This is a genomic window from Roseateles aquae (assembly GCF_032337115.1).
Classification (GTDB): domain Bacteria; phylum Pseudomonadota; class Gammaproteobacteria; order Burkholderiales; family Burkholderiaceae_C; genus Roseateles_C; species Roseateles_C aquae.
Window position 1 is genome coordinate 56,341 of the sequence record NZ_JAVXZY010000014.1, and the last position, 56,054, is coordinate 112,394.

The 56,054-nt window shown below is 67.8% G+C and carries 52 protein-coding genes (2 of these 52 only partly in view); 18 read left to right on the forward strand and 34 right to left on the reverse strand.

The window, feature by feature from the left end; translation table 11 throughout:
• Window positions 1-219, forward strand: partial view of a class I SAM-dependent methyltransferase gene (locus RQP53_RS23535; protein ID WP_315653173.1) — the end only. It extends 573 nt beyond the left edge of the window; only the last 219 of its 792 coding nucleotides appear in the window; the start codon falls outside the window, past its left edge; it ends in the stop codon at window positions 217-219.
• Between the two features lie 22 nt (window positions 220-241).
• Here the strand turns inward: RQP53_RS23535 and RQP53_RS23540 are convergent, their stop codons facing one another.
• The 10 genes from RQP53_RS23540 to RQP53_RS23585 form a co-directional block, all read right to left on the reverse strand.
• Window positions 242-745, reverse strand: a complete 504-nt coding sequence (locus tag RQP53_RS23540; RefSeq protein ID WP_315653174.1) for a DUF6265 family protein — start codon at window positions 743-745, stop codon at window positions 242-244.
• Between the two features lie 25 nt (window positions 746-770).
• Complete coding sequence (locus tag RQP53_RS23545; RefSeq protein ID WP_315653175.1) at window positions 771-1,421, reverse strand: hypothetical protein; 651 nt, start codon at window positions 1,419-1,421, stop codon at window positions 771-773.
• A gap of 273 nt (window positions 1,422-1,694) precedes the next feature.
• Window positions 1,695-2,510, reverse strand: coding sequence for a substrate-binding periplasmic protein (locus RQP53_RS23550; protein WP_315653176.1), 816 nt, complete (start codon window positions 2,508-2,510; stop codon window positions 1,695-1,697).
• Window positions 2,511-2,560: 50 nt separating this feature from the next.
• Complete coding sequence (locus RQP53_RS23555; RefSeq protein WP_315653177.1) at window positions 2,561-3,142, reverse strand: nucleotidyltransferase family protein; 582 nt, start codon at window positions 3,140-3,142, stop codon at window positions 2,561-2,563.
• A 280-nt stretch (window positions 3,143-3,422) separates the two neighbouring features.
• Entirely contained in the window at window positions 3,423-3,776 is a 354-nt protein-coding gene (locus tag RQP53_RS23560) for a DUF6265 family protein (RefSeq protein ID WP_315653178.1), read from the reverse strand.
• 31 nt (window positions 3,777-3,807) lie between these two features.
• Window positions 3,808-4,263 (reverse strand): aminoglycoside 6'-N-acetyltransferase, encoded by a 456-nt coding sequence (gene aac(6'), locus RQP53_RS23565; RefSeq protein ID WP_315653179.1) that lies wholly within the window; start codon window positions 4,261-4,263, stop codon window positions 3,808-3,810.
• On the reverse strand, window positions 4,229-4,750 hold the full coding sequence (locus RQP53_RS23570) for a GNAT family N-acetyltransferase (protein ID WP_315653180.1): 522 nt from the start codon (window positions 4,748-4,750) through the stop codon (window positions 4,229-4,231). Before RQP53_RS23570 ends, aac(6') begins: the two co-directional genes overlap by 35 nt.
• Window positions 4,751-4,951: 201 nt before the next feature.
• Window positions 4,952-5,461, reverse strand: a complete 510-nt coding sequence (locus tag RQP53_RS23575) for a GNAT family N-acetyltransferase (RefSeq protein ID WP_315653181.1) — start codon at window positions 5,459-5,461, stop codon at window positions 4,952-4,954.
• A gap of 428 nt (window positions 5,462-5,889) precedes the next feature.
• Entirely contained in the window at window positions 5,890-6,339 is a 450-nt protein-coding gene (locus RQP53_RS23580) for a hypothetical protein (protein WP_315653182.1), read from the reverse strand.
• Window positions 6,340-6,418: 79 nt separating this feature from the next.
• On the reverse strand, window positions 6,419-6,946 hold the full coding sequence (locus RQP53_RS23585) for a GNAT family N-acetyltransferase (protein WP_315653183.1): 528 nt from the start codon (window positions 6,944-6,946) through the stop codon (window positions 6,419-6,421).
• 220 nt (window positions 6,947-7,166) lie between these two features.
• Between RQP53_RS23585 and RQP53_RS23590 the strand changes: the two genes are divergently transcribed.
• Window positions 7,167-8,132, forward strand: coding sequence for a cation diffusion facilitator family transporter (locus RQP53_RS23590; protein ID WP_315653184.1), 966 nt, complete (start codon window positions 7,167-7,169; stop codon window positions 8,130-8,132).
• 48 nt (window positions 8,133-8,180) lie between these two features.
• Here RQP53_RS23590 and RQP53_RS23595 read toward each other — a convergent pair whose 3' ends face one another.
• The 3 genes from RQP53_RS23595 to RQP53_RS23605 all read right to left on the reverse strand — a co-directional run bounded on the left by RQP53_RS23595 (window position 8,181) and on the right by RQP53_RS23605 (window position 10,657).
• Window positions 8,181-8,669 (reverse strand): GNAT family N-acetyltransferase, encoded by a 489-nt coding sequence (locus RQP53_RS23595; protein ID WP_315653185.1) that lies wholly within the window; start codon window positions 8,667-8,669, stop codon window positions 8,181-8,183.
• Window positions 8,656-9,183, reverse strand: a complete 528-nt coding sequence (locus tag RQP53_RS23600) for a tetratricopeptide repeat protein (RefSeq protein ID WP_315653186.1) — start codon at window positions 9,181-9,183, stop codon at window positions 8,656-8,658. Before RQP53_RS23600 ends, RQP53_RS23595 begins: the two co-directional genes overlap by 14 nt.
• A gap of 139 nt (window positions 9,184-9,322) precedes the next feature.
• Window positions 9,323-10,657 (reverse strand): aminotransferase-like domain-containing protein, encoded by a 1,335-nt coding sequence (locus RQP53_RS23605; RefSeq protein WP_315653241.1) that lies wholly within the window; start codon window positions 10,655-10,657, stop codon window positions 9,323-9,325.
• Between the two features lie 195 nt (window positions 10,658-10,852).
• On the opposite strand from RQP53_RS23605, the gene RQP53_RS23610 reads away from it, so the two are divergent.
• Window positions 10,853-11,689 carry a DMT family transporter gene (locus RQP53_RS23610; RefSeq protein ID WP_315653242.1) on the forward strand — a complete coding sequence of 279 codons (837 nt, stop codon included), beginning with the start codon at window positions 10,853-10,855 and terminating at the stop codon, window positions 11,687-11,689.
• A 21-nt stretch (window positions 11,690-11,710) separates the two neighbouring features.
• Here the strand turns inward: RQP53_RS23610 and RQP53_RS23615 are convergent, their stop codons facing one another.
• Entirely contained in the window at window positions 11,711-12,178 is a 468-nt protein-coding gene (locus RQP53_RS23615; protein WP_315653187.1) for a M15 family metallopeptidase, read from the reverse strand.
• A gap of 197 nt (window positions 12,179-12,375) precedes the next feature.
• On the opposite strand from RQP53_RS23615, the gene RQP53_RS23620 reads away from it, so the two are divergent.
• The gene (locus tag RQP53_RS23620; RefSeq protein WP_315653188.1) at window positions 12,376-14,274 is read left to right on the forward strand and encodes a TonB C-terminal domain-containing protein; all 1,899 of its coding nucleotides are present in this window, start codon (window positions 12,376-12,378) and stop codon (window positions 14,272-14,274) included.
• A gap of 12 nt (window positions 14,275-14,286) precedes the next feature.
• Window positions 14,287-14,553: a helix-turn-helix domain-containing protein gene (locus tag RQP53_RS23625; protein WP_315653189.1), complete on the forward strand. Its 267-nt coding sequence runs from the start codon at window positions 14,287-14,289 to the stop codon at window positions 14,551-14,553.
• Between the two features lie 4 nt (window positions 14,554-14,557).
• On the opposite strand, the gene otnI is transcribed toward RQP53_RS23625, so the two are convergent.
• Window positions 14,558-15,340, reverse strand: coding sequence for a 2-oxo-tetronate isomerase (otnI, locus tag RQP53_RS23630; RefSeq protein ID WP_315653190.1), 783 nt, complete (start codon window positions 15,338-15,340; stop codon window positions 14,558-14,560).
• Window positions 15,341-15,351: 11 nt separating this feature from the next.
• Entirely contained in the window at window positions 15,352-15,963 is a 612-nt protein-coding gene (locus RQP53_RS23635; RefSeq protein WP_315653191.1) for a zinc metalloprotease, read from the reverse strand.
• 184 nt (window positions 15,964-16,147) lie between these two features.
• Here RQP53_RS23635 and RQP53_RS23640 point away from each other — a divergent pair, with 184 nt between their 5' ends.
• Window positions 16,148-19,969 carry a PAS domain S-box protein gene (locus RQP53_RS23640; RefSeq protein ID WP_315653192.1) on the forward strand — a complete coding sequence of 1,274 codons (3,822 nt, stop codon included), beginning with the start codon at window positions 16,148-16,150 and terminating at the stop codon, window positions 19,967-19,969.
• Window positions 19,970-19,978: 9 nt separating this feature from the next.
• A complete protein-coding gene (locus RQP53_RS23645; protein ID WP_315653193.1) occupies window positions 19,979-22,681 on the forward strand; it encodes a bifunctional acetate--CoA ligase family protein/GNAT family N-acetyltransferase in 2,703 nt (900 codons plus the stop codon).
• A gap of 39 nt (window positions 22,682-22,720) precedes the next feature.
• Here RQP53_RS23645 and RQP53_RS23650 read toward each other — a convergent pair whose 3' ends face one another.
• The 11 genes from RQP53_RS23650 to RQP53_RS23700 form a co-directional block, all read right to left on the reverse strand.
• A complete protein-coding gene (locus tag RQP53_RS23650; RefSeq protein ID WP_315653194.1) occupies window positions 22,721-23,311 on the reverse strand; it encodes a DUF4377 domain-containing protein in 591 nt (196 codons plus the stop codon).
• Between the two features lie 96 nt (window positions 23,312-23,407).
• Window positions 23,408-23,821, reverse strand: a complete 414-nt coding sequence (locus RQP53_RS23655) for an MAPEG family protein (RefSeq protein WP_315653195.1) — start codon at window positions 23,819-23,821, stop codon at window positions 23,408-23,410.
• Window positions 23,821-24,189, reverse strand: a complete 369-nt coding sequence (locus RQP53_RS23660) for a YggL family protein (protein ID WP_315653196.1) — start codon at window positions 24,187-24,189, stop codon at window positions 23,821-23,823. Before RQP53_RS23660 ends, RQP53_RS23655 begins: the two co-directional genes overlap by 1 nt.
• 77 nt (window positions 24,190-24,266) lie before the next feature.
• The gene (locus tag RQP53_RS23665) at window positions 24,267-24,818 is read right to left on the reverse strand and encodes an HD domain-containing protein (RefSeq protein WP_315653197.1); all 552 of its coding nucleotides are present in this window, start codon (window positions 24,816-24,818) and stop codon (window positions 24,267-24,269) included.
• A 19-nt stretch (window positions 24,819-24,837) separates the two neighbouring features.
• Entirely contained in the window at window positions 24,838-25,677 is an 840-nt protein-coding gene (gene phnE / locus RQP53_RS23670; protein WP_434064144.1) for a phosphonate ABC transporter, permease protein PhnE, read from the reverse strand.
• Window positions 25,677-26,654, reverse strand: a complete 978-nt coding sequence (gene phnD, locus RQP53_RS23675) for a phosphonate ABC transporter substrate-binding protein (RefSeq protein ID WP_315653198.1) — start codon at window positions 26,652-26,654, stop codon at window positions 25,677-25,679. Before phnD ends, phnE begins: the two co-directional genes overlap by 1 nt.
• A gap of 52 nt (window positions 26,655-26,706) precedes the next feature.
• Window positions 26,707-27,540, reverse strand: a complete 834-nt coding sequence (phnC, locus tag RQP53_RS23680) for a phosphonate ABC transporter ATP-binding protein (protein WP_315653199.1) — start codon at window positions 27,538-27,540, stop codon at window positions 26,707-26,709.
• A 101-nt stretch (window positions 27,541-27,641) separates the two neighbouring features.
• Window positions 27,642-27,848 (reverse strand): hypothetical protein, encoded by a 207-nt coding sequence (locus RQP53_RS23685; protein ID WP_315653200.1) that lies wholly within the window; start codon window positions 27,846-27,848, stop codon window positions 27,642-27,644.
• 20 nt (window positions 27,849-27,868) lie between these two features.
• Window positions 27,869-28,396, reverse strand: a complete 528-nt coding sequence (locus RQP53_RS23690) for a DUF2242 domain-containing protein (RefSeq protein ID WP_315653201.1) — start codon at window positions 28,394-28,396, stop codon at window positions 27,869-27,871.
• Window positions 28,397-28,492: 96 nt separating this feature from the next.
• Window positions 28,493-32,659: a GAF domain-containing protein gene (locus RQP53_RS23695; RefSeq protein WP_315653202.1), complete on the reverse strand. Its 4,167-nt coding sequence runs from the start codon at window positions 32,657-32,659 to the stop codon at window positions 28,493-28,495.
• Window positions 32,659-33,780, reverse strand: coding sequence for an HD-GYP domain-containing protein (locus RQP53_RS23700; protein ID WP_315653203.1), 1,122 nt, complete (start codon window positions 33,778-33,780; stop codon window positions 32,659-32,661). Before RQP53_RS23700 ends, RQP53_RS23695 begins: the two co-directional genes overlap by 1 nt.
• A gap of 229 nt (window positions 33,781-34,009) precedes the next feature.
• On the opposite strand from RQP53_RS23700, the gene RQP53_RS23705 reads away from it, so the two are divergent.
• The 8 genes from RQP53_RS23705 (at window position 34,010) to RQP53_RS23740 (ending at window position 45,963) form a co-directional block, all read left to right on the forward strand.
• Window positions 34,010-35,062, forward strand: a complete 1,053-nt coding sequence (locus RQP53_RS23705) for an extracellular solute-binding protein (RefSeq protein ID WP_315653204.1) — start codon at window positions 34,010-34,012, stop codon at window positions 35,060-35,062.
• A gap of 140 nt (window positions 35,063-35,202) precedes the next feature.
• On the forward strand, window positions 35,203-36,990 hold the full coding sequence (locus tag RQP53_RS23710) for an FAD-dependent oxidoreductase (RefSeq protein WP_315653205.1): 1,788 nt from the start codon (window positions 35,203-35,205) through the stop codon (window positions 36,988-36,990).
• A 1-nt stretch (window position 36,991) separates the two neighbouring features.
• Window positions 36,992-38,845, forward strand: coding sequence for a 2-oxoacid:acceptor oxidoreductase subunit alpha (locus tag RQP53_RS23715; RefSeq protein WP_315653206.1), 1,854 nt, complete (start codon window positions 36,992-36,994; stop codon window positions 38,843-38,845).
• On the forward strand, window positions 38,842-39,894 hold the full coding sequence (locus tag RQP53_RS23720) for a 2-oxoacid:ferredoxin oxidoreductase subunit beta (RefSeq protein WP_315653207.1): 1,053 nt from the start codon (window positions 38,842-38,844) through the stop codon (window positions 39,892-39,894). Before RQP53_RS23715 ends, RQP53_RS23720 begins: the two co-directional genes overlap by 4 nt.
• Window positions 39,895-39,986: 92 nt before the next feature.
• Window positions 39,987-42,098, forward strand: a complete 2,112-nt coding sequence (locus tag RQP53_RS23725) for a M13 family metallopeptidase (protein WP_315653208.1) — start codon at window positions 39,987-39,989, stop codon at window positions 42,096-42,098.
• 50 nt (window positions 42,099-42,148) lie between these two features.
• Entirely contained in the window at window positions 42,149-43,258 is a 1,110-nt protein-coding gene (locus RQP53_RS23730; protein ID WP_315653209.1) for an ABC transporter substrate-binding protein, read from the forward strand.
• A gap of 473 nt (window positions 43,259-43,731) precedes the next feature.
• Entirely contained in the window at window positions 43,732-45,393 is a 1,662-nt protein-coding gene (locus RQP53_RS23735) for a serine hydrolase domain-containing protein (RefSeq protein WP_315653210.1), read from the forward strand.
• A 93-nt stretch (window positions 45,394-45,486) separates the two neighbouring features.
• The gene (locus RQP53_RS23740) at window positions 45,487-45,963 is read left to right on the forward strand and encodes an Lrp/AsnC family transcriptional regulator (protein WP_315653211.1); all 477 of its coding nucleotides are present in this window, start codon (window positions 45,487-45,489) and stop codon (window positions 45,961-45,963) included.
• Here the strand turns inward: RQP53_RS23740 and RQP53_RS23745 are convergent.
• Together RQP53_RS23745 and RQP53_RS23750 are read right to left on the reverse strand one after the other, a co-directional pair.
• Window positions 45,884-47,059: a radical SAM protein gene (locus RQP53_RS23745; protein ID WP_315653212.1), complete on the reverse strand. Its 1,176-nt coding sequence runs from the start codon at window positions 47,057-47,059 to the stop codon at window positions 45,884-45,886. The two genes, RQP53_RS23740 and RQP53_RS23745, sit on opposite strands and share 80 nt — an antisense overlap.
• A 19-nt stretch (window positions 47,060-47,078) precedes the next feature.
• Complete coding sequence (locus RQP53_RS23750) at window positions 47,079-47,489, reverse strand: hypothetical protein (RefSeq protein WP_315653213.1); 411 nt, start codon at window positions 47,487-47,489, stop codon at window positions 47,079-47,081.
• A 377-nt stretch (window positions 47,490-47,866) separates the two neighbouring features.
• Here RQP53_RS23750 and RQP53_RS23755 point away from each other — a divergent pair, with 377 nt between their 5' ends.
• Entirely contained in the window at window positions 47,867-48,061 is a 195-nt protein-coding gene (locus RQP53_RS23755; protein WP_315653214.1) for a hypothetical protein, read from the forward strand.
• A 130-nt stretch (window positions 48,062-48,191) separates the two neighbouring features.
• Here the strand turns inward: RQP53_RS23755 and RQP53_RS23760 are convergent, their stop codons facing one another.
• The gene (locus tag RQP53_RS23760; RefSeq protein WP_315653215.1) at window positions 48,192-50,162 is read right to left on the reverse strand and encodes an immunoglobulin domain-containing protein; all 1,971 of its coding nucleotides are present in this window, start codon (window positions 50,160-50,162) and stop codon (window positions 48,192-48,194) included.
• Window positions 50,163-50,463: 301 nt separating this feature from the next.
• On the opposite strand from RQP53_RS23760, the gene RQP53_RS23765 reads away from it, so the two are divergent.
• Entirely contained in the window at window positions 50,464-51,321 is an 858-nt protein-coding gene (locus RQP53_RS23765; protein WP_315653216.1) for a hypothetical protein, read from the forward strand.
• A gap of 25 nt (window positions 51,322-51,346) precedes the next feature.
• Window positions 51,347-52,534, forward strand: coding sequence for a helix-turn-helix domain-containing protein (locus RQP53_RS23770; RefSeq protein WP_315653217.1), 1,188 nt, complete (start codon window positions 51,347-51,349; stop codon window positions 52,532-52,534).
• Window positions 52,535-52,570: 36 nt separating this feature from the next.
• On the opposite strand, the gene eutC is transcribed toward RQP53_RS23770, so the two are convergent.
• The 4 genes from eutC to RQP53_RS23790 form a co-directional block, all read right to left on the reverse strand.
• Complete coding sequence (gene eutC / locus RQP53_RS23775; protein WP_315653218.1) at window positions 52,571-53,398, reverse strand: ethanolamine ammonia-lyase subunit EutC; 828 nt, start codon at window positions 53,396-53,398, stop codon at window positions 52,571-52,573.
• Complete coding sequence (locus tag RQP53_RS23780) at window positions 53,395-54,765, reverse strand: ethanolamine ammonia-lyase subunit EutB (protein ID WP_315653219.1); 1,371 nt, start codon at window positions 54,763-54,765, stop codon at window positions 53,395-53,397. Before RQP53_RS23780 ends, eutC begins: the two co-directional genes overlap by 4 nt.
• Before the next feature lie 90 nt (window positions 54,766-54,855).
• Window positions 54,856-55,119, reverse strand: a complete 264-nt coding sequence (locus tag RQP53_RS23785; protein WP_315653220.1) for a hypothetical protein — start codon at window positions 55,117-55,119, stop codon at window positions 54,856-54,858.
• A 186-nt stretch (window positions 55,120-55,305) separates the two neighbouring features.
• A protein-coding gene (locus RQP53_RS23790; RefSeq protein ID WP_315653221.1) for a DUF5655 domain-containing protein crosses the window boundary here: on the reverse strand, window positions 55,306-56,054 show its 3' portion. Its footprint extends 223 nt past the window's final position; 749 of the gene's 972 nt are visible here — the last part of the coding sequence; its start codon lies beyond the right edge, outside the window; its stop codon occupies window positions 55,306-55,308.

Below are 56,054 nucleotides of genomic sequence, written 5' to 3' on the forward strand. Positions count from 1 at the left end.
CAGACCCGCCAGATCACCGTGCAGCGCACCTTCGACAACTTCGACGACTACTGGGACAGCGCCGCCAGCAGCAATACGCTGCGCGCGATGTTCGCCAAGCTGTCGGCCGAGGAGCAAGCGACGCTCAAAGCGATGGTGCGCGGCCGGCTCGATGGCAGCGATGCGCCGCTGACCGTCAGCGCGCGGGCCAATGCGGTGAAGGGCCTCAAGCCGGCCTGAGCCTTGAGCCAGCCCGGCTTGCCTAAGGCCTTGGTGCCAGAGCCTGATCGCAGGAGACGCGGCGCATCGGGAAGTCGCGCTGGCGCTCGACGCCCTTGAGCCGACCTTCGATGCGCGCCAGCAGTGCGTCCGCGCCCTCGGCGCGGTAGCTGATGCGTTGCGGAAAATCGTGGGCCGGGTTCTCGAAGCTCACCGCGCCCTCATCGAGCGTCGTTGCGGTGAATGAGGCCGCGGGCTGGCCCGAGGGGCGGGCTGTGTAGACGGCGCGGCCCTCAGCGTCGAGATGAATGCTGAGGAATTCGTATTCGATCGTGCGGCCCTGGCGCACGATGCGGCTGAGCCCCAGCATCAGGCCGCCGGCGGGCGGCAGCCAATGCTCGACCGAACCCGGCTCGCCCGCCCCCTGAGCCCAGCAGCCGGCCAACCAGCTCAGGCGCTGCAGATCGGCCGGTTCTGCCATGGCCGTCGGGCAAAGGCAGGCCAGCGTCAGGCCTAGGCTTGCCGCGCTGCGCTTGATTCGTTTCATCGAGGGCTCCTTGGGATGAGTGGGCTCAGGCGGCGGCCGCACGACGCCACAGCACGTAGGCCAGCAGCATGAACCAGGGGATCTGACCCAGCCCGAAGACATAGACCGCATCGGCGAGCGCCGGCACGGCCGTCAACACGCCGGCCAGACCGACCAGGACGCTCAGCACCAGCAGGCTCTTGGGCATCAGACCCTGGCCCAGGCTGGCTTGCGCCAGCAGCAGCACCCAACAGCCGCCCAAGAGTTCAACGCCGCCGCCCAGTCCTTCCAGCATGAGGTTGAGCGCCCGCCAGAGCTGCAAGGCCTGGGCGGGGTCCTTCGCATGCAACCTGGCCACCGACTCCAGACCGACCTGGGCGATCATGCCCGCCGCCAGCAGCACGGCGGCCCAGATGTAGCCCAGCGGCGTGGCCAGCTTCATCCAGTCGCGCGCGCCAGGCTTGAGAAAGTCATCGGTGGCTGCCGTCAGTACCAGCAGCGCCAGGCCGGACACAATGTAGAGCGCGCCATTCAGCAGCCAGACCAGTGTCTTGCGCTGCAGCGCCGCCGCCAGTTGCTGTTCCGGACCCAGGCCGGCGCTTTGACCCGCCAGATTGGCCATCAGTGCGAAACCCGCCAGATAGACCAGCGCCAGTACCAGCGCAGCCAGGCTGCCCGCTCTCATCGTGTTGAACATCTGGACTCCCCGCTTGAAGGGCCACAACCAAACCAAGGACCACGTCCGGCATCGTCCATTGCCCTGCAGCGCTGACTCAGTGTTGGAAGTCACGGGCCTGCCTCGGGACTGACCTGCCTGCGTCAGCGCCTCTGGCGCGGCCGGTGTGGTGCTGGAGGCCATCAGCAGGTCCGGCAGGGTCGCCACACCTGCGTCGACCCAGGCGGCCGGCGTTCGACAAGCGCGACGCATCTTCGCCGCAAAGCCGCCTGGTGCGAACCGGCTCGCCACCGGTCAGGGCTCGATCGCGTCCAGCCGATGGCGCCGCAGCAGCGCCGCGTACTCCGGCGTCTTGCGGTACTCGCCGAGCGCCGCCGCAAAGCGCTGCGCCCTCTCCTGTGCGTCGGGCCGAGCACGCGAGAAGGCCAGGTAGGCGCTGATGCTATGCAGCGCCGGCTTCAGCGGCACGACCTGTTGGAACTCCGGCTTGTCCCCATAGGCGCCGACGAAATCGTTCCAGTTCAGCGCCGCCACGTCGGAGAAGCCTTCGCGCAGCAGGCGCAGTGCATCGGCCATGTTGAGCGCCTCGATCTTTGGGGCGGCATCGACGAGGGGCAGGCCGAATTTGAAGCCACGCAACGCGATCAGCTTGCGCGTGGCCAGAAAGCGCGACAGATCACCATCGAAGTCCGGCACCGCGCCCCTCAGCACCACCAGACGTAGCTCCGAGGTCGACAGCCGGTTGCCCTCCAGGAACAGCGCGAAGCGTTCGCGCTCGGGTGTTGGCGAGACATAGCTGGCCGCGGCCACGCGCCCCTGCTCCAGCTCCAGCAGCACACGCTTCCAGGGCAGGCTACGCCAGCGCACGCTCCAACCCAGACGCGCGGCCGCGGCCTCGATCATCTCGCCATGCAGGCCGGCGACCCGGCCCTGTACCTTCATCTCGAAGGGTGGATAGTCCGCATCGCCACAGGCGACGTCCAGCACCGTTTGCGCCTGCGCGACCGAACTCAGCACCAGGCCGGCCAGTGCCAGCAAGCCAGCGATGCCCATCCGGCGCAGGCATGCAGGCGGGAATCGGTTGCGGCGCTCGGTCTGGGTGTTGCGCATCGTGGCCATCGCCTGCCTCTGAGAGGGGGAAGTCTGCCCCAGTTTACGACTCAGGCTCGCAGCACCGTCACCCGCGGCCAGCGTTGCAGATAGCGCTTGCCCGCGACGCGCAGCCGGTAGGTCTCGACGCTGACCCGCGCCGGGTTGCGCCGCACGACCATGGCGAACAAATCATCGAGGCCGTGCGGTGCGATCACCTCGATGGCGCCTTCGCGCGTCAGCGTCAGGCCGACAGCGGTGGCGCACTCGGGCCAGGACGCCACCGCGTCTTCCAGCGAGGTCAAAGGCGCGACCGCATGACCGAAGCAGGCCTCGAACCACAAATGCACGCCGGCCTGGTTGGTAACCTCCCAGGGCAGCGCGGGCAGGCGTTGCTGCAACTGGGCTTGCAAGCGTGCATCGCGCTCGGGCGAGACATCGTCAGCATCGAAAAAGGCCACGTCCACATCGCTGAGCGGCGTTGGCGTTTCATGTCCATGCAGCGCATCCCAGACCAGATTGCGCACTGCCCCGGCACCTATGCACCATTGCGGCAGGCCGAGCTGCTGGACGGCGCACAAGGCCGTCCTCAACCAGGGGCTGGCCTGCGCGAGTGCGGCGAGTTGGGCTTTGTGATCAAGGTGTCGGGTCATTGATTTGGGTTCTTTTGGCGTTAAGTGTGGATGCTCTGGAAACGGCAAAAGGCAAGCACAGAGGCACGGAGTCACAGAGAAAAACTCGTCGAACTCTGGCCCTTTCTGTGAATTCCACCGTGTCGCCGTGCCTCTGTGCTTGCGTTTCGAGCGCCAGTGGCCAGGCATCAAACAACGCGCACAGAGCCTTGATTTGAGTGGAGCGTGGTGTCCAGGCCTTGCCCCGAAGCCACCGAACGGGTAGAGATCGGACGGTAGCGCGTCGAGTGCCTCGGCGGAGTCAGGCGGTCCAGCCTTGCCGGCCGCCGCGCGGGCCTTCGATGCGCGCCAGCAGCGTTGACGCGTCGCTGGCACGGAAGCTGATGCATTGCCGATAGTCGTGGCCCAGATTCTCGACGGTCACCACCCTGGCCTCGACCGAGATCGCGGTAGCGGCCGCCGGCTGCTGCCCCGAGGGCCTGGCGGTATAGACCGCGCGCCCGCGCTCATCGGGGTGGATGCCGAGGACTTCATGCTCGATGGTGCGTCCCTGCCGCCCGCCCCGGCGCAAGGCAGACCGGCACAATGAAACGAGGCCTTGCCTATCGGGCTCCAGTTGATCCGACGGCAGCACCTGCAAGGCCTGACCGAGCACCGTGACGACAGCTGGTGCACAGCCGCGTGCCCTAGCTCCCTTTGAGAGCCTTGCGGAAGAACACCACCCGCTCGGTCTCCTCGAAGCCCAGGCCGGCATGCACCGCATGGCTGAGGCGATTGCCCAGTGCCGCGTCGGAAGCCAATTCGCTGCAGCCATGTTCGAGGGCCCAGGCCTCGACCGCCCGCATCAGCGCGGTCGCTACGCCTTGCTGGCGATGGTCGGGGCGCACATACATCCCTTCGGCAAAGGCTACCGGCGAGCCGTCGGTGCCATTGACGTAGTCGTGGCGGATGGACGCTTCGATCAGACCCAAGGCCCGCTCTTGATCGTCCAGCGCGAGGAACTGGCCGAAGCGAGCGGGTTCGTTCAGCAGCCCAGCGATCTCGTCGCCGTGCTCATCGGCATGAGCCTCGGGCCACAGCGCCTGACGCAGCTCCAGCCAGGCTGCTCTATCGTTGGCGGTGCAAGGGCGTATGGTCGGCATGCGGCGGCAGGGCAAGGTGGTAGAACTTTGAATCAACGGCCATGACGGGAAACGACGTAGGCAGCGCGGTGCGGCCCAGCGCTTCGAAGCCGTGCTTCTCGTAGAAGCGATGGGCGGCCAGGAACTTGTCGGTGGTGCCCAGGAAGATGTCCGACAGGCGCTGGCGCCGGGCCCAGCTGAGCAACTCATCCAGCAGTGATGCAGCGACACCAAAGTCGCGGCCCCGGAACGGCCCGGCCACAAACATCTTGCGCAGCGCCGCCTGCTGATTGCCGATATCAAGCAGCGCAATGCTGCCAACAACCTGGCCGTCCAGTTCGGCGAGCCAGAAATTGCCGGCGCCATGCTGATAGAACTGTTGGATGTTGCCGAGGTCGGGCTGTGCCTCCAGGGTGATAGGAATACCGAACTCCTGCTGTTGAATGGGCAAGATCAGTGCCGTGATGGCATCGGTGTCAGCGGGTGTCGCGGTGCGAATCTTCAGCATGAGTTTTCGTGATCCTGATTAAGCCAGCGCTCGCGGTCTCTGAATGCTGGCGAAGGTCCGCGCAAGTCGGCGTGGGTCATCGTCGAAAGACTGGCGCAGGCCACCAGCCTGAGAAGCGTCTCGCGCCTTGCCAGGGCCCACGCCGACTGACGCAAACCTTCCCTAGGTTTTCAATGTAGCAGCCATGAGAGTGCGTTTTCTCTATGCACAGGACGACAGTGCGCACAGCGCCGCAGGGTCGAGCCGCCAACTCAGTCTGTCCTCCACCTGTCTGGCGCCCAAGCTGGCATAGAAGGCCAGCCCCTGCCTATTGCCCGCCTGCACCGGCCAGTCGATCCGCTGGCAGCCCTGGGCCAGTGCGCGGCGGGCCGGCTCGGCCATCAGCGCCCGGGCAAGACCCTGTCCGCGGCTTTCGGCGCTGACGAACAACTCCTTCAACTGGCACTGCTGGCGCCGCTCGGGCTCCGGTGATACCAGCGAGTACGTCCAGGCATAGGCGGCCAGACCCTTGAGACGGCCCGCGGCGTCGCTGGCGACCAGCAGTTGCAAGGGCGCGCTCGGTGCCAGCAGGTGCAACATCGCATGCTCGCGCACCAGCGCCCGCGCCGCCGGCGCCTCTGGGTGGTAGTGGGCGTTCAGCTCGCAGAGCAGGTCAATCAGGGGCTCGCGCTGTGCTTCGGAAACCAGGGTGATATGCAGGCTTGGCGACATGATGGCCGGTCGGGCGGGACTTGGAATGTTCTGTGATTTGGGACGGTCTGAGTCAGCCGGCGTACTGCGGCCGATCCAGTTCGGCCATCGACGTCCGGCTGGACGCTGACATCGTCAAGCAAGGACGCGCCTGTATCAGCGCCCAAGTCCACCGATGACTCTGGGACGCTCAGCGCTGATTGACTGGCCTCTCCTTGCCTCGCCGTGTTGACCTGCGCCTTCGCGCGGGCGCACCTCAGTTCGTCCTTGATGAGCGTCAGGCTGGGCAACAGCGACTCACCCCAGCGTTCACACCTTGGATAGCGGTGCTTGAAGTCGGTAAAACCACAGCCGTGGCTTTTGGGAGGAGAGCAAGACGCGGTCATGTGGTTTTCAGCGCCCTACTGCCGGCCGCTGAGCCTTGCTGATCTTGCCTGGCCTCTCGGACATCAGCAAATGTCCTTGCCCATCGGGCCATGCATGCTGCGCCACGCCTGCTGTCGCTCCTCCTTGCCGGTGTTGATGCACATATCGCTGACGCTGGCTCCCCAATTCACGGCGAGGGCTTCCAGAATCAGCGCCTCACCGACCAGGGTGTCCGGCAAGACCAGCAGGCGCCGTTGGATGTCCACACAGAAATAGAGGTCCACCACACCGGGTGTTTCGCCTGGCGCCGTTCGCTCGCGCAAGGACGTGATCGTGTAGCCCATCTCGGCAAGCAGCCAGGCCACTCTCTCGGCGCGCTCCCTGTCCAAGGTGCTCAGACTCCATGACACCGGGTAGAGCACACCCCAGGGAACCCCGCCTCCGTAGCCGCTGGTGGCCCAGTCGCTCAGCTGGCTCTCCACCTGCGTCCTTACGTTGGCGGCCTCTTCGGCTGTCAGTGATCTCAGTTCCAAGCGGCTCGCTCCCCTCTCAGTTGATGGCGCCGTTGCTGGCCTGTCGGCGCCTTCTGCCGACCATCATCAAGTTGCAGGCTCAGCTTGCCTCTGCTGCCAGCTGCTGGGTCTCGTTCCAGGCATAGCGGAACATGGGCACCCGGCTGCCCTCCGGCGCTTCCCAGACATCGCCGCCCGCTTCTCGGCCAGCCAAGCGTGCATAGAAGCCCTGGGCCTGGACATTGGCTTGCACCACCCAGAGATACAAACCATTGGATTGCGCAGCCTCGCAGGCCTTGGCCGCGGCTTGCATCAGCAGCCGGCCCAGGCCTCTGCCCTGGGCAGATCGGGCCACGTGGAGGTTGTTCAGCTCTGAGCCCCAGACAGCATCCTCGTCCAGCAGCACGCAGGCGAAGCCAAGCGCCTCGCCCTGCTCCTCCAGCAACAAGACTCGCTGGTTTGGCGCCGGCGTGCCCAGTCGCGCTGACCAGTGCTGGCGGCGGCTGGCGTCCACTTGCTGGTCCAGGTAGAGGTCGCCGAGCACGCCGCGGTAGCTGTGCTTCCAGCTAGCCGCATGCAGGGCGGCGACGGTGGGGATGTCGGTCACGGAGGCTTGGCGTATCAGCATGCTGGAATCATGTCGTGCAGGCGTTCAGGCAGCTTCCTTGGCCGCCAGTGCCGCAGCCATTATGGTGGAGCGCGCTCTGCTGGACGGGGCGAGGATATGAAAGGCTTGCGCCAGGCGCACCAGCGCGTCGTGGTGCCGAGGGCCTTGGGGCAGGCGCAATGAAACGGTGCCGCTGGATCGCTGTAGCATCGGGCGCCTTCAGACCCTGCGCAGCCTCGCCATGCCTTTCTCCGTGCCTCCCGACGACGACGAAGACCACGAGCACAGCCCTGCCGAGCGCTCGGCGGCGGCGTCGCGCAGCACCTGGGTCAGCGTGGCCGTCAATCTCGTTCTGACGACGGTGCAGATCACGGTCGGCCTGCTGGCCAAGTCGCAGGGCCTGGTGGCCGATGGCATTCATTCGCTGTCTGATCTGGTGGCCGATTTTGTGGTGCTGGTTGCCAACCACCACAGCCAGAAGGACGCCGATACCGACCATCCCTATGGCCACCAGCGCTTCGAGACGGCCGCCAGCCTGGTGCTGGGCGCCCTGCTGCTGGCGGTGGGCCTGGGCATGCTGTGGTCGGCGTTTTTGAAGCTGGAACAGCCGGAGACGGTGGCGCAGGTGCATGCGGTGGCGCTGTGGGTGGCGGCGGGTGCGCTGCTGGCCAAGGAGCTGCTGTTTCGCTACATGCTGGCGGTGGCCAAGCGCATCAAGTCGAGCATGCTGGTCGCCAATGCCTGGCATGCGCGCTCGGATGCGGCGTCCTCCTTGGTCGTGGGCATCGGCATTGCCGGCAATCTGGCCGGCTATCCCATCCTGGACCCGATCGCAGCGGCCATCGTCGGCTTCATGGTCGCCAAGATGGGCTGGGAGTTCGGCTGGGACGCGCTGCACGATCTGATGGACCGCGCGATTGACGACGCCGAAGTCGACGCCATCCGCCAGACGCTGCAAGGCACGCCCGGCATCCAGGGCGTGCACGACATCCGCACCCGCAAGATGGGCGACATGATTGTGGTGGACGCTCATATCGAGGTCGACGCCACGCTGAGCGTCGAGGCCGGGCACGATATCGCCGTCGAGGCCCGCAAGCGGGTGATGCAGCGCCACCGTGTGCTCAATCTGATGACCCATGTGGACCCCTGGCGCCGGCCGGATCTGGATCATGAGGCAGATCAGGCGGCGGCCAGCCCGCGGAGCTGATCGATCACGGCCACGACGATTGCCGCCTTTCCAAGCGCCCATGCGCCTTCAAGGCCTTGAGCTGGTGTTGTGCGGGCAAGGCGGGCGCCGCATCTCTGCGGCCATCACTGGCACGCCGTTGTATTCGGTTTCGAATTCACGGACGACCGCGAAGCCATGCCGCTGGTACAACTCCCGGGCGGGCGCGTTGCTGAGAGCCACATACAGGCGAGCCTCGCCAGGCACGAGCCCGAGCAGGTGCATGAGCAAGGCCCGGCCGATGCCGCGGCCGCGGTGCTCTGGATGCACAAACAGGCCGCGGATCTCGGCACCATGCAGCGAGGAAAAACCCAGGCTGTGCTTTCCCTGCTCGGCGATGAAGAGTTCACCTTCGCACAGGGCCTGATGGCGCCTGGCGTCGTCTGGCAGTGGCAGCAAGACAAAGCTGCGTGCCTCGAAACGCAATTCGTCGAGCTTGGAGCAGCCATAGATGTCGTAGACGGCACGCAGGTCGGCTGCGGTAGCTAGGCGGATCTGCAAGGTTTTACTTCGTGCCAAGTTCAAGGCGGCGGCTGAAGCGGGTGATTAGCGTGTGGGCCAACGTTTCGGCTTCCTGACGCTCTGCGCTGGACATGCTGGGGCTGAGTGCAGCCAGCGCGCCGCGTGCGTCTTTCTCAATGCTGGCCTCGGTGTCATCGCTCTTGCTGAGCAGGCTGGCAGTCGCTACCGCGCAGCGATACCAGGCGTAGGCAGTGAGTGGTTGGCGGCTGACACCCTTGCCTGCTTCATAGGCTTGGCCCAGGTGCAGCTGGGCTTCGGACACCGCCAGCATCGCACCCTTGCGCCACAACTCGACAGCCCGGGCTGGCTCTGCCGGTCCCCCCAGCCCTTGGTAGAGAAGGAAGGCCAGGTTGTTCAGCGCCTCGTCCGGGCCGCCCTCGGCGAGCGACTGCTGCCATTGCTTGCGCGCTTCCGCGTAGTCTTTGGCGCGCCAGGCATCAACGCCCTTGTTGTAGGGCGATCGGTCGGAGGCCCACGCAGATCCCGACAGGACAGAGGTGGCGATGAGCAAAAGGAGAATGTGGAATCGCATGGGCTGGGCTCAGGGCGACAGACGCGGCTTTGGCGTGGCAGGCTAACACGGACTCGGCCGCTCTCGTGAACCCGACAGAGGCTCAATAGACGCCAGTGGATCTGCTGCGCCAGTGCAGTCAAACACTGCGCTCGGCAACCGCTTCCGCCACCCGCAACAAAGCCTGCCGCAACACCGGCAGCTCGACCGATCCCAGCGCCAGGCGAATCGCATGGGGCACGGTCTTGCCGGTCGCATAGGGCTCGGCGGTGCTGACGGCGATGCCCTGCTGCATCAGGGCCAGCGCGAGCTGGTCGGCGCGCACGCCCTCGGGCAGCGGCAGCCAGAGGAAGTAGGAGGCCGGATGGCCGATGCGCGGCAGGGGCTTGAGCAGGACGGCGGCCAGGGTCTGGCGCAGCCGGGCATCGGCGCGCTTTTCAGCTTCGAGCCGGGCAACGCTGCCATCGTCCAGCCAGCCGCAGGCCAGTGCCGTCATCACGCCGGCGGTGTTCCAGGTGGTGGCGCGGATGGCGCGTTCGATCGCCGGCACCCAGGCCGATGGCGCGACCAGATAGCCGACGCGCAGGCCGGCCGCCACGTTCTTGGAGAAGCCACTGACATAGACCGTCAGCTCCGGCGCCAGCGCGGCCAGCGGCGGCGGCGCCGGTTCGGCCAGATAGGCATAGGCCGCGTCCTCGATCAGCATCAGGCCGTGCTGGCGGGCAAGGGCGACGAGCGCGCGGCGGCGCTTCAGCCCGGTGACCCAGCCCAGCGGGTTCTGCAGCGTGGGCATGGTGTAGACCGCGCGGACGCGGCGGCGCCGGCACAGTCGCTCCAGCACGTCCAGATCGGGCCCCGGGCCATCGGCCGGCAGTGCCAGCAGCTCCAGCCGGAAGGCCTCAGCGACCAGCTTGAAGCCGGGATAGCTCAGCGCATCGATGGCGACCACATCACCCGGCTGCAGCAGGGCCATCGCCGTCAGCGCGAGGCCGTGCTGGGCGCCGTCCACCAGCATCAGCTGCTCGGGCGGCACGCTGAGCCCGCGGGCGCGCAGATAGTGCGCCACGCTGGCACGGTCGCGCAGCCGGCCGCCATGGGGCTGATAGCGCAGCAGCGCCTCGAGATCGCCGGCCTGGGCCAGTCGGCGCAGCGCCTGGCGCAGCAGCTCGGCCTGGCCGGGCAGGGCCGGGTAGTTGAAGCTGAGGTCGACGGCATCGGGCGCCGCCGCCGTCAGATCGACGCCCTGGCCCGGCGGCAGCGCCGTCTCCTTGACGAAGGTGCCGCGGCCAGTCTCGCCGCTGACCAGGCCCATGGCCGCCAGCTCGGCGTAGACGCGGCTGGCCGTGACCAGGGCCAGGCCTTCGCGCGCCGCCAGTGCGCGGTGCGTGGGCAGCCGGCTACCGGGCGACAGGCGGCCGCTGCGGATCTCATCGGCCAGGCGATCCAGCAGCTGTTTGTAGCGGGCCTTGGGCATCTGTATCCATGACAATGATTTGATCGTCATGATTGTGCGGCCTAGCATGGGCGCTCGCAATGTGCAGCTTGATGCGCAGACAGGGCAGAGATGATTCGAATTTCAGCAGCGCCAGCCGTGGCGGGTATTCAAACGGTCAGCAAAACACCGGGCGCCGATGGCGAGGGCGGCAGACACCAGGCACGCGCCGGCTGGATCAATGGCGCGCTTGGTGTGTTGATCTTCAGCGGCTCGCTGCCGGCCACCCGGCTGGCGGTGCGCGACTTCGAGCCGCTGTTCCTGACAGCAGCGCGTGCCTGTATCGCCGCTGCCGTGGCGCTGGCCCTACTCCTGCTGCTGCGCCAGCCGCGGCCCACACTGACGCAGCTGCGCGCCCTGGCCGGCGTGGCGCTGGGCGTTGTGCTGGGTTTTCCGCTGCTGACGGCGCTGGCGCTGCGCCAGGTCGACGCGGCCCATTCCATCGTCTTTCTCGGCCTGCTGCCGCTGGTCACGGCGGCCTGCGGCGTCTGGCGCGGCGGCGAGCGCCCTCGCCCGGCCTTTTGGGCCTTCTCGGCGCTGGGCAGTGCGCTGCTGCTGGCCTTTGCGCTGAGCCGTGGTGCCGGCGGGCTGTTGGCGGGGGACGGCTTGATGCTGCTGGCGATCCTGGTCTGCGGCTATGGCTATGCCGAGGGCGCGCAGCTGACGCGACAGCTGGGCGGCTGGCAGGTCATCAGCTGGGCCCTGGTGCTGGCGCTGCCGGCGATGGCGGGGCTTGCGTTCTGGCAGTGGCCGGCCAGCGTGGCTGGCGTTCATCTGAGCGCCTGGCTGAGCCTGGGCTATGTGTCGCTGTTCAGCATGCTGATCGGCTTTGTGTTCTGGTACCGCGGCCTGCAGCAGGGCGGTGTGGCGGCGGTCAGCCAGCTGCAGCTGCTGCAGCCCTTGCTTGGCCTGGCACTGGCCGCGCTGCTGCTGAACGAGACGGTCAGCGCCGGGCTGCTCGCGCTGGCGCTGGCCCTGCTGGCCTGCGTGCTGGGCGCGCGGCGATTTGCTTGAGCGGCGCCGACTGACGCTGCCTTAAGGATATTTGTCCTTGGGCAGCTCGTAGTGCGGGCCGTCGATGAAGGCCTTCAGTCCCAGCTTCTTGCGCCTTGCGACATAGGCCGTCACCAGATCTTCGGGCGGCTCGGTCGAGGCGGTGAAGTCAATGTCCCAGGCGCCACCCCAGCGTATCGGGGTGCCGAGCTGGCGGGCGGCCATGCGCACGGCGTCGGCAATCACATAGATGGGCGGCCACTCCCAGCGCAGCTTGCCATTGATATAGGGCACCAGATCAACCGCGTGGCCGCTGATGTGGCGCGAGTCCATGGTCTGCGAGGCCCCGGCGGCGACCAGCTGCTGCTGTTCGGCCTGCGTGCGTATGCCGTCGTGCACGGAAAAATCCTGGATGCTGATCGTGATGGCCCGCTGAACCACCGCCACCAGGTCGGGATGCACCCCTTGCAGTTCCTTCAAGGACGAGGGGCCAAGTACGAATTGGGCCATGGCTGTGCTCCTGTCTGCCGTGCGCCGACTGTGCCTGTGCCGGCGCCCTGTGTGCATCCCTAGCGTTGAGGAGGGCCACCAGCAGCGCCGCGCGGCCACGCTGGTTTGCTCTGGGCAGCCGCTTGCGCGCTTGCGATGACAATGCGCGCCATGCGAATCAGCCCTCGTCCTCAGAGCCAGACCGTGGAGGTCTGCGTTTGAGCCTTGCCACCGAGCCAAGCCCGAGGCCAGACGATGGCCTGCCACGCTGGGTTTCGCGCCGCCTGAGCCCGCGCGCCGCCCGCTGGCGCGAGGCGCGGGCCTGGGGTGTTTCCTTGCTGGTGCACGGGCTGCTGCTGAGCCTGTTCATCGGCGCGGACGGTGATGGCTTGCCGGGCCTTGGCCTGCCCTGGCAGAGCCGCCGGGTCCAGGTGCCGGATCTGCAGCTGCGCCTGTTGCCGACGCCGCCTGCCCCTGCCGCCGTAGCGCCGGAGCCCCCTGCCGTACTGCCGGCAGAGCCGGCGCCGAGTGCACCGCTGGCCACCGCGGCCAGCCTGGAGGCGCTCGCGCCGCCTGACGCCAGCCGGCCTGCGGCGGAGGCGGCGCCCCCGCCGCGGCCAGCAGCCGGCATCGTCGCTGCTCCCGCCCCTGCTCCCGCCGCCGTTCCCGCCGCCGTTCCCGCAGTCGACCCCGAGCCCGCCGATCCGCTGGCGCTGATCGCGCTGGCTCAGTTCGAGCCCGCGCTGTGGCGAACAGCCGCCGAGCCGGACGAGGGCGTGCTGCCGCTGGAGCCACGGCTGGCCCGTGCTGCCGCCCAGCAACCGTCGCAGGCCGCGGCGACTCCGGCAGCGCCGGCGGCCAGCGCAGTCAGCCTGGCCAGCGAGCCCGCCCTGTCAAATGTCCTGCCAGAAGTCCTGCAGGCGCGCGCCGCGCTGCGGACCTGGGAACGCCAGCTGGAGCAGCAGCTGCTGCGCTCACAAGCAGAGCAGGCGGCTGAGCGTGTGGCCCAGCAGCAGCAACAACAGCAGCAACAACAGGACGCCGCACACCAGGAAGTCGAGCGCCTGGCCGCCCGCTGGCAGCTGCGCCAACAGCAGTTGCAGCAGCTCCATCAGGAAATTGCCCGCCAGCAGGCCGTGCAGGCCGAAGCGGCACGGCTGGAGGCCGAGCGCCAGGAGGCGGCGCGGCAGGCGGCCGCACGCTTGGAAGCACTGCGCCAGCAGGCCGCCGCCAGGCTGGCCGAGCAGGCGGCGGCACAAGCGGCGGCACAGGCCGCCAGCCAGGCCGAGGTGCTGCGTCTGGAGGCCGCCCGCGCTGAAGCCGCCAGACAGGAAGCGGCGCGGGCCGAAGCGCAGCGCCAGGAGGCACAGCGGCTGGCGGCGGCCCACCAAGAAGCCGAACGTGCCGAAGCCGCGCGGCTGGCCGCGGCCCGTGCGGAAGCGGCCCGCCTGGAAGCAGCGCGGGTCGAGGCTGCACGGCTTGAGGCCCTGCGGCAGGTGGCGGAGCGCCAAGAGGCTGACCGCCAGCTGGCAGCTCGACTGGAGGCGCAACGCCTGGAAGCGGCACGCGCCGAGGCCGTCAGGCAGGAAGCCGCTCGGCAGGCCGCCGTGCGGGCGGCGGCGCTGGCCGAGGCCGAGGCCCGCGAGGCCAAGCTGCGCGCCATCGGCCGGCAGCTGAATGAGGAGGCGGCGCAGCGCGAGGCCGCTGCTGCTCAGGCCAATGCCGCCACCCGCGCCAACTCGCCACTGCTGCCCGCCGCCAGCGCGCTGCGCCGTGGCCGCCTGCTCGGGCGCAGCGACCCGAATGGCGAGCTGGTCGCCTATGCCGAGGCGATGGCCCGCAAGATCCAGCTGAACATGACGATGGAGCTGGTGCGCGAGGCGGCCAAGCAGCCCTATACCGACGCGATGGTGATGATGGCCATACGCAGCGACGGCTCGGTGGAATCGATCAGCTTCATCCGCTCCAGCGGTGTGCCGGCCTTGGACGAATCGATCCGCCGGGTGATCCAGAGCCAGGCCGCCTATCCGGCCTTCCCGCCAGCGCTGGCGCGCGATTACGACGTGATTGAGATCCGCCGCAGCTGGCATATCGACAGCGCGATCCGGCTGTACTGACAAAATACGCCGATGGCACAAGGCAAACGCATTTCCTCCGAGCTCGGCGAGCACACCCTGCAGGCGATACGCGCGCTCGGCGCGGCGGCCAAGGCGGCCCGGCTGCGGGCGGGCGAAGGCCAGGCGGCCGCGGCCGAACGGCTGGGCGTGCATGTGCAGACCATAGGGCGCATCGAGGCCGGCGAGCCCGGCGTGGCCATCGGCCATGTGCTGGGCCTGCTGGCGCTGTATGGGCTGACGGCCGCCGCGCAGCCCGCCGCCACCGAGGGCTTGCCCTGAGGAGTCAGCGCCAGCGCTGCAGCCAGCCCAGGCCCGCCGAGGTGGCGGCGCGCGGGCGGTACTCGCAGCCTATCCAGCCCGTGTAGCCCAGTTCGTCGATCAGCGCGAACAGATAGTCGTAGTTCAGCTCGCCGCGGTCGGGCTCCTGCCGCTCGGGCACGCCGGCAATCTGGATATGGCCGACCCGCCCGCCGGGCAGGTACTGCCGCAGCCGCGTGCTGACATCGCCCTCGACGATCTGCAGATGATAGAGATCCATCTGCACGCTCAGATTCGCCGCGCCAACGGCGGCCAGCACCTCATGCGCCTGCTGCTGGCGCTGCAGAAAATAGCCGGGCATATCGCGGCCATTGATCGGCTCGATCAGCAGCGTGACGCCCTGGCGCGCCGCCTGCGCGGCGGCCCAGGCTAGATTGGCCTGATAGGCGGCCTGCAGTGGCTCCCATGGCATGCCGGCCGGCGCAATGCCGGCCATCACATGCAGGCGCGGGCAGGCCAGCGCGGCGGCATAGGCGAGCGCCTCGGTGATGCCGGCGCGGAACTCGGCCTCACGCCCCGGCAGGCAGGCCAGGCCGCGCTCGCCGGCCGCCCAGTCGCCCGGCGGCGCGTTGAACAGGACCTGCTGCAGGCCGTGCTCGGCCAATCGTCTCGTCAGCACTTCGGCCGGATAGGCATAGGGGAACAGGTATTCGACGGCGCTGAAGCCATCGGCCGCGGCGGCGGCAAAACGGTCGAGGAAGTCATGCTCCGGATAGAGCATCGACAGATTGGCGGCAAAGCGAGGCATGGCGCGGGCTTTCAGCGGCCGTTGGCGGCCCGGCAGCGCGCGATGTCGCAGGCGGTGGGCAGCACGGCGCGGTACTCGGGGCTGGCCTTGACCAGGGCGGGGTCACGGGCCAGGCAGTGATGGCCCTGGCCATCGTGGTAGTAGCTGGTGACGTCGACACAGCGGCGTGAATGCGCCATCAGGCCGAAGAAATGGCCCATCTCGTGCGAGATCACCATCTGCAGCGTCTGCCGGGCATCGTGACGCGGATTGCGCTGGCGCAGCAGCGCAAAGCTGTCGGGGTTCAGGCTCAGCGTGCGCTGGCCGAGGTTGGCCAGTCCGAAGGTGTCGCGCGCCGCGGCGGCATTCCACTGCACGCGCACGGCGCCCGCCGTGGCGGAAGCGCCGGGCGGCAGCAGCTCGGCGGCCACGCCACAGGCTGCCCAGGCATGGGCCGCGCGAGCCAGCATGCTGCGCAGCTCGGCGCTGGCGAACCAGGCCGGCGCACCGGCATGCTCGTAGGCCAGACGCAGCGGCGTGGCCAGCGCCGGGCGGTCGACGCCATCACCCCAGGTGGCGATCTCGCCGGGGCGGCATTCGGCGATCTCTTCGCTGCGCACATCGGCCTGGGCAGTGCCGGTCATGCCGGCCAGCACCACCAGCACAGCAGCGATTCGACCGGGGGTCAGGCCTTGCCTCGGCCGGGAAAACTGTGCATTCCTTGTCCACATCGGCCGTATTGTCTGCGCAGGCTTTGCTATGCTGGCCCGCAGATTGCATGGATTCACCGAAGCGGCAGCTCCTGCCGTGCAGCGGAGGCGGGTGAAGATGGGTTCTGGCGCGCGCGGCCGCTATATCGTGTCGGTCACGGTTGGCTATCTCTTGCTGGCTCTGGCGTGGATATTCCTGTCCGACCAGCTGCTGGGGCAATTCGTTCCTGGCGAGCAGGCGCGCTGGATAGGAACGGCCAAGGGCGTCTTTTTCGTGCTCAGCACCGCGCTGTTGTTTGCGCTGGCCTTGCGCGCCGTGCCCGCTCATGATCCCACCGAAATTGACAAGCTGGTTTCCCAGCGTGGTCGCCGCCGCCGCTGGTGGGCGTATGGCTTGGCTGTCGTGTTGAGTGTGCTCATGCTGGCGCTTCATCGGGCATTGATCCACAGCCTGGGCGACCGCCCGATGCTGATTCTGTTCATGCTGCCCATCACCGTCAGCGCACTGCTGGGGGGCTGGCTGCCGGGGCTGTCGGCCACTCTGTTCACGACGCTGGGCGTGATCGCCCTGTCGGTGGCTGAACCGAACCGCAGCCTGGGCCTGGCTGCGCAACATGACTTGGTTCAGTGGGTCTTTCTGCTGCTCAATGGCGTGGCCGTCAGCCTGCTCAGCGAGCAGCTGGGCCGGGCGCTGGTGCGCGCCGAATTCAGCCGCGGCCTGCTGCAGGCGGTGGTGTCGGGGACCTCGGATGCCGTCTTCGTCAAGGATGTGCAGGGCCGCTATCTGTACGCCAACGAGGCGGCGGCGCGGTTTGTCGGGCGACCGGTCAAGGACATCATTGGTGCCGACGACGGCGCGATCTTTCCAAACGCCACGGCTGAATTCGTCCGCGCGCGCGATCGGGCGGTGCTTGCTTCGGGACTGACCCAAACACATGAGGAGCTGGTGCGTACCGCGGATGGCCGCCAGTTGAATTTCCTGGTCACCAAGGGTGTGATCCGCGATGGCGACGAGGCCATCACCGGCCTGTTCGGCATCTCGCGCGACATCACCGCGCGCAGCGAGGCCGAGGCCCGGGTGCAGCGCAGCGAGGCGGCGATGCTGGCGGCGCAGCGGCTGGCCCATGTCGGTAACTGGTCGTGGCAGCTTGAGACCGGGGCGCATTTCTGGTCAGCCGAGCTGTTCGCAATCTTCGGGCTCGACCCCGCGCAAGCGCCGCCCGAGTTGTCTGAGCTGGACCGCCACTTCCTCCCGGCCAGCTGGCAGCTGATCTCTCAGTCCCTGCAACAGCTGCGTGACCATGGCGGCAGCTTTCAGCATGACGCCCAGCTGCGCCGCGCCGATAGCGGCGAGCTGCGCTGGGTGACGGCGCGTGGTCAGGCGCTGCTGGATGAGCAGGGGCGATGCGTCCAGCTGATCGGCACGCTGCAGGACATCACGGAGCGCAAGCGCCTGGATGACGATCTGCACTTTGTGCTGCAGGAGGCGGTCGACGGCATCTGGATTGCCGACGAACAGGGGCGTTATCTCTACGCCAACCCGGCCGCCTGCCGCTTGACCGGCCACAGCCTGGAGCAGCTGCAGGCAATGCATATCAGCGAGATGCTCAGCGCCGATGAGCTGCAGCATCTACAGCCGCATTTGCAGCAGCTTGAGCTGGAGCGCTTCATCCGTCGCGAATGGCGCTTGCGCCGCGATGATGGCAGCGAGGTCTGCGTTGAGCTGACGACGACGCGGATGGAAGACGGCCGCTATATGGCCTTCGGCCGTGACCTGAGCGAACGCAAGCGCGCCGAGGCCGCGCTGCGCGAGAACGAGCACCGGCTGGCGCGGGTGCTGGAGGGCTCAGACCAGGGCTACTGGGACTGGGACCTGATCGGTCAGGTCTTCCACGTCAGCCCGCGCTTCGAAACCATGCTGGGCTACGATCCCGGCGAGATGCGGGTGCAGCAGGACAACTGGCCCGAGCTGGTGCATCCCGAGGATCTGGCCGCGGCGATGCGCTCGATCGACGCTCATCTTGCCGGCGTGAACGAGCAGCACGATGTCGAGATCCGCTGTCGCAACAAGAACGGCCACTGGCGCTGGATACATTCGCGCGGCCGCGTCGTCGAATGGACCGAGGACGGCCGACCGCGGACGATGTCGGGCACGCACACCGACATCACCGAGCGCAAGAACTACGAGCTGGCGCAGCGCGAGGCGGCCACCGTGTTCAGCAGCAGCTACGAAGGCATCATGGTGGTCAGCACCGAGCGGCTGATCACCAAGGTCAACCCGGCGTTTGAACGGATCACCGGCTACAGTGCCGCCGAGGTGGTGGGCCAGTCGCCGCGCATCCTGGCATCAGGCCAGCACAGCTTGGCCTTCTACGCCGAGATGTGGGATTCGGTGCGCCAGCACGACTTCTGGCGCGGCGAAATCTGGAACCGGCGCAAGAGCGGCGAGATCTATGCCGAGATGCTGTCGATCTCGGTGGTGCGCAATGAGGCCGGCGTGCTGCAGCACTACATCGGCGTGTTCACCGACATCAGCCAGCAAAAAACCCACGAGGCCGAGCTGGACCGCATCGCCCATTTCGACGCGCTGACCGGCATGCCCAACCGCCGCCTGCTCAGCGACCGGCTGAACACCGGCCTGCTCAATGCGCGGCGCAATGCCAAGTCGCTGGCGGTCTGCTATCTGGACCTGGACGGTTTCAAGAGCATCAACGACCAGCACGGCCACAGCATCGGCGACCAGCTGCTGGTGCAGATCGCCGAGCGCATTGCCGGCGTGCTGCGCAGCCATGACACCATCGCGCGGCTGGGTGGCGACGAGTTTGTGCTGCTGCTGGCCGAGCTGGAGCGCAGCAATCAGTGCCAGCCGTTGCTGGAGCGGGTGCTCAGCGCGATCCAGGCGCCCTTGCAGGTGGGCAGCCTGCAGCTGCAGATCACCGCCAGCATCGGCGTGACGCTGTTCCCCGAAGACGGCGCCGATGCCGACACGCTGTTGCGCCATGCCGACCAGGCCATGTACATGGCCAAGGACGCGGGCAAGAATCGTTACTACCTGTTCGACCCGGTGCACGACCGCCAGGTCCAGGTGCTGCGCGAGCAGCAAGGCCGGCTGCGCCAGGCGCTGAACCAGGACGAGTTCGTGCTGTACTACCAGCCCAAGGTCGATCTGGCCGATGGTCGGGTCATCGGCATGGAGGCGCTGATACGCTGGCAGCATCCGGAACAGGGCCTGCTACCGCCGGGCCGCTTCTTGCACCATGTCGACGGCAGCGAGCTGGAGGTGGCGCTGGGCGAATGGGTGCTGGACAGCGCGATGCGTCAGGTGCTGGCCTGGCAGCAGCAGGGCCTGGATTTGCACGTCAGCGTCAACATCAGCGCCCTGCATCTGCTGCAGAACAGCTTTGTCGAGGAACTGGCGGCAGCGCTGCAGCGCCATCCGGCGCTCGACCCGTCGCGACTCGAACTGGAGATCCTCGAGACGGCCGGCCTGTCGGACCTGAGCCGGGCGGTGCAGGTGTTGACGCAGTGCCAGGCCTTGGGCGTGAGCTTTGCGCTCGACGACTTCGGCACCGGCTATTCCTCGCTGGCCTATTTCCGCGCGCTGCCGGTGCAGCTGATCAAGATCGACCAGAGCTTTGTTCGCGACATGCTCAGCGACGCCAGCGACTTCGGCATCGTCGACAGCGTGGTGCGCCTGGCCCGCGCCTTCAACCGGCCGGTGATTGCCGAAGGCGTCGAGACCCTGGCCCACGGCGCGGCCCTGCTCCAGCTCGGCTGCCGGATGGCTCAGGGCTATGGCATTGCCCGCCCGATGCCGGCCGAGCAGGTGCCGGTCTGGGTGGCGCAGTGGCAGGACGAACGGGTCTGGACGACGCTGGCCGAGCCACCAGCTGGCCCGGGCTTGCCCCAGGTCATGAGCGAAACGGTCAACAGGGCCTAGAGTGGGGCGATGGACAAGCATTACCTCAGCCCGCTGTTTGCGCCGCAATCGATCGTCGTCTTCGCCGGGCGACCCGGTGCCGGCAGCGAGAGTCAAGACCTGACCCCGCAGGCGCGGCTCCTTCACGAAGCCCTGCGCGCCCAGCGCTACAGCGGCGAACTGCAGTTCCTCGACATCCACACCAGCGGCACGCTGGCCGATCTGGCCCAGGCGCGGGCCGATCTGGCCATCATCGCGCTGCCGGCGGCCGATGTGGCGGCGGCGCTGGAGGTGGCTGGGCGCATGACCTGCCGCGCGGCGCTGATCCTCTCCAGCGGCATAGGCGCCGAACAGGCCGCTGAGCTCAAGCGCATCGCCCGCCGCGAGGGCGTGCAGCTGCTCGGGCCCAACAGCCTCGGTCTGCAGCGGCCGCGGCTGCAGCTCAACGCCAGCGCCGCCGGGCCGCTGGCCGCGCCTGGGCCGCTGGCCCTGGTGTCGCAGTCGGGCGCGCTGACAACGGCGATGCTGGACTGGGCCAGCAACAACGGCGTTGGCTTCTCCTCGGTGGTCTCGCTGGGCCCGCACACCGCGGTCGATATCGCCGAGGTGCTGGACTTCCTCGCCAACGACGGCCAGACGCACAGCATCGTCGTCTACCTGGAGGGCATTGCGCAGTCGCGCCGCTTCATGAGCGCGCTGCGCATGGCCGCCAATGCCAAGCCGGTGATCGTGCTCAAGGGCGGTCGCCAGGCGGCCGGCACGACGGCGGCGCAGACGCACAGCGGCGCCATCGTGGGCAGCGACGAGGTCTTCGACGCTGCGCTGCGCCGCGCCGGTGCGGTGCGGGTGCGCAGCTTTGTCGAGCTGTTCTCGGCCTCCAAATGCCTGGCCTCGCGCTACCGCCCGGTGGGCCGGCGCCTGGCCATCGTCACCAATGGCGGCGGCCCCGGCGTGCTGGCGGCCGACCGCCTGCCGCAAGTCGGCCTGCAGCTGGGCCAGCTGGGCAGCGAGGCGCGGGCGGCGCTGCAGCCCTTGCTGCCGGCGCAGGCCAGCTTGTCCGATCTGATCGATCTTTCGGAAGAAGCCACACCGGCGCAGTACCGCGCGGCCATCGAGGCGGCCGGCCGCGACGCCCAGATTGACGGCGTGCTGGCCATCCATTCACCGAAGCCCGGCGGCGATGCGGCGGCGGTGTCGCGGGCGCTGGCCGAGATCAAGAGCGGCCTGGCCAAGCCGCTGCTGTGCTGCTGGATGGGCGACAGCCCGGAGCTGCAGGCCGCCCGCGGCCTGCTCAACGAGGCACAGATCCCGAGCTTTCGCACGCCCGAGGCGGCCGTCGGCGCCTTCGGCCATATCGCCGCCTTCTATGCCAACCAGCGCCTGCTGCAGCAGACGCCGCCGCCGCTGTCCTCGCTGGCCAAGCCCGATCTGGAAGGCGCGCGGCTGGTGATCGACAGCGTGCTGGCCGAGCGCCGCAAGGTGCTGACCGAGATGGAGAGCAAGACCCTGCTGTCGGCCTTCCACATCCCGGTGACGCAGACGCTGCTGGCGCGCACGGCCAACGAGGCGATGATGATCGCCACCCAGCTCGGCTTCCCGGTGGCGCTGAAGATCGATTCGCCGGACATCAGCCACAAGTCCGATGTGCAGGGCGTGGAGCTGAACCTCGGCAGCGGCCTGGCGGTGCGCGATGCCTACAAGGCGATGATGGAGCGGGTGGCTCGCGCCCAGCCCACGGCGCGGCTCAATGGCGTGACGGTGCAGAAGATGGCCGGCGCCGAGCGCGGCCGCGAGATCTATGTGGGCCTGACCACCGATGTGCCCTTCGGCCCGGTGCTGGTGTTTGGCGCCGGCGGCACGATGATCGAGCTGATACGCGATCGCGCGATGGAGCTGCCGCCGCTGAACCAGTTCCTTGCCCGCCGGCTGATCGAGCGCTCGCGGGTGGCCGAGACACTGGGCGAATGGCGCGGCGCGCCGGCCGCCGATGTCGATGCGCTGGAGCAGATCCTCTTGCGCGTGTCCGAGATGGTCTGCGAGCTGCCACAGCTGCGCGAGATGGACATCAATCCCATCATCGTCGACGAGCACGGTGCGGTCGCCGTCGATGCGCGCATCGTCATCGACAGCGCGCCGCAGGCGCTGTCCGGCAGCTCGAGCAACTACCAGCACCTGGCCATCCTGCCCTACCCGGCCCGCTACGAGCAGCTCTGGCCGCTGCGCGGCGGCGGCGAGGTGCTGGTGCGGCCGGTGCATCCGGACGACGCGCAGATGCTGCAGCGCCTGGTGCAGGAGCTGTCGGCCGAGAGCCGCTACTTCCGCTTTGTCTCGCACATGAAGGAGCTGCCGCCGGCGATGCTGGCCCGCTTCACGCTGATCGACTACGACCGCGAGATGGCCCTGGTGGCCGTGCACCGCGAGCGTCAGCCGGGGCCGGATGGCGAGATCGTCGAGAGCGAGCGCATCGTCGGCGTGTCACGCTACATCACCAACCCGGACCCGAGCAGCTGCGAGTTTTCGCTGGTCGTCGCCGATGATTTCAACGGCCGCGGCCTGGGCTCACGGCTGATGGAAAGCATCATGGATGTGGCCCGCGACAAGGGCCTGGCCGAGATCGAAGGCCTGGTGCTGGCCAACAACCCCGGCATGCTGAAGCTGATGCGCGGCCTGGGCTTTGCGATCAAGCCCTTCCCGGATGATCCGGACTTCAAGCTGGTGACGCACGGGCTGTGAGCGCGGCGGCTGGGGCAGGTCTGGCGACAGCGCCCCAGCTCAGGCGCCAGACAAGCGCACGGCCAACAGATTCAAGGGGCCTTGCGGGGCGTTGCTGTGGTCGAAATCAAGCTGCACCTCCTGTCTGGTGCTCTGCGCCTTGGCCAGCGAAAGGCAGATCGCCGTGCTGCAGCTCAACGGCAGGCCGAGCAGGCGCCAGCTGCCGTCGTTCGCCAGTTCAAGCGAGTATTGCGGCTGACGGATCTTGATCGTGAAGGCTGTCTTGCTGGGCTGCGGCGTGTCTGACTGCAGCTGCAGCAGCTCGTAAGTGACCTGCGTGCTTGGCGCGTCAGGTATGGGAGGCACCGCGCGTTCGGTCACGCGAATCCGCAGGCTGTAGCGATGACCCCATTCAAACTTGAAGCCCTGGATGGCATTGCCGATGGGCGCCCAGTCGGCGGTATCGCTGCTGCGCGCACGCAGGCACAGGTACTCGAACATCCCATTGCAACCGTCCATGTAGTGGTCCAGCTGCAGCGTGGTTTCATAGCTGCTGGTCTGCGACGCTGAGCCCCCACCCCCGCCACAGCTGCTGAGCAGGCTGCCGATCACCAGGCCGAGCAGGCCCTTGTGAAAAATGCGTGTGTTCATGTGTCCCCCTTTGCCGTACTGGCTATGGGCAAATGATAACCACGCAATTCAGTGCAAATAGATCACCCGGATTGGGGGCTATGCAGGAGCACGACCTCAGAACAGCGCCCAGCCTGCCTGCAGCCACAGCAGCACCAGCACCACGTTGCTGAGCACGAAGACGGCAAAGCGGTGCAGCACCTTGTTGTAGCTGAGGTGGATCAGGCTGTGAACGATGCGCAGCGCCACGTAGAGCCACGCGGTGGTCACGAGCGCGGCCGTGGCGGTCTGGGCGGCGAACAGCATCAGGCAGGCCACATAGAACAGCAGCGGCAGCTCCAGCAGGTTCATGTAGTTGCGGTTCGGAATGCTCACATGGGCCGGCACTGCGCTTGATTCGCCGTACTTGAAATCGTCGATGCGCAGCTCGCGCCGGCGCGCGGCGCCGACGCGGCGCAGCGGGATCATCAGCAGCACCAGGCCGGTCCAGCCGGCCAACGCAAAGACCGGCTGCAGGATGGCGTTGTTCATCATGCTTGCGGCGTCAGCACGTACTGGGTGCCATCGTGCCAGGCATCCTGCAGCGGCGACACGGTGACGGCAGCGACCTCGCTGCGGGCACGGAACCAGGCGGCCACGGCCTCGCGGTCGGCCTCGGTGGCCGAGCCACGACCCAGCTTGGCGACGAAGCCGCCGCTGGCGCCGCCGCCGAAGTCCAGGCCGCGGGGCAGGATCAGCTGCAGCAGCAGCTCGTCGATGAAGCGCTCCTGCGCGGCGTCGTCAAGCTCGGCCTTCAACGTCGCGTGCACATCGAAGGCCAGTTCTTGGAATTCACCGATGCGCAGCTTCTTGCGCTGGCGGCGGCTGCGCTGGCGGGCCTGGGGCGGGTTCTGCTTCATCGGCGGGCTCCTGCTGGGGGATGGCTGGCACTGTAGCGCCAAAGGTGTCGCCCGGGCGCGGGCGCCCCGCACGGGCCTCACTCCAGTCGGGTGCGCGGCAGCAGCTCGCTCAGCAGCGCCAGGTAGTAGTCCAGCGGCGGGGTGGCCTGGCCCGGGGTCTTGGCCAGATCGTCCCAGCGGCGCAGCGCCAGCGCCTCGGTGGCATAGGGCCGAGCCGCGAAGGCGCTGAGTTCGCCCTCGTTCATCGGCCCGCCCTGCAGCCGCAGCGAATGCCGCGAGGCCGGGCTCAGGCCCTGGGCATAGGCCGGATCGGTGGCGACCAGATAGCGCTTGGCCTGCACATGCAGGCGTATCGGTTCGGTCAGGGCTGCGCTGAAGTGGTTCTCCAGCAGAGGCAGCGCGCGCAGCTCGTGCAGATCGTCGCTGATGTCGTCGCAGCGCTCGACGAAATGGCCGATGTCGTGCAGCAGCGCGGCGCCGACCAGCGTCGCGTCGGCATGGGCCCACTCGGCCAACTGCGCACATTGCAGCGCATGTTCCAGCGCGCTGATGGGCTCGGCGCGCAGGCCCTCGTAGGGCTGGCGGCCGTGGGCTTCAAACAAGGCGTCAATCCGTTCGATGATGTCCATGGCCGCGGCTCCCAAAGCATCAAACCAATCGCTTGCGAACCTGCGAGGAGATCAGGTCGATCAGTGCCACCGAGATCACCAGCAGGATCAGCACCGCGGCGGTCTGGCCATACTGGAAGCCGCGGATCACATCCCACAGCACCATGCCGATGCCGCCGGCGCCGACCATGCCGACCACCGAGGCCGAGCGCACATTCGATTCAAAGCGGTACAAGGCATAGGACACCCACAGCGGCATCACCTGCGGGATGACGCCGTAGAGCACCTCGGCCAGCGGATGGGCGCCGGTGGCGCGCAGGCCCTCGACCGGCTGCGGATCGATGGCCTCGACGGCCTCCGAGAACAGCTTGGCCAGCACGCCGGTGGTGTGCACGAACAGCGCCAGCACGCCGGCAAACGGCCCCAGGCCGACGGCGACGACGAAGAGCAGCGCGAACACCATCTCGTTGATGGCGCGGCAGGCATCGAGGAAGCGGCGCACCGGCTGGTGCACCCAGGCCGGCGTCAAGTTGCCGGCCGCCAGCAGGGCCAGCGGCACCGAGGCCACGATGGCCAGCGCCGTGCCCCACAGCGCGATCTGCAGCGTGATCAGCAGTTCCTGCAGGTAGTAGCGCCATTCGCCGAAATCCGGCGGGAAGAAACCGGCGGCGTAGCTGGCGATATTGCCGGCGTCGCGGATCAGGTCCAGCGGCCGCATATCGGCGCCGCGCCAGCTGCCGGCCAGCAAGGCCAGCAACAAGGCCCAGGCGATCAGCAGCCAGCTGCGCATCGGCGGCCGTGGCGGCACAGCCTGGCTCCCAGGCGCAGGCAAGACCTGACCCTGTGGCGCGTTGATCGGTGTCGCGGCGCTCACGGGCATCACTGCAGCTTGGCCTGCTGCTTGTTCAGCTCGGCCAGGCGGGTGTCGATATCGGCCAGCTTCTTGCTCTTTTCGTCGGCCGCCAGTGCGGCGTCGTTCTCGATCTTGGCGCGTTCACGGGCCAGTTCGAGCAGGCGCACCGGGCCCAGCTGGGCATTGCTGGAGGCACGGAATGCGCTGTAGCTGAGCTTTTCCAGGATCTCGCGCTCGGCCGGCTTCTTGCCGTAGCTGAGCAGGAAGTCGCGCAGCTTGGCCTTGGTGCCTTCGTCCAGGTCCTTGCGCCAGACGATGGGGTCGCTGGCGATCAGCGGCGAGCGCCAGATTTCGCGCAGCTGGCCGAGCTTGTCGCCATTGGTGATCGAGAAGCGGTGCCAGTTCTCGGTGTTGTTGGTGGCCACATCGACCTGCTTGTTGACGACGGCCAGCAGATTGGTCTCGTGGTTGGCGCGCACCATGCGCTTGAAGTCGCGCGTCGGCTCGACCTTGTTCTGCGCAAAGGCGAAGTAGCCGGGCACCAGGGTGCCGCTGGTCGAGTTCGGATCGCCAAAGCCCAGCGTCAGGTTGGCGCGCGCCTTCAACACATCGTCCAGCGACTTGTAGGGGCTGTCCGCATGGACAACGAGGATCGAGTAATAGCCTTCGTTGCCGTCCTTGCCGACGGTCTTGGCGAACACTTCACCCTGGGCACGGTCGACGGCCTCGATGGCCGACTTGTTGCCGAACCAGCCGATCTGCACCTTGTTGAAGCGCATCGCCTCGATGACGCCGGAGTAGTCGGTGGCGAAGAAGGCATTGACCTTCAGGCCGGTGGCCCGGCTCATATCGTCCAGCAGCGGCTGCCAGGCGCCCTTCAGATGGGCGGACGATTCGGTCGTGATCATGCCGAAGTTGATTTCCTTGACAGCCTGGGCCTGGACATTGCCCAGCCAGCAGGCGGCGGTGGTGGCCAGCAGGGCCAGAACGTTACGGCGTTGCATAGGGGTCTCGCTCTTGAAAAAGTGAAAGCAGGGATCGTTCTTGTGGGTGTTCTCAGGCCGCCTGCAGCACCGGCTCGGGGTGCAGGGCGGGCACGGGCTTCTTCAGGCCGGGCAGTTGGGCGGGCAGCAGCAGCTCTTCGCTCTGCGTGCCATAGAGCTGTTGCAGTCGCTCATTGCTGAGCGCGGTGGTCGGGCCGTCGTAGACGACCTCGCCATGGCGCAGCGCGATGGTGCGCGGGCAGAAGGCAAAGGCGTAGTCGATCTGATGCAGCGACACCATCACGGTGACACCCAGCTCGCGGTTCAGCTCGGCCAGCAGCTGCATCACGCGGCGGCTCGATTCGGGGTCCAGCGAGGCGATCGGTTCGTCGGCCAGGATGATCTCGGCGCCCTGCACCAGGGCCCGCGAGATGGCGGCGCGCTGCTGCTGGCCGCCGGACAGCGTCGAGGCGCGCTGCCAGGCACAGGCGCCGATGCCCACACGCTCCAGCGCCGCGAAGGCCCGCGCCAGCTCGGCCTCGGTGAAGCGGCCCAGCGCCCAGCGCCAGGCCGGCATCCGGTGCAAGGCGCCGGCCAGCACATTGCTCAGCACCGGCAGGCGGTCGACCAGATTGAACTGCTGAAAAATCATCGCCACGCGGGCGCGGGTGGCGCGCACATCCGCGGCGATGCGGCCATCGGCTTGCACCTCGCGGTCGAGCAGGTGCACGCTGCCAGCGTCGCCGCGATGTAGGCCGTTCAGATGGCGCAGCAGCGTCGATTTGCCGGAACCCGAGGCGCCCAGCAGGGCGACCATCTCACCACGCTCGACCTGCAGCGAGACCTCGCGCAAGGCGGGCTTGGCGCCGAAGCGCTTGCTCAGCTTGTCTACCTCGATCACCACCATCGCGCATCTCCGGCACTGCCCCCGGGGGCAGCCCGGGATGTCAGCCCGCGATGGTGATCAAGTGCCGTGACGCCGCGATGACAGCGGCGCGCCTGCTCCGTTCAGCTGCCCGACTTGGCCTTCTCGCGCTTCTTCTCGTAGCTGTCGTAGCTGTCGCTGTTGCGCTTCATGCAGTCGCGGTAGGCGACGTTGTCGGTCAGCCGGCTGCAGTCTCGCTGGGCCTGATCCTGGGCAGCCTCGTAGATGACGTCGCAGCCGGCCAGCGGCAACAGGGCCAGCAGGCCGGCAAGCATCAGGCAGTTCTTCATGGCAGCGGTCTCCCGAGGTTTCACTGTTCAACCAATTGCTCGCGCAGCAGCTTCTGCATCAGGGCGAAATAGCGGTCGTAGAACTCGCCGGCGGGAATGGTCTCGGACGCCACCTTGACCATTGAATCCTGGCTGGACGACAGCGGCACCGAGATCGAGCCGATGGCACTGACACCGATGCTGGTGGCGTTGCTGCTCTTCTTGATGGCGTACCGGTCCTGCTGGGCCGAGACATAGGCGGTCGCGATCTGGGCGTTCTTGCCGTCGGGCACGCAGACGACATTGAAGCTGATTTCCACATGCACCTCGCCATCGGGCTGGAAGCGCTTGCTGCCATTGACCAGGCCGGACTTGGCGCTGTTGATCACATAGCCCTGGCTCAGCAGCGCCCGGCGTGCCGCCTCGCAAGTCTCGTCGACGCTGCCGTCGAACAGCCGTGAGAAGGTCTCGTCGGAGTTGAAGCGCTCGTTCTGGTAGACCGAGGTCTTGCGCGGCGTGGGGCTGCTCTGCGGCAGCGCGCAACCACCCAGCAGGGCAGCAGTGAGCATCACAAGGGGCCAGCGCGGGGGCAGTGTCAGGGTCAGCATCGGGGAGCGGGCGGGATCTGGGCGCTGAGGAACGCAGCGTGAACGCATTATCCCGGTTCAGCCGGCCTCGGTGCTGTGCGCTTGGGCATGGGTGGGGTGAGACTGGCGCATCGCGCGTTGCAGCTCGACCAGGGCATCTTCGGCCTCGGCGAAGCTGAAATCCAGCACCAGGCGCACAAACTGCTGGCCGCGTTCGCCGAGCGCCTGCACCAGCGCCGCCTGCTCCTGCTCGACCAGATCGGCGGCGGCGGTGTCATAGCTGATCAGCAGCGGTTGCAACCTGTCCAGCAGCCGCTGCAGCGCCGCCCAATCGATGGGCGCCAGTTCGCCAGCGACGCTCGCGTCTGACTCGGCCTCGCCGGGCAACCAGCGCAGCAGGCATTGCTTCAGCGCCGCTGGGTCGACCGGCTTGGCCAGGTAGTCGCTCATGCCCGCGGCCAGGCATTGCGCGCGGTCTTCGGCGAAGGCATTGGCTGTCATGGCCACGATGGGCAGGCCAGCCAGCGCCGGAATCTGACGCATCGCCCGTGTGGCCTGCAGCCCGTCCATTTCAGGCATCTGAACATCCATCAGCACCAGATCGTAGGTGCCCTGCTGCGCCATGCGCAGCGCCATCGCACCATCGTCGGCCACGTCAACGGCGACCTGCAGCTCCTCCAGCAGCGCCATCGCCACTTCCTGGTTGATCGGGTTGTCCTCGGCCAGCAGCACCCGGGCCGGACGCAGCCTTTGCGATTGGCTGGCAGGCCCGCCGCTGGCGGCCACCGTGCCGCGGCCCAGCGCGGCAGGCAGAGGCAGGTCCAACCAGAAGCTGCTGCCACGGCCGGGTTCGCTGCGAACGCCAATATCCCCATGCATCAGCTGGGCCAGGCGGCGGCTGATGGCCAGGCCCAGGCCGGTGCCGCCAAAGCGTCGGGTGATCGAGGCATCGGCCTGCTGAAAGGCTTCAAACAGGTGTTCCATCTGGCGCGGCGACATGCCAATGCCGCTGTCGTCGACCAGAAAACGCAGCCGCGCCCCGTCGAGCGGCTGCACGGTCAGGCGCACCTCGCCCTGCTCGGTGAACTTGACCGCATTGCTGAGCAGGTTCAGCAGGATCTGCTCCAGCCGCAGCCGGTCGCCGTGGACGAGGGCCGGGCAGCTGGGCGCCAACTCCAGCCGCAGCGCGATGCGCTTGGCCTCGGCACGGTCGGCGAGCATCGCGCGGACGCGCTCGACGCAGGCGCGCAGCTCGAAGTCAATCGGTTCCAGGCTGATCTTGTGCGCCTCAATCTTGGAAAAGTCGAGGATGTCGTTGATCACCTGCAGCAGATGCTGGCTGGCATCGGCGATCTTGTTCAGGTGTTCCTGCTGCGCGGCACTCAGCGGCTCACGGCGCAGCAGGTGGGCAAAGCCCAGCACGGCATTCATCGGCGTACGGATCTCGTGGCTCATATTGGCCAGGAACGCACTCTTGGCCTGGTTGGCAGCGTCGGCAGCCAGCTTGGCCTCGTGCAGATCAAGCTCGATGCGGCGGCGCTCGACGATGGACCAGAGATCGCCTGCCAGTTGCAGCAACTCGCGCTCGTCGGCGTCGTCGTAGGGGCTCGGCTTGTTGGCCACACACAGCACCAGCCGCAGCCGGCCCTGGCCGAGCACCGGCAGGGCAAGGGCCCGCTCCACGCCCGGTGGGCAAGCGATTGCAACGTCGTTGCTGTGAGCAGACTGAAGCTTCACAGCGCAGCCGCGCTCGGCCGCCAACTCCCACAGCCGCGCCGGGCTGCCGGGAGCTGCCACACGCTCCGCCATGGTCTGGATGGTGGCTGGTGTGCCGCGCGTCCAGGCCCCGGCAACGGTGCGCAACGCAGCGCCTTCGCCGGCTTGCTCGAGCAGGTGCAGCGCGGCCACCGGGCTGCCACTGAGCCGGGCAATCTCTTCGATGGCCGTTTCCAACAGTTGCTGTTCGCCCAGCTGACTGGCCTGCTGGCTCAGCGCCAGCATGGCGCGCAGCCTTTGATCCTCGCGGCTGAGCCTGGCATTGGCGGCCTCCAGCTCGGCGGTGCGGGTGGCGACCAGCTCTTCGAGGTGGATGCGATAGCGGTCCAGTTCCTGGGCCGAGCGCACGCGGTCGGAGATGTCGATACCGGTGCCCACCATCAGCGGTTGGCTGCCCTCAAGCCGACGCACGACGAAAAGGCAAGGCGTTCGCCCGCCATCCTGACGCAGCAGACTGGCCTCAACACTGGCCTCGCCCTGCGCAAAGGCGTCGGCCAGGCGGCGCCTGATCAGCGGTTTCTCCGCGTCGGAGAAAAAGTCGGGTGCCCGTTTGCCGGCGATGGTGGCGCTGTCGTAGCCGCTCATTTCCTCCAGGCGGCGGTTCCACTGCCGGAGCTGGCCCTGTGCGTCGAGCACGAAGAAGGCGCCGGCCACCGATTCGATCAGTTGCTTGTTGAAGCTCTGTTCCTTGCGCTGGCCGGCCTCGGCGGCATCCACCGCGAGGGCCAGGCCGATGTCCTGCGCCAGGCGCAGCATCAGCTCCACCTGCTCGGCATCGAAGTGGCCGACATCGACCGAATAAACCATCAACGCATGCTGGATCTGGCCGCCGCTGCTGATCGGGAAGGCCGCCGAAGAGCGGTAGCCTCGTGCCAGCGCCGCATCGCGCCAGAAGGCCATCAGCGGGTCGCCGGCGATATCGTTGGCCAGCATGGGCTGGCCGCTGCGCATGGCCCGCGCTGTGGGACCGGCGGAGGTTTCCAGCGGGATGCGCAGGGTGTCAAGATAACCATCAACATGACCGGCATGGCTGCACGGAACGACCAACTGGCAGGCCTCGTCCAGCCGCCCAATCCAGGCCATCCGGAAGCCGCCCACCTGCACCGCGATCCGGCAGACTTCGGCGAACAACTGCCCGGTGTCGCGCAAGCGCACGATGGCCTCGTTGACGCCGCTGAGCAGCGCATAGGAGCGATTCAGCCTATGGATACGCGCCTCGCGGCGGCGGATTTCGGTGATGTCACGCGCCACGCCGACGATGCCCACCGGCTCGCCCTGCTCGTTCAGCAGCGGCGTCTTGACGATGTCGTACAGCGCGCGCTGCTCGGCGCGGGCCCCTTGCAGCCAGCGCTCGTCGGGCTGGGGCCGGCGGGTTTCGATCACCAGCGCGTCGCTGCGCCGCACCCGTTCGGCCTCGGCCTCGTCGCCAAAGGCCTGCTCGGTGACGCCGCGCAGCTCGGCCTCGCTGCGGTCTACCCAACGCTCGAAGGCGGCATTGCAGGCCATATAGCGCCCCTGGGCATCCTTGAGCCAGACCAGGTCAGGCAGGGCGCCGAGGATGCTGCGCAGCCGTTGCTCGCTGCGGCGCAGCTGATCGGTGGTGTCGCCCTGCATGATGGCCGTGGCGGCCAGCTGTACCGAGAAGGCCTGGTGCTCGAGTTCCTCTTCGCTGGGCGTGCCCGGGCTGCGCCGGTAGATGGCGAAAGAGCCCAGCACACGGCCTTGCGGGCCGATGATGGGCTCGCTCCAGCAGGCCGCCAGGCCCGCGCGGGCCGCAAGCTCCCTGAAGGGGATCCAATTTGGGTGGCTGGCGATGTCGGCCACGATGACGCGCTGGCCGGTCGCCGCGGCGGCGCCACAGCTGCCCACCGTCGGCCCGATCGCCAAGCCCTCGATGGCGGCGTTGTAAAAGTCCGGCAGGTGTGGAGCGGCGCCGCCGGTCAGGTGCTGGCCGCTGGCGTCGAGCAGCAGGATGGAGCACAGGCTGTCGGGGAACAGCGCTTCGTGGGCCAGCACCAGCTGGGTCAGCAGGGCCGCTTGGCTGGCGCCCATGGCGAGGCTTTCCATCAGTGCGACCCGGCTGCGGTCGCGCTGCTGGCTGCGGCGCAAGGCGGTGATGTCGGTGACGATGGTCAGCCGGCAGGCCAGGCCCTGATACAACACCGGCTGCGAATGCGTCATCACGTTCAGCGTGGCGCCCAGCTTGCTCAGATGGCGCCACTCGCCGACGCGCACCGCACCCTCCAGGCTGCGAGCCAGCGCCGCGGCGTTGTCGCGCTCCTCGGCGATGAAGAGATCGCTGGCCGGCAGGCCGTCGATCTCGCTGCGCTCATAGCCGTAGAGCGCGCAGAAGGCGGCGTTGGCGGCACACAGTCGCAGGGTGTCGATACGGTAGATCACCATCGGCGCCGGGTTGTGCGCGAACAGCACCCCCAGTTCCAGCTCGCTCAACACGGACTGCAGCACCATCAGTCGCTCAGCCGCGCGGCGATGGCGCGGAACTCGGCCTGGATGTTGACGAAGGCGGCAACGATGGTGGGATCGAAGTGCTTGCCGGCCTCGGCCTCGATATGGGCGATCGCCTTCTCGACCGGCCAGGGCTCCTTGTAGACGCGGCGCATCGTCAGTGCATCAAACACATCGGCCAGCGCCATCAGCCGCGCCGCCAGCGGGATGGCAGTGCCGCTCAGGCCGTCCGGGTAGCCGCTGCCGTCCCAGCGCTCATGGTGGTGATTGGCAATCGTGCGCGCCACTTCCAGGAAGCGGATCGACTCGGGCAGCGGCTGGCTGTCATCGTCACCGCCAGCCTGGTGCATCTGGCGCACCTTGCTCAGCGCGCGTTCGATGGCCTGCCCACCGATGCGCGCATGGGTCTTCATGATTTCGAACTCTTCCGGCGTCAGCCGCCCGGGCTTGAGCAGGATGTGGTCCTGGATGCCGATCTTGCCGATGTCATGCATCGGCGCGGCCTTGACAATGCGCAGCAATTGGGCCTCATTGAGCTCCTCGGCAAAGCCGGACAGCGGCTGGAGCTGGCGCGCCAGCGCCTCAACATAGCCTTGCGTGCGCAGGATGTGATTGCCGGTCTCGTTGTCGCGCGTCTCGGCCAGCTCGGCCAGCGCGCACAGGGTCAGGTCTTGTGCGATCAGGCTTTCGTGGGTGCGCCGCGCCACCTCGGCCTCCAACCAGCTGTTCTGGTCGGCCAGGCGGTCGCGTGAGCGCTTCAGCTCCAGCTGGGTGCGCACCCGGGCCAGCGCCACCGCCGGCTTGATCGGCTTGACGATGTAGTCGACCGCGCCCTCGGCAAAACCGCGTTCCTCATCCTGCTCGGCGCCCAGCGCGGTGACGAAGATCACCGGCAGCTCGCAGGTGCGCGGGTCGGCCTTGAGCTTGGCCAGCATCGCGTAGCCATCGACCTCGGGCATCATGATGTCCAGCAGGATCAGATCGGGCAGCTCGCTGGACAGCAGGGCCAACGCACTGGCAGCCGAGCGGGCACCCAGCACCCGGTACTGCGGATTGAGCAGCTTGGACAGAACCGCCAGATTGAGCGGCTCATCATCAACCACCAGAACCGTCGGCCTGTGCATCAGCGCGTCTTCCTGTGGAGGGCAACGCTTTGAGCTTACTGGAGAATGCCCGCTTTGGGTGCGTGCTGTGGGGCTTCTGCCGCGATGCCCTTGTCGCAACTCAAATCGGCGGCGCTGACGGCATCACGTTAATTTGTGCCTGGCGGCCGGAAAAGCCAGGGTGCTAAGCTGAAGCGCCCTGTTCTGGCCCGCACAGAACTGCTCGCCTACCCGTTTTTGCCCCGCCGTGATGAAGCTCCCCGCGCTGCCTTCCCTGCTCGCCGCCGCCTGGCTGCTAGCCGCTGGTGTGGCCGCGGCGCAGCCTCGCGAGCTGGAACGCGCGGCGCGCGCCGAGGGGCAGGTCAACAGTGCCGGCATGCCCGACCGCTGGGCCAACTGGGGCGAGACCTGGGCCGATCTGAAGCGCCTCTACGGGCTGCAGCATCAGGACGAGAACATGAACAGCGGCGACGAGATCGCCGCGATGGAGCAGCCCGGGCGCCGCCCCGGCATCGATATCGGCGATGTCGGCTTCGAGTTCGGTGCGCTGGCCCGCAGCCGCGGCGTCACCCGGGCGCACAAGCCGGCGAACTGGGCGCAAATCCCCGATTGGGCCAAAGACCCCGACGGCCATTGGGCGCTGGCCTACACCGGCACGATTGCCTTCATGGTCAATACCCGCCGCGTGGCCAGCGTGCCGCGCAGCTGGAAGGCGGTGTTCGACGGCGATTACAAGCTGCTGATCGGCGCCGTTGGCCCGACCGCGCAGGCCAATGCCGGCGTGCTGGCCGCGGCGATTGCACTCGGCGGCGCCGAGACGCGGCTGCAGCCGGCGCTGGAGAAGTTCGCCCAGCTGGCCCGCCAGGGCCGGCTGCTGACCGACAACCCCGGCGCCGCCCAGATCGAGAAGCTGGACGCCGACGTGTTCGTGATGTGGGACTTCATCGCGCTGGACAAGCGGGCGCGGATGCGCCGCCCGGAAGACTATGAAATCCTGATCCCCAGCGATGGCTCGGTGACCAGCGGCTACACGCCCATCATCAACAAGCACGCCGCCCACCCGAATGCGGCGCAGCTGGCGCGCGAGTACATCTTCAGCGATGCCGGGCAGATCAACCTGGCCCGCGGTCATGCGCGGCCGATACGGATCGAGCACCTGAACCTGCCGGAATCGGTGCGCGGCCAGCTGCTCGACAGTGCCCAGTACCAAAGCGCTCGCGTCGTCTACCCGGCCATCTGGGCCTGGGAAGTGAAGAAGCTGCCGGCGCTGTGGCAGCGCGAGGTCTTGGGCGCCGCGCGTTGATCCCTGTCTGACGCTGGGGTTTGCCCGCGCATTCCAGTTTGCTGCGGCGGGCGTAGACTGCAACGCACAGCGGGGCTGCAAACCGGTGCGCCATGCACCACAAGGCGGTTCGGCTGGGTCAGCACAGGAGGACGCCCCAGGTGCAACGCAGCGATACCGCCGATCCGGCCTATTTCCACAAGGTTGTTGATTGCCAGTGGGCCTGCCCGGCCCATACCCCCGTCCCCGAATACATCCGCCTGATTGCCCAGGGTCGTTACGACGAGGCCTATATGGTCAACTGGGTGTCCAACGTCTTCCCCGGCGTGCTCGGCCGCACCTGCGACCGGCCCTGCGAGCCGGCCTGCCGGCGCGGCCGCGTCGAGGAGAAGAACGTTGGCGACAAAAAGCCCGAGGCGGTGGCCATCTGCCGCCTGAAGCGGGTGGCGGCCGATCACAAGAGCGAGGAGCTGCGCGCACTGCTGCCCCAGCCGCTGCCGCGCAATGGCCGGCGCGTCGCCTGTGTCGGCGCCGGGCCGGCCTCGCTGACCGTGGCTCGCGACCTGGCGACCCAGGGCTATGCGGTGACGGTGTTCGATGGCGAGGCCAAGGCCGGCGGCTTCATCCGCAGCCAGATTCCGCGCTTTCGCCTGCCCGAGCAGGTGATCGACGAGGAATGCGGCTACATCCTCGGCCTCGGTGTCGAGTTCCGCGCCGGCCAGCGCATCGACTCGATGAAGCAGCTGCTGGCCGAGGGCTTTGATGCCGTCTTCGTCGGCTGCGGCGCGCCGCGTGGCCGCGACCTGGCGCTGCCGGGCCGGAGCGAGGCCGCGGCGCAGATCCGCATCGGCATCGACTGGTTGGCCTCGGTGTCCTTCGGCCATGTGACGAGCGTGCAGCCGCGCGTCATCGTGCTGGGCGGCGGCAATACCGCGATGGACTGCTGCCGCTCGGCGCGCCGGCTCGGCGCCGACAGCGTTACCGTGGCGGTGCGCAGCGGCTATGCGCAGATGAAGGCCTCGCCCTGGGAAAAGGAAGACGCCGAGCACGAGGGCATCCCCATCCTCGACTTCCATGTGCCGTTGGCCTTCGAGCATGACGGCGGTCGGCTCACCGGCATGCGCTTCAAGCGGGCGCAGACCGGTGACGAGATCGTCATTCCCTGCGACGAGGTGCTGATCGCCGTCGGCCAGGAGAATGCCTTTCCCTGGATAGAACGCGATGCGGGTATCGCCTTCAACGAGCACGGCCTGCCGGTGCTCGATGCGCAGAGCTTTCAGTCCAGCCTGCCCCAGGTCTTCTTCGGCGGCGATGCGGCCTTCGGCCCCAAGAACATCATCACCGCCGTGGCCCAGGGCCATGAGGCCGCCGTGTCGATCGACCGCTTCCTGCACGGCGAAGCGCTCACACAGCGGCCGGCGCCGCATGTCAATCTGCTGTCGCAGAAGATGGGCATACACGAATGGAGTTATGACAATGCCGTGGCCCCGGAGCTGCGCCACAAGGTGCCCTGGGCGGCGGCAGAGCGGGCGCTGGCCAGCATCCGTGTCGAGGTTGAGCTGGGCTTTGACGCCGCCACCGCTTTCAAGGAGGCGCAGCGCTGCCTGAACTGCGATGTGCAGACGGTGTTCAGCGACAAGCTCTGCATCGAATGCGATGCCTGTGCCGACATCTGCCCGATGGACAGCATCAGCTTTGTGCCCAATGGCGAGGAGGCCGAGCTGCGCGAACGGCTGCGCGCACCGGCGCTGAACGCCGAGCAGGCGCTCTACGTCAGCGGCGCGCTGAAGACCACGCGGGTGATGGTCAAGGACGAAGACGTCTGCCTGCACTGCGGCCTGTGCGCCGAACGTTGCCCGACCGGCGCCTGGGACATGCAGAAATTCCTGCTGCAGACGACCAAGGCCGGCCCGGGCTGCAGAGACCAGCAGACCAGGAGGGCGACATAGCATGAGCCGAATAGAAGCCGTCAACGACTTCGTCGTCAAGTTCGCCAATGTGAACGGGTCTGGTTCGGCCTCGGCCAACGAGCTGTTCGCCAAGGCGATTCTGCGCATGGGCGTGCCGGTCAGCCCGCGCAATATCTTCCCGAGCAATATCCAGGGCCTGCCGACCTGGTACGAGGTGCGCGTCAGCGAGGCCGGTTGGCTGGGCCGGCGCGGCGGCGTCGACATGATGGTGGCGATGAACCCGCAGACCTGGGACCAGGACCTGAAGGAAATCAGCCCCGGCGGCTATCTGTTCTACGACTCGACCCGGCCGTTGCCCCCCAGCGCCTTTCGCAGCGACATCCATGTGATCGCGATGCCGGTCACGGCGATCTGCAACGCCACCTATGAGGACTCGCGGCAGCGCCAGCTGTTCAAGAACATCATGGTGCTGGGCGCGCTGTCGCAGCTGATGGACATGGACCCGGCCGAGATCGAACGGCTGTTCGCCGAGCAGTACCGCGGCAAGGAGCGGCTGCTGGACTCCAATGTGCGCGCCCTGCATGCCGGCCGCGAGTTTGCTCGCGATCATTTGCAGCCGCCGCAGGGCGAGGGCCTGGGCCTGAAGGTGCGGCGGGCCGATCGCATCGGCGAGCGCATCTTTGTCGATGGCAATAGCGCGGCGGCGCTGGGCTGCGTTTATGGCGGCGCCACCGTCTGCGCCTGGTATCCGATCACGCCCTCGTCCTCGGTGGCCGAGGCCTTCGAGAAATACTGTGCCAAGTACCGCGTCGATCCGGCCACGGGACAAAAACGTTATGCCATCGTCCAGGCCGAGGACGAGATCGCCTCCATCGGCATGATCACCGGCGCCGGCTGGAACGGCGCGCGTGCCTTCACCGCCACCTCGGGGCCGGGCGTCTCGCTGATGACCGAGTTCCTCGGCCTGGCCTATTTCGCCGAGATCCCGCTGACCATCATCGATGTGCAGCGCGGCGGTCCGTCCACCGGCATGCCCACGCGCACCCAGCAGGCCGATCTGCTGTCCAGCGCCTATGCCTCGCATGGCGACACCAAGCATGTGCTGCTGCTGCCCGAGGACCCGAAGGAATGCTTCGAGCACGCGGCCGCGGCGCTGGACCTGGCCGACCGGCTGCAGACCCCCGTCTTTGTGCTGACCGATCTGGACATCGGCATGAACCAGCGCCTGTGCGAGCCGCTGCAGTGGGACGACAGCCGCCGCTACGACCGCGGCAAGGTGATGACGGCCGAGGAGCTCGAAGCCGGCCGCGACTTCGGTCGCTACAAGGATGTGGACGGTGATGGCATTCCCTGGCGCACGCTGCCCGGCACCCATCCGAGCAAGGGCGCCTACTTCACCCGTGGCACCACCCGCGATGCCTATGCGCGCTACTCGGAGGCCGGCGCCGACTACCTCTACAACGTCGAGCGCCTGCTGAAGAAATTCGCCACCGCGGCGACGCTGGTGCCGCAGCCGCTGCTGCAGCCGGCGGCGCAGAAGACGCGGCTGGGCGTGATCTATTTCGGTTCGACCTCACCGGCCATGGCTGAGGCGCTGGCGGCGCTGGCCGAGGCCGGCATCCACCTCGATGCGTTGCGCCTGCGCGCCTTCCCCTTCCCGGACAGCGTGCGCGAGTTCTGCGCCGCGCATGACCAGGTCTTCGTCGTCGAGCAGAACCGCGATGCGCAGATGCGCACGTTGCTGATCAACGAGCTGGAGCTGGCGCCGGCGCGGCTGACCAAGCTGCTGCATTTCGATGGCACGCCGATCACCGCGCGCTTCATCACCCAGGCCATCACCCAGCATGTGCACCAGCTGGCCACGCTACCCAGAGAAGAGGGCACCCGCGCATGACCTATATCGCCAAGCCCCGGCTGCACCATCCCAGCCTGCAGAAGAACGCGGTCGGCTACACGCGGCGCGATTACGAGGGCAAGGTCTCCACCCTGTGTGCCGGCTGCGGACACGATTCGGTGTCGGCCGCCATCGTGCAGGCCTGCTGGCAGCTCGATATCGAGCCGCACCGCGTTGCCAAGCTCAGCGGCATCGGTTGTTCCAGCAAAACGCCGGACTACTTCCTTGGCGCCAGCCATGGTTTCAACACCGTGCATGGCCGCATGCCTAGCGTGCTGACCGGCGCCAATCTGGCCAATCGCGAGCTGCTCTACCTGGGCATCTCCGGCGATGGCGATTCGGCCTCCATCGGCCTGGGCCAGTTCGCCCATGCGATGCGGCGCGGCGTGCGCATGGTCTATATCGTCGAGAACAACGGCGTCTACGGCCTGACCAAGGGGCAATTCAGCGCCACCGCCGACCGCGGCTCGGTGGCCAAGAAGGGCGCGGTCAACCACGATGCGGCGATCGATCTGGTCGGCCTGGCGCTGCAGCTGGGCGCGACTTACGTGGCGCGCGGTTTCAGCGGCGACAAGACCCAGCTGGTGCCGCTGATCGAAGGCGCCATCCGCCATGGTGGCGCCGCCTTCATCGATGTGATCAGCCCCTGCGTCGCGTTCAACAACCATGCCGGCAGCACGCGCAGCTACGACCATGTGCGCGAGCACAACGAGGCGCTGAACCGGATCGACTTCATCGATCTGGCCGCCGAGCAGACCGCCCCCGCCGATGCCGCGCTGATCGAAGTGCCGCAGCACGACGGCAGCACCCTGCGCCTGCGCCGCCTGCACGCCGGCTACGACCCGACCGACCGGCTGGCAGCGATGAACCAGCTGCAGACGCTGCAGGCCGCCGGCGAGATCCCGACCGGGCTGCTCTATCTGGACCCAGCCGCCAGCGATCTGCACCAGGCGCTCAACACCGTCGCCGCGCCGCTGAACCGGCTGGCCGAGGCCGAGCTCTGCCCGGGCAGCGCGCTGCTGGCCAAGCTCAACGCCCAGCTGCGCTGAAGCGGCTGTCTGCAGGGGCAGGACCCATGTCATTTGGGCGCGAGCCCACGCTGAGCCAGAATGCGCGTTTCGCATTCAACGAAGCCAAGACCATGTCCCTCCTGCGCCCCGCATCGAGCCAGCCGCTGCTGGCTTCCCTGGCCCTGTTCTGCAGCCTGGCCTGGCCCACGGCCCAAGCCGCCGAGCCGGCACCGTCGGCCGCCAAGGAAGGCCCGCTGGCGGCGCTGCCCTACACGCCGGCGCTGGACCTGCCCTCGATGGACCGCACGGTCGACCCCTGCGAAGACTTCTACCAGTTCGCCTGCGGCGGCTGGATGACCAACAACCCGGTGCCGGACGATCAGTCGCGCTGGTCGGTCTACGCCAAGATGGCCAATGAAAACCAGCGCTATCTGTGGGGCACGCTGGAGCGCCTGGCTGGTGAGCGCAAGGCCGGTGCGGCCCTGAACGCCAACCAGGCCAAGATGGCCGATTACTGGGGCGCCTGCATGAACGAGGAGGCCGCCAATGCCGCCGGCCTCGCGCCGCTGCAGCCGCTGCTGGCGCAGATCCAGGGCCTGAGCAGCAAGAAGCAGCTGCCGGTGCTGATCGCCGCGCTGCACCTGCAGCTGGGCAATGAGCGCGTGCTGTTCGGCTTCGGCGCCAACCAGGATTTCGCCAACGCGAACCAGGTGATCGCCTTCGCGATGGCCGGCGGCATCAGCCTGCCGGACCGCGATATGTACCTGAAGGGCGACGAGAAGTCGGTGCAGCTGCGCCAGCAGTACGAGCGCCACATCGCCCGTGTCTTCGAGGTACTGGGCGACAGGCCCGAGGCGGCCGCGGCGGCCGCCAAGCTGGTGCTGGCCACCGAGACCGGCCTGGCCCAGCAAATGCTCAGCCGTGTCGACAAGCGCGACCCCTACAAGACCTTCCACAAGATGAACGCCCGCGGCCTGCAGGCGCTGACCCCCGGCTTCGACTGGGCCGCCTACCGCCAGGCGCTGGCCGTGCCGGCCAAGCTGAACACCTACAACGTCACCGAGCCGGCCTTCTTCAAGGCGCTGGACAAGCGCCTGCAGCAGATGAGTCTGGACGAGATCAAGACCTATCTGCGCTGGCAGGCCGCCAGCAGCATGGCGCCCTATCTGAACAACGAGCTGGTGCAGCTGAACTTCGACTTCTTCGGCCAGGCGCTTAACGGCGTGCCGCAGCTGAAGGCGCGCTGGAAGCGCTGCGTCGAGCTGGTTGACGCGCAGCTGGGCGAGGCGCTGGGTCAGGAGTTCGTGGCCAAGAACTTCAGCCCCGAGTTGAAAAAAGCCACCCAGCAGATGACCACCGAGATCGAGCAGGCGATGGCCGACAGCGTCAAGCATCTGCCCTGGATGAGCGAGGCGACCAAGGCGCGCGCGATGCAGAAGCTGCACAGCATCGTCAACAAGATCGGCTACCCGGACCAGTGGCGCGACTACAGCGCCTTCGCCGTCAAAGCCGGCGATTTTGTCGGTAATGTGCAGCGCGGCAATGCCTTCGAGGCACGCCGCCAACTGGCCAAGATCGGCAAGCCGCTGGACCGCGGCGAATGGGGCATGACGCCGCAGACCGTCAACGCCTACTACAGCGCGCAGATGAACGATATGAACTTCCCGGCCGCCGTGCTGCAGCCGCCGCTGTTCGATGCCAGCATCGACATCGCGCCCAGCTATGGCAACACCGGCGGCACGATCGGCCATGAGTTGATCCACGGCTTCGACGACGAGGGCCGCCAGTTCGATGCCAAGGGCAATCTGAAGGACTGGTGGACCAAGAAGGACGCCAAGGCTTTTGAGCAACGCGCCGCCTGCGTGGTTGACCAGTACGCCCAGTACACCATCGTTGACGACATCAAGATCAACAGCAAGCTGACGCTGGGCGAGGACCTGGCCGACCTCGGCGGCATGGTGCTGGCGCTGGCCGCCTGGCGCAAGCACACCGAAACGATGAAGCTGGAGCCGCGCGACGGCTTCACGCCCGAGCAGCGCTTCTTCATCGGCTTCGCGCAATGGGACTGCAACACCGCCCGCCCCGAGGCGCTGCGTGTGCAGGCGCTGACCAACCCGCACTCGCCGGGCCGCTACCGCATCAATGGCGTGGCCGTGAACATGCCCGAGTTCGCAAAGGCCTTTGCCTGCAAGCCGGGGCAGAAGATGGTCAAGCCGGACGCCGAGCGTTGCAAGGTCTGGTAAGCGGCCTGGTGCTTGCGCTTGTCGCTCAGACCTGAAAGACTGCAGCCACGATGCGCAACACCCTGAGTCGCCGCCAAGCCGCGGCGCTGCTGCTGGCCTGGCCGGCGCTGAGCCACGCGGCGTCAGCGGAATTGCGCATTGGTGCCTCGGCCGCGCTGAGTGGGCCGGCGGCGGCGCTGGGCGCCCGCTTCCATGCCGGGGTCAGGGCTTGCCTGGCGCAGCAGAACCACCAGGGTGGCATCCATGGCCGGCCCCTGCGCCTGCTGCTGCTGGACGATGGCTATGAACCCAGCCGCGCCGAGGCCAATACCCGGCAGCTGATCGAAGACGGTGACGTGCTGGCGCTGTTCGGCTATGTCGGCACGCCCACCAGCAAGGCCGCCCTGCCCTTTGTGCGGCGGGCGCAGATTCCCTTTGTCGGCGCCTTCACCGGCGCGGCCCTGCTGCGTGAGCCCGGCGAGACCCTGGTCTTCAATCTACGCGCCGGCTACGAGGAAGAAACTGATGCGCTGGCCCGGGCGATGCAGGCGGCCGGGGTGCGCACGCTGGACGTGCTGATGCAGGCCGATCTGTTTGGCCGTGTCGGCCTGGAGGCCATGCGCGCGGCGGCCGGCAGCCAAGGCATACAGCTGCGCCACAGCGCCATGGTCAAGCGCAACAGTGCCGATGTCAGCGTAGCGCTGGCCAGCCTGCTGCGCCAAGCCGAGCCAGCCGATGCCATCTTCATGGCCACCCCCTATGCGCCGGCGGCGGCCTTCATGCTGCAGGCCCGCAAGCAGGGCTTTCGTGGCGGCTTCTATGCCCTGTCCTTCACCGGGCTGGAGCCGCTGATGGACGCGCTGGGCCACAAGCTCAGCGGGCTCAGTGTGGCCCAGGTCGTGCCCGATGCCAGCGATGCCACGCTGCCGGTGGTGGCGGCCTATCAGCAGGCCATGCGCGACAGTGGCGAGCGCCAGTTCGACTCAATCAGTCTCGAAGGCTATCTGGCCACCCGGCTGCTGATCGAAGGCCTGCAGCGCGCCCAGGTGCCGCTCAGCCGCGCCAGCCTGGCCCAGGCCCTGCGCACGCTGGGCCATCTGGACTTCGGCGGCTTCACGCTCGATTACCGCCCCGGTGCGCTGCAAGGCTCGCATTTCGTGGCGGTGCGGGCGCTGCGCTGAGTGGCTGCCTGACGCCGGGGTCAGGTCTTGCCAAGCGTCTGCTCCTTGCTGCGGGGCGCCACAAAGCCAAAGCCCCAGCGCACTTGTGGTGGCTGGGGCTTGTCGGGCTGCTCGGGCGGGCCTGGATGGGCTGTCGCGCTGACCGGCTCTTGGCCGGCGGGGCTGGTGTTTGCTTGACTCCAGTGTAGAAAGCCGGGTTGAGCAGAAAATTGCGAAGATGGCATGAGATTAAGATTATTTGGCAAAAAATTGCGCAAGACGGCGATGAATTGAATTTATGGGCCGATGAATAAGGCCTGGGCGCCATGGCTGTGCTCAAACTGCGCCCGCTTGGCCAGCCCATCCTGAGCCTCCGGCGGCGCATTTCGTCGCAGCGCGCTTGGGCGCATGGGGCTGAGCCGGAACACTGCGGCTGCCCGGGCTGTCTTGCCGGCGCTTCACTGCAATCAGCTCCACATTCCAAGGCCCCAGCCATGAAAAAAAAGTCCACCCGCCCCTTCCGCCTTGCGGCCGTCGCCAGCCTGTTGGTCTGCGCGTCCGCGATGGCAGTGCCAACCCTGCCGCTGGACAGCCCGGCCATCGACCAGGTCTTCAAGGCATTCACTGCCGAGACGCCTGGCTGCGCGCTGGGCCTGTACCAGGAAGGCAAGCTGCTCTACGCCAAGGGCTATGGCCTGGCGGATCTGAACCATCAGGTGCCGATCAGGCCGGACACCGTGTTCGACATCGGCTCGACCTCCAAGCAGTTCACCGCGCTGGCGGTGTTGATGCTGCAGGCCGAGGGCAAGCTCAGCCTGCAGGACGAGGTGAGCAAGCATCTGCCCGAGCTGAAGGGCCTGAAGCCGGCGATCACGCTGGAGCAGATGCTGCACCACACGGCCGGCCTGCGCGACTACAACGAGCTGCTGATGCTGGCCGGCCATTTTGGTGAAGACGTCACCACCGCCGACGATGCGCTGCAAAGGCTGGCGGCTCAGCGCGGCCTGAACTTCACACCCGGCGCGCGCTTCAGCTACAGCAACAGCGGCTACTTCCTGGCGGCACTGATCGTCGAGCGCGTCAGCGGTCAGAGTCTGGACGCCTTTCTTCAGGCCCGGGTGTTTCAGCCCTTAGGCATGAAGGCCACCCATGTGCGCAGCGATCACAACCAGGTCGTCGCCCACCGCGCCAGCGCCTACAGCCCGACCGAGCACGGCTTTGCCATCGACATGTCCAACTGGGACCAGGTCGGCGACGGTGCGGTGCAGACCACGGTGCAAGACCTGGCCCTGTGGGACGGCGAGCTGGCCCGGCCGCGGGTGGTTGACGCCAAGCTCTTGCAGGCGATGCAGCAGCCCGGTCGGCTCAACGATGGCCAGGCCACTCAATATGGCCTTGGCCTGGGGGTGGACAACTACCGCGGCCTGCCGCGCATTCAGCACTCCGGCGCCTGGGGCGGCTACCGCGCGATGTTCATGCGCTTCCCCGCGCAGCAGCTGGGCCTGGCGCTGACCTGCAATGCGGGGCAGGCCAATCCGCTGGCCCTGTCGCAGCAGGTCGTCGATATCGTGCTGGCCGATCAGCTCGCCAAGCCGGCTGAGCTCAAGCGGCCCGCGGTGGCGGACGCAGCGCCGGCCGGTTTCGAGCCGCAACGTTTCGAAGGCGTCTTCTTCGATGCCGAGAACAGCCAGCTCTTGAAGATCAAGCGCGGCGGCGACGGGCAGCTGAAGCTGCAGCGCGGGGGCAGCGGCGGGGTGCTGATGGCGCTGTCGGCGCAGGCCGTGCAGACCAAGACCGGCATCACCACACTGACGCTGTCCGATGACGCTCAGTCGCTCAGCGTCCAGCGCCGGGACGAAGCGGCGCCACGCCCGTTCAAGCGCCTGCCGGCGTATCAGCCCCAGGCCGCCGATCTGGCGGCGCTGGTCGGCCACTACCGCAGCGCGGAGCTGGACACGCAGTGGCAGATCCGCTTGCAGGGTCAGGAGTTGCAGATGAAGGCGCGCAACGGCCAATCGTCGCTGACGCTGCAGGGGCGCGATCTCATCGAGGGCGAGAACGCGGTGCTGACGCTGCGCCGCGATGCTAAGGGCGCACTGCAGGGCTTCGTCTACGACAGTGATCGCAGCCGCGGCATCGTGTTCGAGCGTCGCTGATGGCGATGCCGGGGGGCTGGTGGCTGACAATGCGGGCTCCGCCGCTCGCCTGAGCGCTGTCGCACAGCCCCTAGCTTCAGCCCCTCCCTGCCCATGGAACTCGACCGCATCGACCGCCAGATTCTCGACGTCCTGCAGCAGGACGGCCGCATCGCCAACCAGGATCTGGCCGATCGCGTCGGGCTTTCGCCCTCGCCCTGCCTGCGCCGCGTGCGCGGGCTGGAGGAGGCTGGGCTGATTGCCGGCTACCGGGCGCTGCTCGATGCCAAGAAGCTCGGCCTGAGCCTGATGGCTTTGGTGCACATCTCGATGGACCAGCACACGCCCGAGCGCTTTGCGAATTTCGAGGCCTCGGTGCGGGTGCTGCCCGAGGTGCTGGAATGCCTGCTGATTACCGGCCAGGCGGCCGACTACCAGCTGAAGATCGTGGTCCGCGATATGGACCATTTCCAAAGCCTGCTGCTGGGCAAGCTGACGCGCATTCAGGGTGTTACCGGGGTGCACTCCAGTTTTGTGCTCCAGCATGTGCTGAGCCGAACGGCGCTGCCGCTGGACGCGGCACAAGCCTGAGGGGCTGGGGCCGCGGCGCTTCGATGCGCTGGGCCAGTGCTGCCACCTCGTCGTACCAGTAGGCAGCCGGCTGTTCGCTGCTCGTCAGCGCGGCCCAGGTGTCGGCGCAGGCTTGCACCAGGCCCGCCGGGGCGGGGCCGGCGAGCCAGCGGGCCGCCAGGGCCAGCAGGCCCTGTTCATGCAAGGAGCCGAGCCAGAGCGAGCGGGGCAGCTCATGCGTCAGCGGCAGCACCTGGCCATCGGCCTGCAGCACCAGCACAGGCGCCAGTGTGCTCAGCGTGGGGCCGGGCGGCTCGGCCGGCCAGGCCGGTACCAGCCGCTCGCGGTAGGCGCGCAGCTGGCGCTGGCTGAGCGCATCGACATGCACCTGCACGCCATGGCTGGCGCTCAGGGCTATGGCCAGGCGCTGCGCCTCGATCAGCGCGGCCAGCAACTCCATCGCATCAGGCCGGGCATCGGCCAGCGTCTGCGTGGCGCGGCCGTGCAGCGTCAGTGGGTGCACCTGCACGCTGTCGGCGCCGGCCTCGGCGGCCAGCTGGACCACGTCTTCCAGCTCGTCGATGTTGTACTGCGTCAGCGTGAAGATGAAGCCGAACGGCGTGCCGCTGGCGCGTGGCAGGGCCAGCTTGTTCAGGGTCTTGTCCAGCGCGCCGGGCTGACCGCGCAGCCGGTCGTGGCTGGCGGCGCGGCCGTCCACCGAGATGGCCAGCCGGCTCAGCCAGGGTGCCAGCGGCTCCCAGCGTGCCGGCGTGAGCAGCAGGCCGTTGCTGGTGACGCTGGTCAGCATCCCCAGCCGGCGCGCCTGGCGCAGCAGCAGCGGCAGCGCCTCGTACAGCAGCGGCTCGCCGCCAGACAGCGCCAGCTGCCCGTAGCCCAGTGCGGCGGCATCGTCCAACGCCCCCTGCATCAGCGGCAGCGGCAGCGTCTCGGCCACCTGCGGGCCGGAGCTGGTGTAGCAATGGGCGCAGGCGAGGTTGCAGCGCCGTGTCGGGTGCAGCTGCACGATGGGGGCCACGCCGGTGGGGCTGGCATGGCTGGCCGGCTGACGCAGAACGTCTGTCGCGGGCAGAAGCTGGCGCAAGGGCGTGGCCATCATGATGCTGGGCTCGCCGGGTTCAGCCGCCGAAGCCGTTGATCCCACCGCCCTGGCCGAGGCGGCCGGGCAGGTTCTCGATCTCGGCCGGTTGCACGACATGGCCGAAGTCCAGTTGCATGCGCAGCACGTCGGGGAAGGGGATGCCGTCGATCAGGATGCGCGGCGGCTTGACCTCACCGCCGTGAACCCGGTGCCACTTCAGCCAGAACAGCAGGTCGTTGCCGCACATCGGCACGTCGTCGCCGCTGTAGGCCAGGCCCAGGCGCATGCCGGTGGCGTTGGCGCCGCCATAGACGGTGGCGGTTTCCACCTTGGCCGGCGAGCGGTCCAGCGCGACGGCGATCTCCTTGACCGATTCCTCGCTCAGCGTGCGTGCCTTCCAGGCGGCCAGCAGCTTTTCAGAACCGCGTTGCTTGTTGTCTGTTCCCATGATCGAGCTCCCTGTGACTAGCGTTGAAGGATGCGTCCGCAGCGATCGCGCGGGGTGGCCAGTCAACTGTGGGCGCTGTGGGTGGTGCGCGCACACCAAGAGCTAGGGGGACGGCGCTCAAGGCGCGGTTCAAGCTAGGGGTGGTCTGCCTCAGTCGGCGTGGGCCATGGGGCAAATCCCCCGGTCGGCCGGGCTCAGGCCTGGGGCATTTGCCCCGCCCGCCTGGATCTGCCCCAGCGTCCGCCCCCTTCAATCATCGCTAAGTGATTGATCGATATGGAAATGCCGGGCTGGCACGCGATTCGCATAGAGAGTGTGCGCGTCGCTCATCCCGGGTGGCGCCAGCTTCCTCCCCGCATCCACAAGGAGTACCTGCCATGAACACCACTTCCCTGATCGCCCGCGCCGTCCGTGGTCTGAGCCTGCTGGCCCTGGTTGCACCGATGGCCTTTGCCCCTGGTGTCGCCGCCGCCCGTGAAGGCGCCGGCAGCATCGGCCATGGCATCAAGTGCTACAACTGGTTCAACCCGGTGACGCAGCAATGGCAGCGCGTTTGCTACAAGGGCGTCTGAGCTTCTGAGCCGCTGTTCGCGCGCTGCCACTCACCCCGCCTGCGCGGGCGCCTGGGCGCAGGCAAAGCGGGGGTGCTTGTCGCCAAGCACCCCCGCCGCATGCGCTCTCCTCCTCGCTTATCTATTCGATCTATTTGGGGAAGACGTAGCTCAGCGTGTAGCTGCCCGAACCCGAGTAGGACTTGAGCAGCACGTAGTAGTTGCCGGCCGTGCCCCGGTAGCTGATGGACTCGGTGGACGTCGGGCCCTCTGACTTGGCCACCACGCTCCAGCCGCTGCCGCTCTGCTTGTAGAGATAGATGTCGTAGTCAGCCGTGCTCGGGCCGCTGAGCTTCAACGTGAAGGTGCCGCTGGCGCTGCTCGTGTAGTAGCCGGGCGCGCTGCTGGGGAAGCGAGCCGAGCTGCCGGCGCCGGCAAGGCTGCCCGTCCAGCTGCCGCTACCGCCGCCACCGGCCGCCGTGACGGTGATGGTGGCCAGCGCCGACTTGCTGCTGTCGGCCTGGCTGGTCGCCTTCACGTGGTAGGTGCCTGCCGTGGCCGGGGCGGTGTAGACGCCGCTGCTGCTGACGCTGCCGCCGCCGGCTTCCTGCACGCTCCAGCTGACGGCCGTGTTGCTGCTGCCGCTGACGCTGGCGCTGAAGGTCTGCGTACCGCCGGCCTGCAGGCTGACGCTGGCCGGCGTGACGCTGATCGTCACCGCCGCCGGGTTGACCACCAGCGTGGCCGTGGCGCTGAGCACCGAGCCGGCCGCATTGCTGACCTGCACGCTGTAGGCGCCGGCATCGCCGGGCTGCACCGCCGGGATCGAGTAGCTGGTCGCATTGGCCGCGCCGGGAATGGCACTGCCGTTCTTGCGCCACTGGTAGGCCAGATTGGTACCGCTGGCTTGCACCGCGAAGCTGACCGCCTGGCCGATGCTGGCCGTCACGCTGGCCGGCTGGCTGCTGATCTGCGGCGCGCCGCTGCTGGCGCCGCCCATGCAGGCGTCACCGGGCTGGCGGGGGAACTTGTAGCCGCTGAACTCTTCGAGGATGGCCAGGTTTTCCGGCGCATAGACGCGGGCCTTCAGCGCCGCCACCTTGCTGCTGCCCAGCTTGGCCGCATGGGGCTCGGACTGCTGGATGAAGTAAGCGGTGCGCAGGAACTCGATCAGCACGAACTTGCGCCAGGCGGCGTCGCTCTTGAGCTTGTTGAAGTAGCCGACGTGATTGGCCTTGGCGGTGCGCAGATAGAGCTGCAGATAGCTCAGATTGGTCAGCGCGATATCGCGTGAGTTGCTGGCGCCGATGCCGTCGATGTACTCGGCCACTGCCAGCGCGGCCGGCAGGCCCATCAGGCCGGCGTTCATCTCGGCGGTGATGCCCTGCATGTGATAGTCGCCCTGCGCAGCATCCTTCAGGTAGATGTCGTCCATGCTGGACGAGGCATCGTCCTTGATCAGCGCCAGGATCTCCTTGCGCGGGAAGCCGCCGTCGCTGTCGTACAGCGGCAGCTGCAGCACCTGGTAGCTGTCGTCGATCCAGGCCGCGGTATAGCTGTTCCATTGGGTGCGGCTGCCGGCCAGGTCCCACATATGGGTTTCCTCATGGATGGCCACCATCAGCGACTCGGCCAGCTTGTTGAAGCTGCTGGTGTCGACAAAGCCCTTGAAGTACTGGTCATTGGCCTGCGCCTGGGCCAGCGCCTTGCCACTGGGCCAGCGCCGGCCGTAGACGCCGGTGATCGTGGCCAGCCAGTTGTTGGCGTTGAAGGACGACTTCAGATCGCTGACGTCGGCATTCAGCGCCAACGGCTCGGCGTAGCAGAAAGTGCCCTTGTCGATATCGCCCACCGGCAGCACCGTGGCGGCCAGCGGCGTGCTGGCCGCCTGGGCATGGCGCAGCGGCGTGGCCGCGGCGCTCAGCGTGGCCTGCGGCGCCGGTGTGGCGTCTGTGCCGCCGCCGCCGCCGCAGCCGCCCAGCAGGGAGGCGAGGCCGAGGCTGATGCCCAGGCTCAAGGCGCTCAGTCCGGTCCGCGCCGCGCGAGCGGCACGGGTGAAGGGGGCCGCAGCCGCGGCGCCGGGTAGCGCAGGCGTGGCGGGTTTGGAAAGCAGGGATTGCATCGTGTGACCTTCCTGGCCGGCCGCTGCGCTTGCCTTGTGAGTGCGCGCCGCAGCCCGTGCCGCAAGTGGGTTGTGACTTGGGAGCGCAGATGGTCGATCCAGCGGGCCTGTGCCGGCTTGTATGGAAATCCGCCAATTTGTGCGAATAGCGACGATTCAGCCTCAGGGTGAACCCGCGCCGCGGGCCGCTGGCTTGTCATCTTCGAACGCAGATGACACGCCGCCGCCCCGCGCCGCCGAGCATGGCGGCGCCGCTGCAAGGCCGCGGCCTCGCCTGACACTCTTCACGAAAGACCTCACGATGAACGCACCGTCCTTCCTGTTTCCCGCCGCCGGCCGCCTGGCCAGCGCCCTGCTCGCCAGCTGCATGGGCGCCACGCTGCTGATGGCCTGCGCCGCCCAGGCCGATCCCGCGCCGCAGGCCCTGCAGCTGCACGAGGCGCTGGCCCGCCACGAACTGGTGGGCCTGGACCTGAATCTGCAGATCGAGAAAACCAGCCCGGTCAACGGCCAGCCCAGCCAGGGCGTGATCGTCAAGCGCTACCTGCCGCGCGGCCAGTGGAGCTCGCAGGGCGCCGGCGGCCCGGGCCACCGTGTCGCCAGCGGCAGCTACCAGATGCGCCATCTGGGCGGCAAGCGCATCGAGGAACGCTCGCTGGAAACCGGCAGCCAGACGCCCTCGATCACCATCTACAGCTTCGACACTGCCGACAGTGGCACATGGGTGCAGACCACCGGCACCTTGCAGCTCAGCGGCCATTTCAGCAGCACACCGAGCCAGCCCAAGCCCGAGCAGGTGCTGGCCCCGGTCACGAACGCCGGTCTGCATGTGGCGCTGATCATCAAGAGCGCCGTGGCACCCCAGCTGCCGCCGGGCGTCTACCCCACGGCCGGCCTGGTGCTGCAAAGCTATGCGACCGATGGCACGCTCATCTTCCAGGGCTTCGGGCCGGGCAATATCAACTCCAAGGGCACCTACGTCTACAAGCGCCTGTCGGCCAACACCGCCGTTGAGGAAACCCGCCAGATCAGCGATTTCTTCGACGAGCCCTATACGATGGTCTACACCTTCAAGACGCCCACCTCCGGCACCTGGTACCAGAGCTTTTCCAATGGCCTGATCCGTTTCTCCGGTACCTTCGACACCTTCCCGCGCTGAACCACCAGCTCCGCCTCGCCCCGCCATGCCGCTTGCCTTAGAAGTCCAGAAAGCCTGCTACCTGTTCTCCTTCAGCCTGGGCTGCTGGACGCTGCTGACCCTGCTGCTGGGCCGGCGGGGCGAGCGCGGCGGGCGCTGGGCGATGGCGGCTTTTGTGGCCCTGCTGCTGCTGCCACCGCTCAATGCTTATGTGAGCCTGGCCCGCAGCGGCGAGCCGCTGGCGGCGCTGCAGGCGCTCAGCATCCGGCTGACCTGGGCCTATGGCCCGCTGCTGCTGCTGTGCCTGCGTCAGGCGCTGTGCCAGCCGCTGCCACGCGTGCCTGCGCTGCTGCCGCATGCGCTGCCGCTGGCGCTTGTGTGGGCCGCCACGCTGGCCGGGCTTGATCAGCTGCTGGCCAGCCCGGGGCTGCTGCTGGCGCTCATCCTTCAGGTGATGGCCTATGCCACGGCCGGCCTGCTGCTGCTGCGCCGCCATCGCGGCCGCCTGCAAAGGCTGCGCCTGGCGCACCGCAACAGCAGCTACTACTGGCTGCTCTTTCTGGCCAGCGGCCTGTTCGCCGCCGGCGCCTACGACCTGCTGATCCACGCCTTGGCCCGCCTTGGCCAGCTGCCGCCGCAGGCGCTGCTGCAAGCCGCCGCCAGCGCCCTGGCGCTCTACGTGGATGTGATTGCGCTCTTGGCCGTCTACCAGCCGGCCTGGCTGACGCTCGGTGACGAGGTCGAGCCGGTTCCATCGCCGGAGCCGCAGGCCGTGACACTCGAGGAAGTGCCCACAGCAACGCCCACAGAAGTGCCAGCAGAAACACCCGAGTCGCGCCCCAACGTGCGCATCGTTGAACTCTCGCCCCAGGCGGCGCGCGAACTCGCCGAACGGCTTCAGCAGCTGGTGCACGAGCACAAACCGCATCTGGACGAAGACATGTCCCTGGCCCGCCTGGCCGCGCTGCTGGACGTGACGCCGCACCAGCTCTCCGAGCTGCTCAATCTGCACCTGGGCAGCAGCTTCTACGACTACCTGAACGAGCTGCGCTTTCAGGACGCCCGCCAGCTGCTCGAACAAGAGGGGCGCGGCGCAGGCGAGACGCTCACGGTGGCCGATATCGCCTACCGCGCCGGCTTCAACAACCGCAACAGCTTCTACAAGGTGTTCAAGGACAAGACCGGCCTGACCCCGGCCGAGTACCGCCGCACGGCGGCGAGAAAGAGCGCCTGAGGAGTTCGGCGCCTTGGCCCGCTGATCAGCCGCTGATCAACCCGTCAGCAGCCGCATCAAGGCCGCCGGCTCGGCGGGGGCCAGCGCGCGTTCGTCCTGCTCGTCCTTCAGCGCCACGCCGCTGAGCTGTCGGCGTCTGGCCTCGCGCAGCAGCGCATGCAGCTTGGCGGCCGCAGCGGGCGGTGGCAAGCCTTCGGGACGCACATTCGAGATGCAATTGCGCTCGGCATCAACGAGGCCCACGCGCGGCGCCCAGCTGAAGTAGATGCCCAGGCTGTCCGGCGCCGAGAGGCCCGGCCGCTCGCCAATCAGCACCACCACGCAGCGGGCCTTCAGCCGCGCGCCGATCTCGTCACCAATCGCCACGCGGGCCTGGACGGCCAGCACCGGCGGCGCCCAGTGCCAGCCGCCCTCGGCCAGCAGCCGCTCGCGCAGCGCGGCAAACAAGGGCAGGGCCTGGCGTTGCAGCGCCAGCGCCGACAGGCCGTCGGCCAGCACAAAGGCGAGGTCCGGGGCATCGTCGGTCTGTGGTGCGGCCTGTGCGTCCAGCAACGCGGCGCTGGCGGCATCGAGCGCGCGGCCGAGATCGGGGCGCTGCAGATAACGGGCACGATGATCGGCCTGGCTGTGCACCTGCAGCGGCGCTTCGCCGAGGGCGCGCAGGCCGGCCAGCAAGGCCTCGGCGTCCAGCGGCGTGTGCACGGCATCGCGGGCCTCGGCATGGGCCTGCTGAAAGGCGAGGTGCGCAGTGGTGGGCACGCTGGCGCCGGCACGGCCCAGGCCGATGCGGGCGGCGGTGTAACGGCCGAGGCGGGCCCAGGGCTGCGCGGTGACAGAGGGTTTGGGTGCAGGCTTGGCGCTCATGCCCGCTCCAGCAGCGCGGCAAAGCCGGCCGGCAGCGCCTCGGCCAGGCGCGGCGCGCCACCGGGTTCGAACACGCCCATGCGCTGCAGCCAGGCCTCGAACTCCGGCGCCGGCCGCAGGCCGAGCAGGCGGCGCATCGCCAGCGCGTCGTGAAAGCTGGTGCTCTGGTAGCCGAGCATGATGTCGTCCGAGCCGGGCACGCCCATGATGTAGTTGCAGCCGGCGGCGCAGAGCATCGTCAGCAGGGCGTCGACATCGTCGACATCGGCCTCGGCATGGTTGGTGAAGCACACATCCACGCCCATCGGCAGGCCCAGCAGCTTGCCGCAGCAATGGTCTTCCAGCCCGGCGCGCAGGATCTGCTTGCCGTCGAACAGATACTCCGGCCCGATGAAGCCAACCACGCTGTTGACCAAGAGCGGCTCGAAGCGCCGCGCCACCGCATAGGCGCGGCATTCCAGCGTCTGCTGATCGCAGCCCGCGTGCGTGCCGCTGGACAGCGCGCTGCCCTGGCCGGTTTCAAAGTACATCACCTGGCGCCCGCCGCGCTGCAGCGCCAGCGCCGCCGCCTGTGCCTCGGCCAGCAGCTCCAGCGTGATGCCGAAGCCGCGGTTGGCGCCCTCTGTGCCGGCGATGGACTGAAACACCAGGTCCACCGGCGCGCCGCGATCAATGGCCTCCAGCGTCGTCGTCACATGGGTCAGCACGCAGCTCTGCGTGGGGATCTGGTGGCGGCTGATCACCGCATCCAGCATCAGCAGCAGGCGCATCACCTGGGGCAGGTTGTCGGTGGCCGGGTTGATGCCGATGACGGCATCGCCGGCGCCCATCAGCAGCCCGTCCAGCAGGCTGGCGGCGATGCCGGCCTCGTCGTCGGTCGGGTGATTCGGCTGCAGCCGCGTGGCCAGCCGCCCGCGCAGGCCCAGCGTCGAGCGAAAGCGGCTGACGACCTCGCAGCGCTGCGCGATCAGCAGCAGATCTTGCGCACGGCACAGCTTGCTCAGCGCGGCCACCATTTCGGGCGTTAGCCCTGGCGCGATGGCCGCGGTGTCCAGCGCCTCGGCCAGCAGCGCATCGCGCAGGCCGCCCACGGTGAGGTGCGCAATCGGCGCAAAGGCCGCGGCATCGTGGCTGTCGATGATCAGCCGCGTGACCTCGTCGCTCTCGTAAGGCACGACGGCCTCGTTCAGAAACGCCTTCAGCGGCAGATCGGCCAGCGCCAGCTGCGCCGCCACCCGCTCCCGCGCATCGGCCGCCGCCACGCCGGCCAGCTCATCGCCCGAGCGCCGCGGGCTCGCCTTGGCCAGCAAGCTGCGCAGGTCCGCAAAGTGAAAGCGCTCAGCGCCAAGACGGTGGACATAGGCCATGGCGCGAGTATGCGACGGCGTGAGGGCGGCAGCATGACGGGCCTGTGACGAATCCTGGCAGCTTGCGGCGCGCTGGCCTTTCGCAGCACGCTACTCAGCCGGCTTCGCCGCCACCCCCTGCTGCACCCACAGCCTTATCCGCGCCACCGTGGCCTCCACCGGCTCCTCGCGCGACACCGCCAGCCCCAGCGCCGCCGCGATCTGGTTGACCTTGGCCGGATGCAGGGGAATGCCGCCGGCGTCGATGGCGGCGAGGAGGGCGTTGGCTTGGGCGAGGGCCGGGGTGGCCGGCGCGGCTGGGGTCGAGGCCGCTGCGCGTTGGGCGGCGAGGCGGCGCAGGGGGGAGGGTTTCATGTGGAGGCGGGTTGCAGTCGCAATGTGATGGCAAGCCCTTGTCAGCAAAGGACTTCTTCGAGTTTTCCGGATTGGCGTGTGATAAAGCCTGAACCTGAAGACGAAGGATGCAGCGTCGGCCTCGATATGGCCAGCATGAGGCATTTGCCGGCCCTGATCAAAGAACTTCTCAGCCCAAGCGAGAGATCACGGTGCAATAGCCCCTGCCTGTGATCGCCCCTCATAGGCCTCTGCAATAAAGGGCTTGGCAGCTTCGAGGTCGGCAAGCGAAGCAAGGGACACCTCCACATCGCCGGTGCCCCAGTGACCCTTTTGCGAGACGTCCTTCGCAATCGGCAGCAGCTTGGTCACGGTGGCGGGATCGAGGTGCAGGTAGAGCAGCAAGCGGCTGCGCTGCGGCACCAGGGTGGCGAAGTTCTTCAGCCGCTTGAAGGCCACATAGAGGCGCAGTTCCTTGCGCTGCACATCGTCGCCCAGCGACAAGGTGTAGTCCTCCAGCGAAGCGAGCAGATCGCTGAGCGCCAATGGCAAGCTGGCAACGATTTCGGAATATGGCTTGTCAGGCCCCACCGTTTTTTCAGCGGGTGTTTCGTTTGCCCCCTTGGCCGGCTTGCTGGCCTTGTGAGCGCTCGCGCCACTCTTCGACGCAGACGCCGAGGACGCGTTGGCCAGCTCGAACAACAGCAGATCGTCGCCAAAGCGGCGATAGCGGATCAGCTCGATATTGCGGTTGATCTGCTGCACCGCATGGCCGTCGTACTTGGTGAAGTCCGCCGCTATGCACACCAGGCGCGGCGCGCTCCAGTCGATGGCATCGGCCGCCGCCTTGCCAAACTTCTCCAGCACCAGCAGCTTGAACTCGGCCTGGTGGTCCATCAGCCAGTCCAGGTAGAACAGGCCCTGGTTGATGACGTTCTCGCCCACCGAGCGCTTGT

Coding starts and splice junctions, on each gene's coding strand:
- RQP53_RS23555 (WP_315653177.1), bottom strand. CDS start 3,142: ATGACCCGACACCTTGATCACAAAGCCCAACTCGCCGCACTCGCGCAG.
- RQP53_RS23660 (WP_315653196.1), bottom strand. CDS start 24,189: ATGAAGCAGAACCCGCCCCAGGCCCGCCAGCGCAGCCGCCGCCAGCGC.
- RQP53_RS23570 (WP_315653180.1), bottom strand. CDS start 4,750: ATGCTGAAGATTCGCACCGCGACACCCGCTGACACCGATGCCATCACG.
- RQP53_RS23615 (WP_315653187.1), bottom strand. CDS start 12,178: ATGGCCCAATTCGTACTTGGCCCCTCGTCCTTGAAGGAACTGCAAGGG.
- phnE (WP_434064144.1), bottom strand. CDS start 25,677: ATGCCCGTGAGCGCCGCGACACCGATCAACGCGCCACAGGGTCAGGTC.
- RQP53_RS23780 (WP_315653219.1), bottom strand. CDS start 54,765: ATGGCCTATGTCCACCGTCTTGGCGCTGAGCGCTTTCACTTTGCGGAC.
- RQP53_RS23760 (WP_315653215.1), bottom strand. CDS start 50,162: ATGCAATCCCTGCTTTCCAAACCCGCCACGCCTGCGCTACCCGGCGCC.
- RQP53_RS23590 (WP_315653184.1), top strand. CDS start 7,167: ATGCCTTTCTCCGTGCCTCCCGACGACGACGAAGACCACGAGCACAGC.
- phnC (WP_315653199.1), bottom strand. CDS start 27,540: ATGGTGGTGATCGAGGTAGACAAGCTGAGCAAGCGCTTCGGCGCCAAG.
- phnD (WP_315653198.1), bottom strand. CDS start 26,654: ATGCAACGCCGTAACGTTCTGGCCCTGCTGGCCACCACCGCCGCCTGC.
- RQP53_RS23585 (WP_315653183.1), bottom strand. CDS start 6,946: ATGCTGATACGCCAAGCCTCCGTGACCGACATCCCCACCGTCGCCGCC.
- RQP53_RS23745 (WP_315653212.1), bottom strand. CDS start 47,059: ATGATGGCCACGCCCTTGCGCCAGCTTCTGCCCGCGACAGACGTTCTG.
- RQP53_RS23770 (WP_315653217.1), top strand. CDS start 51,347: ATGCCGCTTGCCTTAGAAGTCCAGAAAGCCTGCTACCTGTTCTCCTTC.
- RQP53_RS23755 (WP_315653214.1), top strand. CDS start 47,867: ATGAACACCACTTCCCTGATCGCCCGCGCCGTCCGTGGTCTGAGCCTG.
- RQP53_RS23690 (WP_315653201.1), bottom strand. CDS start 28,396: ATGCTCACTGCTGCCCTGCTGGGTGGTTGCGCGCTGCCGCAGAGCAGC.
- RQP53_RS23640 (WP_315653192.1), top strand. CDS start 16,148: ATGGGTTCTGGCGCGCGCGGCCGCTATATCGTGTCGGTCACGGTTGGC.
- RQP53_RS23730 (WP_315653209.1), top strand. CDS start 42,149: ATGCGCAACACCCTGAGTCGCCGCCAAGCCGCGGCGCTGCTGCTGGCC.
- RQP53_RS23550 (WP_315653176.1), bottom strand. CDS start 2,510: ATGCGCAACACCCAGACCGAGCGCCGCAACCGATTCCCGCCTGCATGC.
- RQP53_RS23750 (WP_315653213.1), bottom strand. CDS start 47,489: ATGGGAACAGACAACAAGCAACGCGGTTCTGAAAAGCTGCTGGCCGCC.
- RQP53_RS23650 (WP_315653194.1), bottom strand. CDS start 23,311: ATGAACACACGCATTTTTCACAAGGGCCTGCTCGGCCTGGTGATCGGC.
- eutC (WP_315653218.1), bottom strand. CDS start 53,398: ATGAGCGCCAAGCCTGCACCCAAACCCTCTGTCACCGCGCAGCCCTGG.
- RQP53_RS23700 (WP_315653203.1), bottom strand. CDS start 33,780: ATGCACAGGCCGACGGTTCTGGTGGTTGATGATGAGCCGCTCAATCTG.
- RQP53_RS23545 (WP_315653175.1), bottom strand. CDS start 1,421: ATGTTCAACACGATGAGAGCGGGCAGCCTGGCTGCGCTGGTACTGGCG.
- RQP53_RS23655 (WP_315653195.1), bottom strand. CDS start 23,821: ATGAACAACGCCATCCTGCAGCCGGTCTTTGCGTTGGCCGGCTGGACC.
- RQP53_RS23705 (WP_315653204.1), top strand. CDS start 34,010: ATGAAGCTCCCCGCGCTGCCTTCCCTGCTCGCCGCCGCCTGGCTGCTA.
- RQP53_RS23725 (WP_315653208.1), top strand. CDS start 39,987: ATGTCCCTCCTGCGCCCCGCATCGAGCCAGCCGCTGCTGGCTTCCCTG.
- RQP53_RS23695 (WP_315653202.1), bottom strand. CDS start 32,659: ATGGTGCTGCAGTCCGTGTTGAGCGAGCTGGAACTGGGGGTGCTGTTC.
- RQP53_RS23625 (WP_315653189.1), top strand. CDS start 14,287: ATGGCACAAGGCAAACGCATTTCCTCCGAGCTCGGCGAGCACACCCTG.
- RQP53_RS23765 (WP_315653216.1), top strand. CDS start 50,464: ATGAACGCACCGTCCTTCCTGTTTCCCGCCGCCGGCCGCCTGGCCAGC.
- RQP53_RS23715 (WP_315653206.1), top strand. CDS start 36,992: ATGAGCCGAATAGAAGCCGTCAACGACTTCGTCGTCAAGTTCGCCAAT.
- RQP53_RS23645 (WP_315653193.1), top strand. CDS start 19,979: ATGGACAAGCATTACCTCAGCCCGCTGTTTGCGCCGCAATCGATCGTC.
- RQP53_RS23605 (WP_315653241.1), bottom strand. CDS start 10,657: ATGCCCAAGGCCCGCTACAAACAGCTGCTGGATCGCCTGGCCGATGAG.
- RQP53_RS23665 (WP_315653197.1), bottom strand. CDS start 24,818: ATGGACATCATCGAACGGATTGACGCCTTGTTTGAAGCCCACGGCCGC.
- RQP53_RS23635 (WP_315653191.1), bottom strand. CDS start 15,963: ATGACCGGCACTGCCCAGGCCGATGTGCGCAGCGAAGAGATCGCCGAA.
- RQP53_RS23720 (WP_315653207.1), top strand. CDS start 38,842: ATGACCTATATCGCCAAGCCCCGGCTGCACCATCCCAGCCTGCAGAAG.
- RQP53_RS23575 (WP_315653181.1), bottom strand. CDS start 5,461: ATGTCGCCAAGCCTGCATATCACCCTGGTTTCCGAAGCACAGCGCGAG.
- otnI (WP_315653190.1), bottom strand. CDS start 15,340: ATGCCTCGCTTTGCCGCCAATCTGTCGATGCTCTATCCGGAGCATGAC.
- RQP53_RS23685 (WP_315653200.1), bottom strand. CDS start 27,848: ATGAAGAACTGCCTGATGCTTGCCGGCCTGCTGGCCCTGTTGCCGCTG.
- RQP53_RS23735 (WP_315653210.1), top strand. CDS start 43,732: ATGAAAAAAAAGTCCACCCGCCCCTTCCGCCTTGCGGCCGTCGCCAGC.
- RQP53_RS23540 (WP_315653174.1), bottom strand. CDS start 745: ATGAAACGAATCAAGCGCAGCGCGGCAAGCCTAGGCCTGACGCTGGCC.
- RQP53_RS23740 (WP_315653211.1), top strand. CDS start 45,487: ATGGAACTCGACCGCATCGACCGCCAGATTCTCGACGTCCTGCAGCAG.
- RQP53_RS23785 (WP_315653220.1), bottom strand. CDS start 55,119: ATGAAACCCTCCCCCCTGCGCCGCCTCGCCGCCCAACGCGCAGCGGCC.